This is a genomic window from Brevundimonas aurantiaca (assembly GCF_014199955.1).
In the GTDB taxonomy this organism is placed as follows: Bacteria; Pseudomonadota; Alphaproteobacteria; order Caulobacterales; family Caulobacteraceae; genus Brevundimonas; species Brevundimonas aurantiaca.
In genome coordinates this window covers 1-57,418 of sequence record NZ_JACHOQ010000002.1, presented here as the reverse complement: position 1 = coordinate 57,418, position 57,418 = coordinate 1, and the positions used below count along the sequence as shown (strand labels likewise).

The window sequence follows — 57,418 nt, the reverse complement described above, 5'->3', positions numbered from 1 at the left end:
TGGAAGTCCGGCTGCGGCTCGCCAGGCCCGTGCAGCTTGGGCCGAATGCCCGCGTAGTCCGGGGTCAAAGCTCCATCAGGCAGCCCCGGCCAGAAGCGACGGATATAGCCGGCGAACTCTTCCGCCTTGGCCGGATCGACCGAATAGTCCTCGCTCTCGACATAGGCCAGGTCCGGGCCGAACACCGCCTGACCGCCCAGGTCCTTGCGATAATGGGTGCCCAGGGCGCCGGGAATCGGCGGCGGATAGATCAGCCGGTCGAACGGCGCCTTGCCGACCAGCCGGAAATAGACCCCCTTGCCGAAATGGCCGGCGGGGATGTCCTCTGCCGGATAGCCCTCGATCGCCGCCGCCACGGCCTGGGCCGCCAGACCGGGCGCCGTCACCAGCAGACGGCAGGAGACCGCCATCGCCCCCTCCCCGCCCACGCGGATCGTGAAGCCGCCGCCCGGCAGGGGCTCTGCGCCCTCGAACGGGGCCGAGACCACCACCGATCCGCCCGCATCCTCGATCTCGCCCTGCAGGGCCAGCATATAGCCGTGGCTGTCGAACAGGCCGCTCTCGGGCGACAGGATGGCGGCGTGGGCGTTCAGTTCCGGCTCCAGCGCCCGCGCCTGGGCGCCGGTCAGGTGCTCCAGCCCCTCGACCCCGTTCGCCGTCGCCTGTTCGAAGATGGCCTCGATCCGCTCGACCTCCGACTCCTGCGTCGCCACCACCAGCTTGCCGCATTTCCAGTGATCGATCTTGTGGCTGGCCAGAAAGTCATAGAGCGCCCGCCGCCCCTCGACGCAGAACCGTGCCTTCAGCGACCCGGTCGGATAATAGAGGCCGCCGTGGATCACCTCGGAATTGCGCGACGAGACGCCCTGGCCGATATGGCCTTCCTTCTCCAGCACCAGCACCGTCAGGCCCCGTTTCGACAACGCCCGACCGCACGCCAGGCCCACGGCCCCGGCGCCCACGACGGTCGCGTCGAAATCGAAACTCATCGCCTGCCGTACCTCCGCACCGCCTCGGCCTCGAAACAGCCGATCAGCTTTTCCACCGCCCGGTCGAAATTGGCCGACAGCATCAGGTCCAGCATGCGGGACTTGAAGGCGAAGTCGATCACGAACTCCAGCCGCGTCCCCTCGGGATGCGGGAAGAACTCCCACCGGTTCTTCAGATGCTTGAACGGCCCGCGCAACAGGCCGACCTCCACCTTCGGCGCATTACGATCATGCCGGACCCAGGTGGAGAACCGCTCCTTCAGGAAGGAGAAACCCACCCCCGCCTCGGCGTCCAGCACGGTCACGCCCTCGCCTTCGGCCCGCGCGTTCCAGACCCGCATCGAGGTGACCCAGGGGACGAAGTCGGGATAGGTCCGCACATCGGCGACCAGATCGGCAAGCTGTTCGGGCGCATAGGGAAGAATGCGCGTTACGCGGTGGACGGCCATACGGAATTTAGCGGCGCAGCTGCGCCTCGCGCGCGGCCTTCAGCCGGGCGAAGTCGTCGCCGGCGTGGTGCGACGAACGGGTCAGCGGCGACGAGGACACCATCAGGAAGCCCTTGGCCCGGGCGATCGCCTCATAGGCCTTGAACTCTTCAGGGGTCACGAACCGGTCGATGGCGGCGTGTTTGCGCGTCGGCTGCAGGTACTGGCCGATGGTGATGAAGTCGACGCCGGCGGAGCGCATGTCGTCCATCACCTGCATGACCTCTTCCTTGGTCTCGCCCAGGCCGACCATGATGCCGGACTTGGTGAACTGGTTCGGGTCGCGCTCCTTGACCATCTGCAACAGGCGCAGGCTGTGGAAGTAGCGGGCGCCGGGCCGGATCTTCAGATACAGGCGCGGAACGGTCTCGAGATTGTGGTTGAAGACGTCGGGCTTGGCGTCGATCATCACCGCCGCCGCCCCGTCCTTGCGCAGGAAGTCGGGCGTCAGGATCTCGATGGTGGTGTTCGGCGCCTGGAGGCGGATCTGGCGCACCACTTCGGCAAAGTGGGCCGCCCCGCCGTCCGCCACGTCATCGCGGTCGACCGAGGTGATCACCACATGGTTCAGGCCCATCTGCGACACCGCCAGCCCGACCTTGCCCGGCTCTTCCGGGTCCAGCGGCTGGGGCAGGCCCGTCTTGACGTTGCAGAAGGCGCAGGCCCGCGTGCAGGTGTCGCCCATGATCATCAGGGTGGCGTGCTTCTGGCTCCAGCACTCGCCGATGTTCGGGCAGGCCGCCTCCTCGCAGACGGTGTGCAGTCCCTTGGACCGGACGATGTCCTTGGTGGCGTTATACTGACCAGATCCGGGCGCCTTGACCCGCAGCCAGTCGGGCTTTTTCAGAACGACCGACTCCGGACGGTTCTGCTTTTCCGGGTGGCGCAGCTCCGACGGCTTGCGCTGAAGGGTGTCGATCAGGGTCACCATGGCCGGTATTTCGGCCTTCCGGGGGGCAAAGGCAAGCCACAGGCGGTTACAGATGATGGCGCGCACGATCGCCGCCCCGGGAACTCACGCGACGTTACGCATCTTTTCAAGACGCCGTTGCGTCATTATTGACGGACGCCCGACAACAGAGAGGGCCTGTCGCGCCCTCCGCAGGAGACGCGTTTGCGCCAGGATCTGGACCCTTCGCTGTACGAGACCTCGCTGATCGACGCCCTGATCGAGGCGCGCGCCCGGTTCGGGGACAAGGAGATCCTTGAGGACCAGGATCGCCACCCCCTCACCTACACGGGCCTGATCCGCGCCGCCTTCGTTCTGGGCCGCAAGATCGCCAATATGACCGAGTTGGGCGAGCGGGTGGCCATCCTGCTGCCGTCGTCCATGGGCGTGGTCGTCACCTTCTTCGGCCTGCACGCCCACGGCCGCGTGCCGGTCATGCTCAACTTCACCGCCGGCGAGGCCAATCTGAAGGCCGCCATCAAGGCCGCCGGGGTCAAGAAGGTCCTGACCGCCAGACGCTTCATCGACCAGGCCAAGCTGGACGATCTGATCGCGGAGCTCGAGACGGGGGCTGAGATCGTCTGGCTGGACGACATACGCAAGACCATCGGGCTTCAGGACAAGCTGTACGGTCTCGCAGCCGGCGCCGCGCCCAAACGGTTCCGCATCAAGACCGCTCCGGACGCGCCGGGCGTGGTGCTCTTCACCTCGGGCAGTTTCGGCACGCCAAAGGGCGTGGTTCTGAGCCAGAAGAACCTGGTCGCCAACGCCCGACAGGTCGCGGCCCATATCGACCTTCTGCCGGAATGGGTGATGTTCAATCCCCTGCCGACCTTCCACTGTTTCGGCCTGACCGGCGGCGTCGTCCTGCCCCTGCTTCAGGGTCTGAAGGCCTTCCAGTACCCTTCGCCGCTTCACGCCAAACAGATCACCGACCTGCTGCCCCAGGTGAAGGCGTCCATTCTGTTCGCGACCGACACCTTCCTCAGCCAGTACGCCCGGGTCGCCGAGCCCGGCGACTTCGCCACCCTCAAATTCGCCGTCGCCGGCGCCGAAAAGGTGCGCGAGGAGACCCGCAACCTGTTCAACACCAAGTTCGGCGGGGTCGAACTGCTGGAAGGCTACGGCGCGACCGAGGCCTCGCCTGTGGTGGCGGTCAACCATCCCGACCGCAACGCCCCCGGCACCGTCGGCCAGATCCTGCCCGGCATGGACTGGAAGCTGGAGCCGGTCGAAGGAATCGACGAGGGCGGCCGGCTGTTCCTGAAGGGGCCCAACATCATGAGCGGCTATGTCACGGCCGCCGAGCCCCTGGCCTGGGATGCGGTGGGCGACGACTGGCTGGACACCGGCGACATCGTCGATGTGGACGCCGAGGGCTACATCACCATCAAGGGCCGCGCCAAACGCTTCGCCAAGATCGGCGGCGAAATGGTCTCCCTGACGGCGGTCGAAGGCATCGCCGGCGCGGTCTGGCCGGACCAGCGTCACGCCGTGGTCTCCATTCCAGACACCCGCAAGGGCGAAAAACTGGTCCTGGTCACCGACCACGCCGGGGCCGAGGTCGCGCCCCTGGCGGAATGGGCCCGCGCCAACGGCGCGCCCGAGCTGATCGTCCCCAAGAAGATCGTCAAGGTCGCCGAGGTCCCGGTCCTGGGCACCGGCAAGACCGACTATGTGACGATCCAGAAGATGGTCGAGGGCGACAAGGCGGCGTGATCGGGCTCACCCGATCCGCACCCCCGTCATCGAGATCGAACCGCCGTCGATCCGGTCGTTGAAGAAGCTCACCGCCTCCCCGACCGCCTGCTGGGCGGCCACATAGAGCACGGGCAGGAAGTGCTCGTCGGTCGGCACGCTCAGCTGGGCGTCCTCGGCCAGACCGACCCAGTCGATCAGGGCCTCATGGTCGCCGCGCTCGAACGCCGCCTTCACCGCCTCATTGAACCCGGTCGCCCAGGCGTAGGGCTCGGCCCCCGCCTCCCGCTTCCAGGTCCGCAGATTGTGGACGAAGTCGCCCGAGCCGGCGATCACGATTCCCTCGTCCCGCAGCGGTCTCAGGGTCCTGCCCAGCTCGTAATGCTGGCGCGGCGTCAGCTGGCGGTTCAGCGACAACTGGACCACCGGCACATCGGCCTCTGGCCAGACATGGCAAAGCACCGACCAGGTCCCGTGATCCAGGCCCCACTGCGTCGTCTGCACCGCCCCGGTTAGTTCCGCGACTCGGGCCGCCAGGGCTGGCGAGCCGGGCGCGGGATACTGCATCTCGTGAAGTTCGCGCGGGAAACCACCGAAATCATGGATGGTCTCGGGCTTCTCCTGCGCCGTGACGCCCAGCCCGCGCGTCTCCCAGTGGGCGGAGATCATCACCATCCCCTCGGGCTTGCCCACGGCCTCGCCCAGGTCGCGCCAGGCGGCCCCGTAGGGACCGCCCAGGGCGTTCATCGGCGAACCATGACCGAAGAAGAGCGCGGGCTGGCGCATCGGATCAGCCGTGCAGCTTCTTGGCCAGTTCGGCGATGTGCTTGCCCTGGAACCGGGCGCCGTCCAGCTCGATCTCGCTGGGCATGCGCGAGCCGTCGCCGCCCGTGATCGTCGTCGCCCCATAGGGCGAGCCGCCGTGCACCGCGTCCAGGGTCATCTGGGCCTGGAACGAATACGGCAGACCGACCACCGGCATGCCGTGGTGCATGAAGAAGTTGTGCAGACCCTGGAAGGTGGTCTCCTGACCGCCGTGCTGGGTCGCGGTGGCGGTGAAGGCGCCGCCGATCTTGCCGATCAGGGCGCCGGTGAACCACAGGCCTCCGGCCTGGTCCAGGAAGGCGCGCATCTGCGAGGCGGCCGAGCCGAAGCGGGTGCCGGCGCCGATGATGATGGCGTCATAGTCCTTCAGGTCGTCGATCTTCGCGATCGGCGCCGCCTGATCCAGCTTGTAGTGGGAGGCCTTGGCCAGCTCTTCCGGCACGGTCTCCGGCACGCGCTTGATGTCGACCACGGCGCCTTCGACCTGGCGCGCGCCTTCGGCAACGGCTTCGGCCATGATTTCCAAATGGCCGTAGGTCGAGTGGTAGAGGACGAGAATCTTGGGCAAGGGAGGACTCCGTTGAATGTCACGGCCGTCATTCGCAACAACGACCGTTGCTAACTTGGCGTCTCGCTTGACGCCATGCAAGCCCCCTCTCGAAGTTCACGTTCGTTTCAGTCAAGAACTGAAATGAGAACCGGCGCTTCGTCCAACCGGCTCAGGGCGCGAACGAGGGATCCCAGGGTCGCACATATTCCCAGTGCCAGGGCTCATAGACATAGGGGACGAAGCCGAACCGCCCGGCGTTCGCGACCAGCCAGCGATAGGTCGCCCCGCGCGCCATATATTCGCGGCTGGCGGGCGCGGTCGAATCCACCCCCCGGCCCGGCGCCTGGCCGACGTACAGATCGACCGCCGTGCCCGTCCGGTGGGGCGAACAGACGGCGCGGCGCAGGCCGTCGCAATTGCCCTGCTGGGCGCAGCGGGCGGCGTCCGCCTCGGGGTCCCGGAAGCCTGAGAAGATCTGCAGCAGTTCGGGATCGGCGGCGATCTCGGGAACCTCGGCCCGTGCGGCGGCGACCATCCGGCGATAGGCGTCCAGCACGTCACGCCGCAACAGCCGGGTCAGCCGGTCGGCGTGCTCTTCTGACGCGACCAGATAGCCCAGTTGGTTGATCGGCGGCGGATCAGGGCATTCGCCACGGATCCGCGCCATCACGAAAGGCCGCCGCTCCTGCCACAGCCCGCGCAACACCTGGAAGGTCCCGGCGTCGAACAGGCCTGTCGGCGCCAGGCCGTGGGTCTGCTGGAATCCCGCCAGTTGTGAGGCGAAGACCGGCGTACCGGGGCCGCACTGAGTGTGCAGCTCCTGCTGGATCAGGGGCGCATAGGCCATCCACCCAAATTCTGTCGCCCCGAACGGCGCCCACTCCAGTCCATAGGCCGAGGCCGCATTGGCCAGGGCCTCCTCGCCCCAGACGTCGGCGTTGGTGTGGCAGGGCCCCGCCGCGCGCGCTGCGCCGGCGAAGGCCAAGACCAGCCAGAGAGTCAGGAACGCGAGACAGCTTCGCCACATGCCCCCAGCAAGCCTCAAGCGGCCCTCAGGAGCAAGCGCGCAGACGGCCGTCCGCCCGAATCCGACTCCGCTCCCGCGTCCAAACCTGCAATCTTGCGTCGGCCCGACTCATCCGGGCTGTCCCGGACCCGTCGCATGACCGCCGCCGCCGCGCCCCGTCGCTCCAACGCCGTGCTCGCCGCCTTCTCCGGCCCCTGCCTGCCGCTGGCGGCCTTCGGCGTGGCCCTGCCCGTCACCCTGCCGGAATTCTACGCCACCTATGTGGGGCTGGAGCTGGGGGTGGTCGCGACCGTCTTCATGGCCGTGCGGCTGATCGACATCGTCTTCGACCCCTTCCTCGGCTGGGGCATGGACAAGACCCGGACCCGTTTCGGTCGCTACCGCCCCTGGATGGCCCTGGCCACCCCCATGCTGATGCTCGCGGCCCTGATGATGTTCGTCCTGGTCCAGCCGGGCGCCCCGGCGGTCTATCTGTTCGGCTGGCTGCTGTTCCTCTACCTGGGCTTCTCCATCGGCACCCTGGGCCAGCTGGGCTGGGCCGCCGTCCTTGCGCCCCAGTATGACCAGCGCAGCCGCGTCTACGGCTGGTGGCAGGTGTTCAACATCATCGGGGTAGTGCTGATCCTGGTTCTCCCGACCGTGGTGGTCCAGACCGGGATAGGCACCTATGCCGACGGGGTGCGGATCATGGGCTGGGGCATCATCATCGCCCTGCCCGTCACCATCGGCCTGGCCATGGTCGCCGTGCCCGAGCCCGTCACGGCCGGAGACCAACCGCACGGCAGTCTCGGCGCCTATCTGGCCCTGCTGAAGACGCCCGTGGTGCGCAAGTTGCTCATCGCCGATCTGCTGCTGGGCGTGGCGCCGGGCATCACCGGTTCGCTGCTGTTCTTCTTCTTCGGCCAGATCCGCGGCTACGACCACACCGAGGCCGGGCTCTTCATGCTGTTCTATTTCGTCGCCGGCCTGTGCGGCGCTCCCTTCTGGGCCTGGCTGGCGGCCCGTGTCGGAAAGGACCGGGGCCTGGCGATCGCCAGCCTCGTCTCGGCCGTCCTCTATATCGGCGCCACCCTGGTCCCCGGCGGCAATTTCGCCCTGACCGCCGTGGTCATGTTCATCGCCGGCCTGCCCTACGCCGCCGGCCTGTTCCTGACCCGCGCCATGATGGCCGACGCCGGCGATCAGGAGCGGTTCGAGACGGGCGTCGACCGCACCGGCCTGATGCTGTCCATCCTCTCGGCCACCACCAAGATCGGCCACGTCCTCGCCCTGCTCCCCTATTTCGTCCTCGAAAAGGTCGGCTTCCGCGCCGTGCCGGGGCCGAACGGCAACAGCGACACCTCCCTTCTGACGCTTCAGATCCTGTTCATCGCCGTCCCCGGCCTGCTTCTGGCCCTGACTGCCTGGGTGCTGAAGAACTATCCGCTGACCGCCGCGCGCCATAACGAGATCCGCAAGGCCCTGGACGCCCGCGACGCGGAGGCGCGGGCATGAGGCCGATCAACCGGCTTCTGTCCATCATGGAGCGGCTGCGCGACCCGGACGGCGGCTGCCCCTGGGACGTGGAGCAGACCTTCGCCACCATCGCCCCCTATACGATCGAGGAGGCCTATGAGGTCGCCGACGCCATCGAGCGTAACGATCTGGTCGAACTGAAGGGTGAACTGGGCGACCTGCTGTTCCAGGTCGTCTTCCACGCCCGCATGGCCGAGGAACAGGGCCTGTTCGCCTTCGACGACGTGGTCACGGCCATCGCCGACAAGCTGGAACGCCGCCACCCCCATGTCTTCGGCGACGAAGCCCAACGGACTTCAAAAGAACAGACCGTGGCCTGGGAAGCCATCAAGGCCGCCGAACGCAAGGACCGCAAGAAGCCCGGCGTCCTCGACGATGTCCCCGTCGGCCTGCCCGCCCTGACCCGCGCCGCCAAACTGACCAAACGCGCCGGCCGCGTCGGCTTCGATTGGCCCTCGACCGACGAGGTGTTCGACAAGCTGGCCGAAGAGGTCGAGGAGCTGCGCGTCGAGATCGCCGCCGGCGATCAGGCCAAGGCCCGCGAGGAGCTGGGCGACCTGCTGTTCGTCGTCGCCAACCTGGCCCGCAAGCTGGACGTCGAGCCCGAGGATGCGCTCCGCGCCGCCAACGCCAAGTTCGTGCGCCGCTTCGGCTTCATCGAGGCCGAACTGGCCAAGGACGGCCGCACCCCCGACCAATCGACCCTGGATGAGATGGACCGCCTCTGGGACGCCGCAAAGGTGGCCGAGAAGGCCGGCTCCCCATCCTGAGCCGCCGCATGCCCTATGATCTGATCATCTTCGACTACGACGGCGTGGTCGCCGACAGCGAGGTGCTGAACAGCACCGTCATGGCCGAACAGCTGACCGCCATCGGCCTGCCCACCAGCCTGGACGATGTCCTGGCCGCCTATACGGGCCGGCGCTGGCGCGACAACCGGCCGGTGGTCGAGGCGGCCCTGGGCCGCCCCTGCCCCGAGGATTTCCACACCAACTGGTTCGCTGCCTGCCGCGCCCGCGCCCCGCTCCATCTGAAGCCCGTGCCCGGCCTGATCGACTTCGTCGCCGCCCGGTCCGAGGCCCGCTGCATCGCCTCGTCCAGCGGCCCTGACTGGATCGGCGTCGGCCTGGACCTGTTCGGTCTGACCGATCATTTCGACGGCGCCGTCTTCACCGGGCTGGTGGTCGAGCGCGGCAAGCCCCACCCCGACATCTTCCTGCACGCCGCCGAAAGCATGGGGGTCGATCCGGCGCGCGCCCTGGTCGTCGAGGACAGCGAGGCGGGCGTGACCGCAGGCGTCGCCGCTGGCATGACCGTGGTGGGCCTGACCGCCGGGGGCCATGTCCGCGACGGCCACGCCGAACGCCTGGCCGCCCGCGGCGCACACCACATCGCCGACAGCTATGCGGCGGTCGCGGCCTTCATGGACCGCTGAAGGTCAGAGGTAGCGCAGTTCCTGCAGATCGACCTCGCGGATCATCTTGCGCGCCGTCACCTCGTCCAGCCGGCGTGAGCGCGCCATCCGGCCGAGTTCTTCCCGCTCCGCCGCGAGCGCCGCCAGCCAGAGCTTGCGCTCCACCTGATCGATCTTGCGCGCCACGGCCGCGTCGTCCTCTTCCGTGCGGGTATGGGTCTCGATGCGGCGGCGGTAGATTTCCATGATCCGACTGGCGACGTCGGAATAGAGGTCAGGGTTGGCCTTGCCCTCGGCCATGGCGTGGGACGCATCCTCCAGGGCGCGCAGGGCGGCCGAGGCGGCAGCGACGCGCCCTCTGTCCTCTTCCCGCTCCTGTGACGGTTCGGGGGGCAGCTCCACCCCCTTCATCAGACGCGGCAAGGCGAAGGTGGCGAGCAGCAGGGAGACGATGATCACCCCAGCCGCCAGGAAGATCGCCAGATTGCGGGACGGCATCGGCGAGCCGTCCGCGAGGAAGAAGGGCACGGTCAGGATGCCCGCCAGGGTGATGGCGCCCCGCACCCCCGCCAGAGACATGACCATGGTCAGCCGCAGTCCGACCTTGGGCGGCGGCCCGCGATGGCGGCGCCGAAACAGGGTCAGCCTCAGCGACGTCCACACCCAGACGAAACGCAAGGCCGCCAGGGCCGCGACAATGGCCAGGACATAGACAGCCAGCCACCAGACCTCGGGCCGGCTGGTGCCCCGCACCACCTCGGCCGCGCGCGCCATTATTGAAGGCATCTGCTGGCCCAGAATCACGAAGATGATGCCGTTGGCGACGAACTGGACCGTGTCCCACACCACCCCGCGCCGGATGCGGGTCATGGCCAGGGACTGGCCGCCTACGCCGCCGCCCCGCTCGGTGAAGCTCATGGTCACGCCCGCCGCCACGGCGGCCAATATGCCCGACGCCCTCAGCTCTTCCGCGACCAGATAGGCGGCGAAGGGGATCAGCAGGCTGACCAGGATCTGCGCCCCGACATCCTCGCCCCAGCGCCGACTGACGAAACCCTTGACGTAGCTGATGGCGATTGTGACCAGCACGCCCGTCGCCACCCCGACCACAGACAGCCAGGCGAAGGTCGCCACCGCCCCGCCCAAGGAAAAGGCGCCGGTGGTCGCCGCCACGACCGCGATCCGCATACAGGTCAAGCCCGTGGCGTCGTTCAGCAGCGACTCCCCTTCCAGAATATGCATCAGCCGCTTGGGTATCGGGGCCCGCGCAGCGATGGCCTGGACGGCGATTGGGTCGGTCGGAGACAGGATCGCCGCCAGGGCGAAGGCCACCGGCAAGGGCATCTCGGGGATCATCCACCAGATCATGAAGCCCAGGCCGATGACGGTGAACAGCACCAGCCCCAGGGCCAGTTCCAGGATCACGGCCCGGTCGCGAAACAGGGCCTCCTTGGGGATGCGCCAACCGTCCAGAAACAGCAGGGGCGGCAGGAACAGCAGAAAGAAGATGTCCGGCTTCAGATCGACCGTCGTCCCGGTCGCCAGGACGATGGCGGCCCCCAGACCGATCTGCACCAGCGGCAGGGCGATACGGGTGATCCGCGCGACCGATCCCGACACCACGACGGCCAGAAGCAGCAGCAGGACGGTCTCGATCAGATGCATGGTTCAGTCGGTCAGGCCGGGATACAGGCGCTCGAACCGCCCCAGGGCGGCAGGATGAAGCCTCACTGTGACATGGGTGCGGCCATCCTCCTCCGCGTCCCGCCTCGTCACCCGGCCATGTTCATAAAGCCAGGCCAGCGCCTCGCCCTGTTCGGGCGACAGGGTCAGGCGCGTCTCCGGATCGTCGTCGATCAGGCCGGCGATGGTCTGGCGCAGGCGTTCGATCCCCTCGCCCGTCCAGGCCGAGACGGCGACCGCCTCACCGTCCTTGGCCAGACGTTCGGCCTGACCAAGAATGGTCTCGCGGGCCTCCTCGTCCAGCAGGTCGATCTTGTTCCAGACCTCCAGCACCCGACGGGTCTTGCCCTCGGGAGTCTCGATCTGTTTCAGCACGGCCTCCACATCCTTGGCCTGGGCGTCGCTGTCGGCCGAGGCGATATCGCGGACGTGCAGGATCAGATCGGCCTCGCCCACCTCTTCGAGGGTGGCGCGGAAGCTTTCGACCAGTTCGTGCGGCAGGTCGGAGATGAAGCCGACCGTATCCGCTACAATGGCCGGCCGGCCCTGCGGCAGGCGGATGGTGCGCTGGGTCGTGTCCAGGGTGGCGAACAACAGATCCTTGGCGAAGACCTCCGATCCCGTCAATCGGTTGAAAAGCGTCGACTTGCCCGCATTGGTGTAGCCGACGAGGGCGACGGTCGGGAACGGGACCTTCTGGCGCTGTTTGCGGTGCAGACCGCGCGTGCGGCGCACCTCCTCCAGCTCGGCCTTCAGCCGCACGATCCGGTCAGCGATCAGACGCCGGTCCAGCTCGATCTGGGTTTCGCCGGGGCCGCCGGTCGAGCCGGTGCCGCCGCGCTGGCGCTCCAGGTGAGTCCAGGTCCGCACCAGACGCGACCGTTCATAGTCGAGCCGCGCCAGTTCGACTTGCAGCCGACCTTCCTTGGTCCGCGCACGGCGGCCGAAGATTTCCAGGATCAGGCCGGTGCGGTCGATGACCTTGACCTCCCAAGCCTGCTCCAGATTGCGCTGCTGAACGGGCGTCAGGGCGTCGTCGATGACGGCCACATCGGCCTCGGCCGCCCGCATCAGGGCGGCCAGTTCGTCCACCTTGCCCGATCCGAACAGGGTCGCCGGCGCGACCTTGCGCACGCGCACGATCTCTTCGCCCCGGATGTCGAGGTCCAGGGCACGGGCCAGGCCGGACGCTTCTTCGAGGCGTTCTTCGGCCAGGCGCGGCGACTCCGACCGTCCGTCGGGGTGGATGACGACCGCCCGCTGAACCGGGGCGGCGTGATCAATCAGTTTTTGGGTCAATCAATCGTCTTCGGCGTCGGGCTCGTACAGCTGCACGGGCGCGGACGGCATGATGGTGGAGATGGCGTGCTTGTACACCAGCTGGGACTGGCCGTCGCGGCGCAGCAGCACACAGAAGTTGTCGAACCAGGTCACGATGCCCTGCAACTTTACTCCGTTGACCAGGAAGATGGTCAGCGGCGTCTTGGTCTTGCGGACCGAGTTGAGGAAGGTGTCCTGAAGGTTCTGGCGTTTGTCTTGCGACATGGCAGGTTTTTCCTGTTCTTGGTTGTTCGTCGCCATGGGAGGGGCGTCGGGGCCGAACGGGCCGGCAGCGACCTTAGACGCCGCCTCCCCGCTCCGGCAACGCCCTAAATGGCCTCTCGACGCGCGCGTTCAAGATAGAGCCGCCGCAGCTTCAACGTAATCGGCCCCGGCTTGCCGTCCCCGATCTTGGTTCCGTCGATCGAAATCGCCGGGGTCACGAAAGCGCCGGCGGCCGTGAAGAAGGCTTCGCGCGCGCGCTTGACGTCCTCGACGCTGAAGGGGCGCTCGTCCAGTTCGAGGCCCTGTTCCTCGATCAGGGTCATCAGGGTGGTGCGCGTGCAGCCCTTCAGGATGTTGGCCTGGGTGTCGCGGGTCCGCAGCTTGCCGTGCTCATCCACGATCCAGGCGTTGGTCGAGGAGCCTTCGGTCACGAGGCCCATGTCGTCGACGAACCAGGCCTCATAGGCCCCGGCCTCCCGCGCCGCCTGTTTGGCCAGGATGTTCGGCAGCAGACCCACCGTCTTGATGTCGCATCTTCCCCACCGGATGTCGGGCTGGGTCAGGACGGCGACGCCCTTTTTCGCCTGAGCTTCTCCTCGTGCGGGCGAGATGGACTTGGCGGTGACGATGACGCTGGGCGGCGTCCCCGGCGCGGGAAAGGGATGGTCGCGCCGCGCCGTGCCGCGCGTGACCTGCAGGTAGACGATGCCGTTCTTCACCCGGTTGCGCCGGATCGTCTCGCGCAGCACCCGCGTCAGGGCGGCGACCGACATGGGAATGTCGATGCGCAGTTCATTGAGGCTGCGATGCAGCCGCGTCATATGGCCGTCGAAATCCGCCAGCCGACCGTCGAACACGGACCAGACCTCATAGACCCCGTCGGCGAACTGAAAGCCCCGATCCTCCACATGGACCACGGCTTCGCCGTGCGGCTGATAGGTTCCATTCACATAGGCGACGCGGGACATCAGTCGGCCTCGTCCTCATCTCCGCCTCGCGCGGGAGAAACACCCAGCGACTTCAGCTTTCTATGCAGAGCCGACCGCTCCATGCCGATGAAGGCGGCGGTGCGGGAGATGTTGCCGCCGAAGCGCATGATCTGGGCGGCCAGATACTCGCGTTCGAACACCTCGCGCGCCTCGCGCAGCGGCAGGGCGATGGTGCGCTCCGCCCCCAGGCTGGAGGACGGGCTGTTCGAGGTGGCGACCTCCTGCGGCAGCATGTCGGCGGTGATCGGCTCGTTCGGATCGCCTGTCGCCAGGATCAGCAGCCGCTCGATGTTGTTGCGCAGCTGGCGGATGTTGCCCGGCCAGGGATGGACCTGAAGCACCGCCACCGCGTCCTCGCCGACGATCCGGCGCGGCAGGCCCTGGGACGCGCTGATGGTCTCGACGAAATAGTCGACCAGTTCGGCGATGTCCTCGCGCCGCTCCGACAGGGCCGGCACCCGGATCGGCACGACGTTCAGGCGGTGGAACAGGTCCTCACGGAACCGGCCTTCGGCAATCTCCGTCTTCAGGTCTCGCGAAGTGGATGTGACGACGCGCACATCGACCTGCACGTCCTGTTCGCCGCCGACCCGACGGAAGCGCTGATCCACCAGAACCCGCAGGATGCGGCTCTGGCTCTCACGCGGCATGTCGCTGATCTCGTCCAGATAGAGGGTGCCGTTGTGCGCCCGCTCGAACACCCCGATCTTGCGCGGCCGGCCGTCCTGTCCCTCTTCCCCGAACAGTTCGACGTCCAGTCGCTCGGGCGTCATTCCGGCGGCCGAGATGGCGACGAACTCGGCGCGCGCGCGCGGGCTGGCTTCGTGGATCTGACGCGCCACAAGCTCCTTGCCCGACCCGGCCGGACCGGAAATCAGCACCCGGCTGTTGGCCTGGGCCACCTTGGCGATGGTGCTGCGCAGGGCCTGGGCCGCCTGGGAGCGGCCGATCAGGCCGGACGGCGTCATCGTCTGCGCGCGCAGACGGCGGTTCTCGCGTTTCAGCGTCGCCGCCTCGATCGCCCGCTCGACCACCACCACCAGCCGATCCGACTTGAACGGCTTTTCGATGAAGTCATAGGCGCCGCGCTTCAGCGCGGTCACCGCCGTCTCGATATTGCCGTGGCCCGAGATCATCACCACCGGCAGGTCGGGGTCGATCTCCTTGACCACCTCCAGCAGTTCCAGCCCGTCCAGACCGCCGCCCTGCATCCAGATGTCGAGGATCGCCAGCGAGGGCTTCCGTGCGCGGATCGCCGCCAGGGCCTCGTCGGAATTGGCGGCCACGCGCACGGCGTGCCCCTCATCCTCGAGCAGGCCCGAAACCAGATCGCGGATGTCCGCCTCGTCGTCGACGACCAGAATGTCGGAACCGGTAGGTCGCATCTTGCCTCGCTTATTCGGCGACGACGCTCTGGAGCTTGCGCTCCGTCACATCGCCGGTCTTGCCGTGGGGTTTCAGGGGGAAGATCAGGCACACGCGCGCGCCGCGCAGGGTCTCGGCGTCCGCCAGCTTCAGCTCGCCGCCGTGGTCCTCGCAGATGCGTTTGACGATGGCCAGGCCCAGGCCCGTGCCCTTTTCGCGCGTGGTGACATAGGGTTCGATCAGGCGATCGCGGTCCTTGGCGGGAAGGCCGACGCCGTCGTCCTCCACCACAAAGACGGCCGTCTCGTTCTCGATGATCAGGGAGGCGATTATGGCCGCCGCCTCAGGTCCGGGCGCTGCGCCTTCGGCGGCACGGCGCGCCGCCACGGATTCGCCCGCGTTCTTCAGGATGTTGACCAGCGCCTGTCCCACCATCCGGGCGTCGCACCGCAGGCTCGTCCTGGGCAGGGGTTCGATCAGGTCCACGCCGATGTCGGCCGCCGCCACCCGCTGGGCGAACACCGCCTCTCGCAGCATTTCGGCGGGGTTGGCCGCCCCGAAACGCGGCGCGGGCATGCGGGCGAAGGACGAGAATTCGTCCACCATCCGGCCGATGTCCCCCACCTGGCGGATGATGGTGTCGGTGCAGCGGTCGAAGATCTCCACCTCGTCCACCTTGTCCCTGTATTTCCGCCTCAGCCTTTCGGCCGACAGTTGGATCGGGGTCAGGGGATTCTTGATCTCATGGGCGATACGCCGCGCCACGTCGCGCCAGGCGGCGTTGCGCTGGGCCGTGACCAGCCGGGTGATGTCGTCGAAGGTCAGCACCATCTCGCCGCCCTGACCGCCCTCGATGCGCACGCGCAGACGCAGGGTCTCGCCTTCGCGGCTCAGATCTATGTCCTCTTCTATATGGGCCTCGACCCGTCCGACCAGATCGCTGAGCTCGGGCGACAGGGTCGCCAGTTCACGGCCGAGAACCTCGGCCTCTTCGATGTGCAGCAGTTGCAGGGCGCTGTCGTTGATGGCCGAGATTCGTCCGCGCCGATCCAGACCGATCACCCCGGCGCTGACGCCGGACAGCACCGTCTCGATGAAACGGCTGCGATCCTGGGCGTCTTCGCTGGCCGCCTTCAGCGCCGACTGCTGGGCCTGAAGATCGCCCGTCATGCGGTTGAAGGCCTCCGACAGGGTGGCGATTTCACCTGGCGCCCCGTCGCTGTCCACCCGGGCGCTGAAGTCGCCCGCCGCCACCTGGCCGGCCGCCTTCACCAGCCGCCCGATCGGGACCGAAATGCTGCTGGCCGCCGACATGCCCAGCCAGACCGCTCCAACCAGAACCAGCAGGGCGGTCTCCAGATAGCTGAGAATGAAGGCCGATTGAATTCGGGCGCGGCTCTCCTGGGCTTCGCGATAGGCCTGGATCGACTGGCTCGAGGCGTTCATTCGCGCCACCAGACCGTCCTGGAGCGGCCGCACCAGATAAAGATAGGCGTCGCCATAGGCTGGCAGAGCGATCAGGGAGCGCACGGTGTCGGGGTGCTGGGTGACGTCCGTCGGCGGCTTGCCGCCCTGGACGGCGTCTTCCAGATAGGAACGCGGCGGAGCCAGATAGGGCGGCGCCCCCGGTCCTTCGGCTCGCGCCAGCACCTCCCGATCACCGTCAAGAATATAGATCGCGGGATAGCCGAAGATGTCTCCGATCTGAGCCAAGGCGTCGTTGAACTGAATACGGTCGTCGAACAGTCCGCGTGCGCTGGTCAGTTGATCCGCGATCGTGACGAGATCCGCATCGACGGCTGTGGCGACGTCCTGGATGTAGGCGCGCCCGACCACGGCGCCGTTTTCGACCGAGGCCTGGACGTTCTGACTGAACCATTGATCGACCCCCCGCGTCACGAGCACACCGAAGACCAGGGCGATGAGAACCGCCGGAATCACCGCCACCGTCGAGAACAGGGCCACGAACCGCAGGTGCAGGCGCGAACCCGCTTCGCTGGTGCTGCGGGCTAGGACCAGGACGCGACGTCCCACGATGAAGGCCAGACCCGAAATCAGGATCAGATTGGCGATCAGGACGAACAGCACGATCTGACCGGCCGATCCTCGCGCCGCACCGGCGCTGGCGCCCGGCGCCACCGCGACCAGCCATACCGCCGCCGCCGTAACGATAACGGCCAAGGCGTAGGCTAAACCGAAGGCCGCCCGCGCCCGCTCGGTTTCGAAACGCCCCCAGAACGACTCGTCGCCCGACGAAGGGTCGGTGCGAGAGGTCACGGCTGAGGGCGTATCCGTCATGCCACAGCAGTGTCCGCGAACTGTGGCGGCGTTTCAACAGCCGAATTGAGATCGCCTGGTAAATTTCGCCGCCACAGCCCCGCCATTTCCTGCTCGACGGCCGCTGGATCGTCCAGGCGGCAAATTCTTGCCTTGGCCTGACGACGGTGTTGCGGATCGGCCGGCCAGGGCGCCTGTTCGATGTACCAGCCCAGATGTTTGCGGAACATCTTCAGCCCCAGCGGCAGGCCGTAGAAGTCGATCGAGGCCCTCAGATGGTCGATCACGATCGCCAGTCGCGCCTCCGGCCCCGGCTCCTGGGGCGCCGTCGCGCCGCTCAGCGCCTGTTCCAAATGGGCCGCCAGCCAAGGCCGGCCGTAGACGCCTCGTCCCAGCATCAGACCGTCGGCGCCGGACCGCTCAAGGGCCGTGCGCGCGTCTTCAGGCGTGACGATGTCGCCGTTGACGATGACGGGAATGCGAACGGCCGCCTTTACGGCGCCCACGGCGTCCCAGTCCGCCCTTCCGGTATAGAACTGCTGGCGGGTTCGTCCATGGACCGTCACCGCCTTGACCCCGAGCGCCTCGGCCCGCGTCGCCAGATCCGCAGCGTTTCGGCTGTCGTCGTCCCAGCCCAGCCGCATCTTGACCGTGACCGGACGACCGGTGGCCCCCACCACGGCCTCCATGATGCGACAGGCCAGGTCAGGCGTCCGCATAAGGGCCGATCCGGCGGCCGAGCCCGTCACCTCCTTGGCCGGACAGCCGAAGTTCAGATCCACGATGTCCGCCCCGGCCTGTTCGGCCATGCGCGCCCCCTCGGCCATCTGCCCCGGATCGCGCCCCACAAGCTGGATCACGGTCAGCGGCAGGCCCGCGCCGACGGCGGCGCGCCGCGCCACGTCGGGCCGAGCCCGCGCCAGCTCCTTGGCCGCCACCATCTCGGTCGCCACATAGGCCGCGCCCAGTTTGGAGGCCAGGATGCGGAACGGCAGATCGGTGACGCCGGTCATCGGCGCCATCAGCACGCGGCCGGGCACGGTGACGTCGCCGATGGTCAAGGATTTGGACATTCCCGCCTTTCGCCGCATTGCGCGCCCTTTCGTCAAGCGCGACAGCGCGGATTGACGGTTTCCCGGCTCAACGTCGCGCTCTAGAAGACGGCATGATCTTCTCAGCCATCATTGTCGCGGCCGGTTCCGGAACGCGGGCCGGCGGCGAAAAACAGTGGCGGACCCTGGGCGGAAAGCCGGTTCTGCGCTGGTCCGCCCAAGCGCTTGTGGACGCCGGCGCCCAGGAGCTGGTCGTGGTCGTAGCGTCGGACGCTCAGGATCGCGCCGCCGAGGTGATGGACGGGCTGACGGGGTGGCGCGCCGTGGTCGGCGGGACGACGCGGGCGGAGTCCGTTCGCGCGGGGTTGGCGGCCCTCACCTGTCCCGACGACCAGCCCGTGCTGGTCCACGACGCCGCCCGGCCGCTGTTGGACGCCGCCGTCATCGCCCGCGTGGTCGCCGCCCTGGATCAGGCCGACGGCGCCCTGCCCGTCCTGCCCGTCGCCGACAGCCTGCGTCGGGGATCGGACGGGCTGATGGCCGAGGCGGTGGACCGCGAGGACCTCTGGCGGGCTCAGACCCCCCAGGCGTTCCGCCGTGGACTCCTGGAATCGGCCTATGCCGCCTGGAACCCGACCGAGACCCCGACAGACGAGGCCGTGGTGGTGCGCCGCCACGGCGGCCGGATCGCCCTGGTCGCCGGCGACGCCCGACTAATGAAACTGACCTATCCCGAGGATTTCACCATGGCCGAGGCCCTGCTGTCGCAAGAGACCCGCTACCAGACCCGCATGGGCGCTGGCTTCGACGTCCATCGTTGGGGGCCCGGCGATTCAGTTTGGCTGTGCGGGATCGAAATTCCTCATGATCAGACCCTGATCGGCCATTCGGACGCCGACGCCGGGCTGCACGCCTTGACCGACGCCCTGCTGGGAGCGATCGCCGCCGGCGACATCGGCGATCATTTCCCCCCCACCGACCCGAAGTGGAAGGGCGCCGCCTCCGACCAGTTTCTGATCCACGCCGCCGAATTGGTGGCGGCGCGCGGCGGCCGCATCGTCAATGTTGACGTGACCCTGATCTGCGAACGTCCGAAGGTGAAGCCGCACCGGCAGGCCATGCGCGAACGGATCGCCGATCTGCTGGCCTTGCCGCTGGACTGCGTCAGCGTGAAGGCCACCACATCCGAAGGGTTGGGCTTCACCGGCCGAGGCGAAGGCTTGGCCGCCCAGGCGGCGGCGACGGTGGAGATGCCGGTCTCGGCCTGATCCGGCGCCTTCAGCGCGCGGCCAGCCGCATCTGCCGCACCAGGGCTCCGAACAGGTTCACGTAGTCGTCCGTCCACGGCCGCACCTCCGTGGGCGACAGCCTGCGCCAGCGCGGATCTTCGCGATAGGGCGCCAGGGCCGCTTCGCTCTTGCCGATCACCAGAGCCTCGGTCGAGGATTCCGCCATCAGCGGCGCGTCCGACCGTTCCCGATAAATCTGGTGAAGAGCCGGCGCCCCCAGGGCCGCGGCCGCCGCCTCGGCCGGCAGGGTGATGTCCAGATTGCGGTTGGACAGGTGCAGCACCACCACCCCGTCCGGCTTCAAAAGCCGCAGATAGCCGGCGATGGCCTCCTGGGTCAGCAGATGGGTCGGTACGGCGTCGGAGCTGAAGGCGTCGATGATCAGCAGGTCATAGGAACCGGCGGCCTCCCGCGCCATGGTCAGTCGGGCGTCGCCCAGCACCGTCCGGATCGGTCCTTCGGCGCAACCATTGATGAAGCTGAACCAGCGCGGATCGCGCGACAGCCTATCCACCATCGGGTCGATCTCGAAAAAGCTCATCTGGTCCTGGCGGCGCTTATAGGCCGCCATGGCCCCCGAGCCCTGGCCCACGACCCCGATCCGGGCGCCGTCCGGCCGGTGCGCCTGGGCCATCAGGGCCGCCTGCCCCAGAGGCGTCGCCGTGGCGTAATAGAGGGTTGGCGAGCAACGGTGCGGTTCCGACTGCGCCTGGGCGCCGTGCAGGGTGGTGCCGTGCATCAGCACATGAACCGGTCCCCCCAGACCCGCGACGTCGGTATCGGCCACACGCATGACCCCGAAGAAGCTGCGCTCCGTCAGGGCCCAGTCATAGCCCCGCGCGACATGGTAGCCGGACCAGACCATGGCTCCCAGAACGACGGTGAACATGATCGCCCGGTCCCTCAGCAGGAAGGCGAACAGGGCGGCGACGCCGATCACCGCCTGGGCGATCCGCACCAGTTCGGCGTCCGGGACGACCGCGCGAATGTCGGGGGCGTAGCGCACCAGGGCCAGACCCAGCGGTCCGGCAAGGGCGACCAGGCCCCCGATCACACAGGCGATGATCTCCCATCGCCGCACCTCGCCTTCGCCCCATGGCCGCAAAAGGCCGACGGCGACCAGCGCCAGCGGATATTCCCAGACCATGTTGAAGATCAGGGGCGCAATCAGGGCGTTGAAGACGCCGCCCAGGACGCCGCCCAGCGACAGCAGCAGATAGAATTCCGTCAGCCGGCCCGGCGCAGGACGCCGCTCGGCCATCCGCTGATGGCACATCAGGGCGCAGAAGAAGAAGGCTGTCAGATTGACGACGAAGACGAACAGCCACTCCGTGGTCCGAAAGGCGACCAGGGCGCAGCCGGCCGCCAGCACCCCCGCCTGGATCGCCAGCGTCAGGGGGAGCGGCAGGACCGGTCGGTTCTGAAAGGCGATGACAAAGGTCAGCAGATAGAGGGCCAGAGGAATGACCCAGAGGAAGGGCGCAGAGGCCACGTCGGTCGACAGATGCGCCGTCACACCCAGCATCAGGCTCGACGGAACGGCCGCCAGCAGGATCAGCAACCCCTTCTCGCGCCAGGCGATCAGCGGCCCCGCCTCCAGGGGCGCGGGCTCTGCCGCCGCACCCGTTCGGACCCCGCGGCCGGACCAGGCCAGGGCGCCCAGGCCGGCGACCATCACCAGGAACAGACCATAGCCCAGGCTCCAGCCCAGGCGCTGGAGCGAAAGACTGGCCAGGGGTTCGATCAGGACCGGATAGGCCAGCAGGGCCAGAAAACTGCCCAGGTTCGAAGCGGCATAGAGGACATAGGGGTTCTTCGCGTCCGCCTGGCCCGCCCGCGCCCGCGCATACCAGGCTTGAAGCAGGGGCGCGGTGGCCGAAAGAATGGCGAAGGGGGCCCCGATCGAGAGGGTCAGGGTCGCCAGAAGCCAGGCCGTGGGCGCGTTTGGATCGGGATCGCCCAGGACGCCGCTGATCCGCAGGGGCAAAGACAGGCCTGCGGCCAGCAGAAGCGCCAGATGAACCAGCACCTGAAGCCGCATCGACCCGATGCGCTGCAGGACGTGGGCGTAGCCGTAGCCGGCCAGCAGCGCGGTCTGGAAGAAGACCATGGCGGCGTTCCACACCGACGGCGATCCGCCCAGGCTGGGCAGGATCAGCTTGGTCGCCATCGGCTGAACCACGAAGACCAGACAAGCCGAGGTGAAGACGGCCAGCGCGAACAGGAGAGGCGTGAGCCGCCCAGGGTTCGGGCGCGCCGCGCTTTTGGCTTGAACCACATCGGTCATGGTGCTGGTTAGAGCGGGACTCGCGGCCTATGGAAAGCGCATGTTCTCACAAGACATCCTGCGACTGGCGCAACAGATCGTCGCAACCGCGGCCGAGCGGGGACTGATGATCGCCACGGCGGAAAGCTGCACCGGCGGCCTGGTCTCCGCCGCCCTGACGGCCGTCCCCGGCTCCTCCGCGGTTCTGGATCGCGGCTTCGTCACCTACAGCAACGCCGCCAAGCAACAGATGTTGGGCGTGCCGGAGGCGACCCTGATCGCCCACGGCGCCGTCTCCGAGCCGACGGCCCGCGCCATGGCCGAAGGCGCCGCAGCCCAGTCGAACGCGAGCGTCAGCGTCTCCGTCACCGGAATTGCGGGGCCGGGCGGCGGCGGCCCGGACAAGCCGGTCGGCCTGGTCCATTTCGCGGCCGTGGGTCCGGGCGGGCTGGTCCACAGGATGGAGCGGTTCGGCGATCTGGGGCGCGACGCGGTCCGGATGGCGGCGCTCAGGGTCGCCTTGGAGATGTTGGCGGAGCGAGCCGCATCGTGACCGAACCCGTCGTCGTCGACGCCCGAGGCCACCGCTGCCCGGCGCCCAGCCTCAGGCTGCAAAAGGCCATGGCCGGGGCGGCGGCCGGCGCCCGTTTCGTCCTTCTGGCGACCGACCCTATGGCGCGCATCGACGCGCCGTTTCTGATGGCTCAGAAGCAGGGCCGCGTGATTTCGATCGAAGAGGTCGACGGCGTCCTGCGCCTTCTGGTCGAAGCGGGCTGAGTTTTCGACCCTAGGTCCGCGACCGCGTGCGGCGGCTGGCCCGCCGTTCCGACAGATCGACCACATCCGCCGCGGCGGAGGCCCTGCGCGCCTGTTCCGCCCTCTCGGCCCCGGCGGCGATCTCCATCTCGGTCGCGAAGGCGCCGCCGTAGAAGATGGCGTTGACGTTCCAGGACAGCCAGATCAGCAAAACCACCACGGCCCCGACCGAGCCATAGGTCGCTCCCAGAGGCGCGATCTGTTCGACATAGATGGCGCAGAGCCAGGATGAGACCACCGACATCAGGGTGGCCACCAGCCCTCCGGTGATCGACGGCAGCCAGGCCACCGGCGTCCGGTGACTCATGGCGTAGCGATAGAGCAACGTCAGCCCCACCACCAGGCCCAGGGCGGGCAGCAGGGCGTCGAGCGGCATCAGACCCGCATTGTCCCCCCTCGCCCCCGGCGAGGCGGCATGGGCCAGAATCCGCGCCGTCACCACGGCGCCGGACACGACGGTGAACAGGGCGAAGGCGAATATGGCGACGAAAAAGGCCAGTAGATTGAATTTGAAGAAGCCGTGAGGCTCAGTCTCATCGTGAATGAGATTAAGTCCCGCCAGCAACGCCTTGAATCCTCGATGGGCGGCGTAGGCGCCGACGAACAGGGCGAAGGCGCTCTGGGCCGAGACGGTCCGGGCGGAAGCCTTGGCCAACCGGGCGATCTCGTCGTGAAATATGGTCTGGGCCGCGCGCGGCAACAGGTCGGACAGGGCGGCGGCCTGGGCGCTGACCTCATTGATCGACAGGCCCAGCTTATAGACGCCGATCAGGATGGCGATGGCCGGAAAGACGGCCAGAAGGGCGAAGAAGGAAACGCCCCCCGTGTAGAGCATGACGTCCCGGCCCCAGCTGCGGGTGAAGGCGCGCACGGCCAGACCGCCCCAGAAGCCGGGCGCCTTCAGAACCGATCGGGTCAGCTGATCGCTCAATCCGGTCCCCACAACCGTTACAACAAACCCCTAGACTTAAAGGATTCTGGAACGGGGAAAAGCCCTGTCGACGCACCTGCCTTTGAGGGCGGCCTGCGAAGGCGATAGTCCTTTATAAAATGCGTCGCGCTATGGTGGTCCGCCTCGCATGCGGCTATGGCCCCAGCGACCAATGGGGAGGGACTGGCTTGGCTTTCGACGCGCGCGTTTTGATCCTGGCGGCTCATGACGCCCGTATCGGGCCGCTCGCCGCCGGCCTGGACGCGCTTGGCTGGACCACCGTCACCGCCCGCGATGTCGGCTCGGCCGAGGCGACGCTTCAGGACCTGCCGCTCGAAGCCGCCGTGATCGACTACGATTCCCTGACGCCGGACGCGGCGGTCCGACTGCGCGCGGCGGCCCAACCGCGCCGCCTGCCCATCATGGTGGTCGGCGCAGCCCCCGACTCGGTCGAGGGCGCCGATGTCGCCATGTCGGTTCCGCCGCACCCGGCCCAGGCCGCCCTTCGTCTCGAACAGCTCGGCCGCGCCGCCATCGCCGAGGAAGAGTTTCACCTGCGGGTCGCCACCTTCGGCCTGCGCGGCATCAGCCTGGCCGCCGACCCCGGCGCGGCGGCGCCTCTGCGGATCCTGGCGGCGGGGGTTGCGGACCGTCGCTTCCTGGCCCTGTCCAACGCCTTGACCTCTGCGGGCGCCGAGGTGGTGGCGGCGCCCACCCCCTACACCGCCTTCGACTATCTGCATGAGACCCTGTTCGACGCCGCCATACTGTGGGGCGCCAAGGACCACACCCCCGCCCTGTCGATCGCCGCAGGCATGAAGCGCAACACGCGCCTGTATCATATCCCGCTGATGCTCTATCTGCGTGGCGCCGACGAAATCAGCCTGAACGAACTGTTCAATCGGGGCTTCGCCGACGTCGCCTCGACCGAAACGCCGGAGCAGGAGACGGCGGAGCGGGTCCTGGCCATGGCCGGCGCCCACCGCCGCCACCTGACCATCAGAAAGGCGCTGGATTCGGTCCGCAGTCTGGACCTGATGGACGCCTCGACCGGCCTGTTCACGCCCGAACTCTTCGCCGCCCACCTGGGTCGGGTCGCCGAGGCGTCTCGCGTTCGCAAACGTTCCCTGTCCGTCTGCGTTCTCAGGGTGCGCGAGACCGAGCCCGTCACCTGGGCGCGCCAGGGCGGCTGGCTGGACCGGGCCATGCCCCAGATCGGCGCCATGGTCTCGCGCCTGGTTCGGGTCGAGGATACGCCGGCCCGTCTGGCCAAGGAGGTCTTCGCCCTGGCCCTGCCCGCCGCGCGCGGCGAGGCCGCTCGCCTGGCCGCCGAACGGATCGCCGCCGTCATCGGCTGCACCGCCTTCGACGCCGGCCCCGACCGCTCGCCCTTCGTCGCCGAATTCGACGTCGGCGCCGCCGAAATGCGCCCTGGCGAATCCGCCGGCGCCCTGCTGGAACGCGCCTCCGCCGACCTGTTCGACAAGGTGCGCTAGGGCCTTACGCCCCCGCCACCCGCGCCAGATCGGCCGTGATCCGCTCCGCCACCTTCAGCCGGTCCTCGGCCGTCGGCCAGTCCCCCGTCACGACGATCTTCTGATCCGGCCGGATCTTCCAGAAGGCGTGGTTCTTCTGGATCAGGCCGACCAGTCCGACCGGATTGGGGAAGCTGTTGTCGCGCAGGGTCAGCACCGCGCCGCGCGGCCCAATGTCGATCTTCTCGATACAGGCCCGGCGACAGTTGGCCTTGACGCCGACGATCTTCAGCAGCTGCTGCGCCTCGTCCGGCAGGGGCCCGAACCGGTCGATCAGTTCGGCGGCCAGGGCTTCACGATCCTCGGCCTGTTCGGCGTCGGACAGGCGGCGATACAGGCTGAGACGGACGTTCAGGTCCGGCACGTAGTCCTCTGGAATCAGGACGGAAGCGCCGACGTTGATCGACGGCGACCAGCCGCGATCCACATTCAGCCCCTCGCCCTTCTCGCGCAGTTCGGCGACCGCGTCCTCCAGCATCTGCTGGTAAAGCTCGACCCCGACCTCGCGGATATGGCCCGACTGTTCGTCGCCCAGCAGATTGCCGCCGCCGCGCTGGTCCAGGTCGTGGCTGGCCAGCTGGAAGCCGGCGCCCAGATTGTCCAGCGACTGCAGCACCTGCAGACGCCGCTCGGCCGACAGGGTCATCGGCTTGACCGGATCGGTGGTCAGATAGGCGAAGGCCCGCGCCTTGGACCGGCCCACCCGGCCCCGGATCTGGTACAGCTGCGCCAGGCCGAACATGTCGGCCCGGTGCACGATCAGGGTGTTGGCCGTCGGGATGTCCAGCCCGCTCTCGACGATGGTGGTCGAGACCAGGACGTCGTACTCCCCCTCGTAGAAGGCGCTCATCACCTCCTCCAGCTGGGTCGCCGACATCTGGCCGTGGCCGACGACGAACTTGATCTCGGGGACCTGCTCGCGCAGGAATTTCTCGATGTCCGGCAGGTCCTTCAGACGCGGCGCGACATAATAGGCCTGACCGCCGCGATATTTCTCGCGCAGCAGGGCCTCGCGCACCAGCACCGGATCCCAGGGCGTCACATAGGTCCGCACCGCCAGGCGATCGACCGGCGGGGTGGCGATGATCGACATCTCGCGAATGCCCGACAGGGCCATCTGCAGGGTGCGCGGGATCGGGGTGGCGGTCAGGGTCAGCAGATGGACGTCGGCGCGCAGGGTCTTCAGCTTTTCCTTGTGCTTGACGCCGAAGTGCTGCTCCTCGTCCACGATCACCAGGCCCAGGTCGCGGAAACCGACCTGTTCGGCCAGGACCGCATGGGTGCCGACGACGATCTCGACCGAGCCGTCCTTCAGCCCCGCCCGCGTTTCGGTCGCCTCCTTGCCCGTCACCATCCGCGACAGCTGGCGCACCTTGACCGGCCAGCCGGCGAAGCGTTCGGTGAAGGTCTTGTAGTGCTGGCGCGCCAGCAGGGTTGTCGGCGCCACCACCGCCACCTGTTTGCCGGTCATGGCCACGACGAAGGCGGCGCGCAGCGCCACCTCGGTCTTGCCGAAGCCCACGTCGCCGCAGATCAGGCGATCCATCGGCGTGCCCTTGCCCAGGTCCTCCAGCACGTCGCCGATGGCGTTCAGCTGGTCGTCCGTCTCCTCATAGGGGAAGCGGGCGCAGAATTCGGCGAACAGGCCCGGCGCCGGCGTCACCGCCTCCGTCTCGCGCAGCGCCCGCTTGGCGGCCAGGGCGATCAGCCCCTCGGCCATGGCGCGCAGCCGTTCCTTGGCCTTGGCCTTCCTCGCCTGCCAGCCCGCCCCGCCCAGCCTGTCCAGCTGCACCCCGTCGGCGTCCGTGCCGTACCGGGTCAGAAGATCAATGTTTTCAACCGGCAGATAGAGTTTGCTGTCACCGGCGTACGAGAGCTCCAGGCAGTCGTGCGGCGCCTCCTGGATGTCGAGCGTCTTCAGCCCCTCGTACCGCCCGATGCCGTGATCCAGGTGGACCACCAGGTCGCCCGTGGTCAGGGCCGAGGCCTCGGCCAGGAAGTTGGAGGCCCGACGCTTCTTGCGCGGCCGAGCCAGCCGGTCGCCCAGAATGTCGGTCTCGGAGATGACCGCGACCGCGTCCGTGACGAACCCGTGCTCCACCGGCAGGACGCCCCGCAGATACAGGTCCTTGGGCGCGGTCTGGACATCGGCCCAGTCGCGCACGGCGACGATATGATCCAGGCCGTGGTCGCCCAAAAGGGTCGCCAGGCGCTCCGACGAGCCCTCGGTCCACGAGGCGAACAGCACCCGACGCCCCTCGGCCTTCAGCGCCTGGGCATGGGCCGCGACCGCCTCGAACAGGTTGACGCTGTCCTGTGATCGCTCGGCCGCGAAGGTTCGTCCCAGCCGTCCGCCCGCGTCTTCGCCCCCGCCCGTAAAGGGCGTGAGCCGCCGCACCGACCGGCCGGCCAGAGCCTGGTTCCAGTCGCCGGCGTCCATATAGAGGCACTGCGGCGGCAGGGCGCGATTGGCGGCCGCATGCCCCCCGCCCTTGCCTTTCTGCGCCTTGGCCGCCTCGGCCCGCGCCTCATAGGCGTCGACGATCAGATCCCACCGCTCGGCGCGCGCGCTGTCGGCCTGATTGTCCAGAAAGACCTGCGCCTGATCCGGCAGATAGTCGAACAGGCTGTCCAGCCTTTCGTAGAACAGCGGCAGCCACTGCTCCATCCCCTGCCGCCGCGCGCCCTCGCTGATGGTCGCATACAGGGGATCGTCGCCCGGCGCGCCGAACAGCTTCAGATAGCCGGTGCGGAAGCGCGATATGGCGTCCGCATCCAGCAGGGCCTCTGACACCGGCGCCAGGGCCACCGCCGTCATCTGGCCGGTAGAGCGCTGGGTCTCGGGGTCAAAGGTGCGGATCGATTCCAGCTCGGACCCGAACATGTCCAGCCGCACCGGCTCCTCGAAGCCCGGCGGATAGACGTCCACCACCCCGCCCCGCACAGCAAACTCGCCCCGCTCCGACACAGTCGAAGCCCGGACATAGCCGTTGGCGGCGAAGTACCGCTCCAGCGCCTCGATATCGAGATCGCGGCCGACCCTGGTCTCGAACCCGGCCTGGGTCGTCACCGACTTCGGCGGCGTCCTCTGCATGGCCGCACCGACCGTCGTGACCACCAGAACGGGCGCGTCGCCGGTCTTGCGCTGGGCCAGGCGCGTCAGGGTCGCCATCCGCTGGGCGGCGATCCCCGCCGTCGGGCTCAGCCGGTCATAGGGCAGGCAGTCCCAGGCCGGATATTCCAGAATTTCGACATCTTGCGAGAAGAAGCGGAACGCCTGAACAAAGCCGCCGGCCCGCTGATAATCGCGCGCGACAAAGACCCCCACGCCGCCGTCGGCCTTGACGCGCTCCGCGACGACCAGGGCGTCCAGACCTTCCGGCGCCCCGCCCAGATCGGCGTCGGTCCGGTGCACAGTCACCTGCTGATCCATCAGCCGATGCCCTTGCCGACCTCGGCGGCCACATGCTCGCGCATGAAGGCCCGCACCTTGGCCATCACCGGCGTCTCGAACTCCGGCGGCGTCGGATCACGCTCGATGATCCAACCGTAGAGCCACTGGTCTTCCTCGTCGATCAGCCGCTCGAACACGTCCAGCTCGGCCTCGGTCAGGGTCGGCGCCACCTGGTCCGAGAACGGCCCCAGCACCATGTCGGCCTCGCGGAAGCCCCGCCGCCAGCACCGGAACTGGATCCGGCCCAGCCTCTGCTTTCGCTCGGGAGTCATCTCGTCTTCAAAACGCGCGTCGATTTCGGCCACAAGAATCCTTGCCCGGCAAAGTTGAAGGACGCTCAAGCAGCGAGCCACCGCGTGGCGAGCGTTAGCGTCCTCAAATGGAAGAAGCGCAGATAGCGTTCCTGAACGGACTTCGCCACCCGTCATGGTCACGCTATGTTCACGGCGATGCGTCCGCAGATTCTTTTCCCCCTGTTCGCCGAGGTTTCCAGCCTGAAGGGCGTGGGCCCCCGCATCCTGCCCCTGGTGCAGAAGGTGGCGGGGCCGCTGGTGCGCGATCTGGTCTTCCTCAGCCCCTCGGGCGTCATCTTGCGCCGGCCCATGCAGGCGGCGACCGCCGTGGACGGCGAGGTCGGCATCTTCGAGATCGTCATCGACCGCCTGTTCGTCCCCAGCCGCCCCGGCGCCCCGCTGAAGGTCCGCGCCAGCGACCCGACCGGCTTCGTCCACCTGGTCTGGTTCGGAGGCTCGCCCCAGCATATCGACCGGCTGCTGCCGCGCGGCGAGACCCGGCTGGTCTCGGGCAAGGTCGAGCGGTTCAACGGCGAGGTCCAGATCGTCCATCCGGACATCGTCACGCCCGACAAGGCCGCCGACATCCCGGCCTCCGAACCCGTCTATCCGGCGACGCAAGGCTTGACCTCGCGCCAGCTGCGCAAACTGGTCCAGGCCGCCCTGCCCGCCGCCCCCGACCTGCCGGAATGGCAGGACCCCGCCTGGCTGAAGAAGCAGAACTGGCTAGGCTGGCGCGCCGCCCTGGACGCCCTGCACGCCCCGGCGGGCGAGCCCGACCTGTCGCCCGACGCCCCGGCCCGCCGGCGCCTGGCCTATGACGAATTCCTGGCCCACCAGCTGGCCCTGGCCCGCCGTCGCCGCGCCCGCGAGATCAAGCCCGCCCCCGTCATCGCACCCGGCGCCGCCTCCGACTGCCTGCTCCAGGCCCTGCCCTTCACCTTGACCAACGCCCAGGCCCAAGCCGTCGCCGAAATCCGCCGCGACCTGGCCTCCGGCAAACAGATGGGCCGGTTGCTTCAGGGCGACGTCGGCTCGGGCAAGACCGCCGTCGCCGCCCTGGCCCTGGCCGACGCGGCCTCCAGCGGCTTCCAGTCCGCCCTGATGGCCCCGACCGAAATCCTGGCCCGCCAGCATTACGAAAAACTCGGCCCCCTGCTGGAGGCGGCCGGCGTCGCCTCCGTCCTGCTCACCGGCCGGGATGCGAACGGCCAGAGGCGCGAGAAGCTGGCCGCCCTGGCCTCCGGTCACGCCCAGGTCGCCATCGGCACCCACGCCCTGTTCCAGGACGCCGTCCGCTTCGACCGCCTGGCCCTGGCCGTCATCGACGAGCAGCACCGGTTCGGCGTCAGCGAGCGCCAGCGGCTTCAGGCCAAGGGCGACCCGCGTCTGGGCGCCGTCCACCTGCTCACCATGTCGGCCACCCCCATCCCCCGCACCCTGGAGCTGACCCAATACGGCGAGCTGGAAGTCAGCCGTCTGATGGAGAAGCCGCCGGGCCGCACCCCCGTCACCACCGCCGTCGTCCCCCTGGCCCGCATCGGCGAGGTCGCCGCCCGGTTGAAGACGGCGCTGGACGCCGGCGCCCAGGCCTACTGGATCTGCCCCCTGGTCGCCGAATCCGAAGCCATCGATCTCGCCGCCGCCGTCGACCGCGCCGACGACCTGCGCCGCCTGCTGGGCGTCGAGGTCGGCCTGGCCCACGGCCAGATGCCCGGCGCCGAACGCGAATCCGTCATGGCCGACTTCGCCGACGGCCGCATTCCCCTGCTGGTCGCCACCACCGTGGTCGAGGTCGGGGTGGATGTGCCCAAGGCCTCCATCATGGTCATCGAACACGCCGACCGCTTCGGTCTGGCCCAGCTGCACCAGCTGCGCGGTCGCGTCGGCCGCGGCGCAAAGGCCAGCTCCTGCATCCTGCTGTACGGCGGCCAGGACGGCGCCCTCGGCGAAACCGCCAAGGAACGGCTCGAAACCCTGCGCCGCACCGAGGACGGCTTCGTCATCGCCGAGGAAGACTTCCGCCTGCGCGGCGGCGGCGACCCCCTGGGCCTGAAACAGAGCGGCTTCCCCGCCTACCGCTTCGCTGACCCGATCCGCCACCGCGCCCTGATGCTGGCCGCCGCCGACGACGCCCGCCTGATCCTGAACCGCGACCCCGACCTGACCTCCGAACGCGGTCAGGCGGTTCAGGTACTGGAGGAGTTGTTCGACTGGAAGGGGCATAAGGCGGGGTCGGATTGAAGGGGCGCCGCGCCCACGTCCGTGATCCTGGACCTTGCGCCTAGGATCCAAAGACTCGACCGGCTAGAACGCCCCGGATGTTGCGCCTGTCAGAACTCAAACTGCCCCTCGACCACCCGCCGGAGGCCTTGCCCGCCGCGATCGCCGCCCGGCTGGGCGTGCCGCCGCACGATCTTGTCTCCTGGTCGATATGGAAGCGGGCGCACGACGCCCGCCGGAAATCCGCGATTCTGAAAGTCTACATCCTCGACGTCGAGGTGAGGGATGAAGCGGCGGTGCTGGCCCGCCTTGCAGACGACGTGCACGTGGCGCCGACGCCGGACGTCGCCTATCGCCCGGTCGCCGTCGCCCCCAGCACCGAGCGCCTTCGGCCGGTCGTGATCGGGGCCGGGCCGTGCGGCCTGTTCGCCGGGCTGATCCTGGCCGAGATGGGGTTCAAGCCGATCATCCTCGACCGCGGCAAGGTGGTTCGGCAGCGGACCAAGGACACCTGGGGCCTGTGGCGGAGCAGCAAGTTGGACCCGGAATCCAACGTGCAGTTCGGCGAGGGCGGCGCGGGCACCTTCTCCGACGGCAAGCTCTACAGCCAGATCAAGGATCCGCGTTTCCTGGCCCGCAAGGTGTTGACCGAATTCGTCGCAGCCGGGGCGCCGGAGGAAATCCTGACCGAGGCCCACCCGCACATCGGCACCTTCCGCCTGGTGACCATGGTCGAGGCCATGCGCGAGAAGATCGAAAAGCTGGGCGGCGAATACCGCTTCGAGCACCGGGTCACGGACATCGATCTCGACAAGGGCGTCCTTCGGGGCGTGCGCCTGCACACTGGCGAGACGCTGGAGGCCGATCACGTGGTCTTCGCCATCGGCCACTCGTCGCGCGACACCTTCCAGACCCTCTACGAGCGCGGCGTCCATATCGAGGCCAAGCCGTTCTCGATCGGCTTTCGCATCGAGCATCCGCAGTCGTGGATCGACAAGGCCATGTTCGGCCCCTGCGCCGGCCACCCTGACCTGGGCGCGGCGGCCTATTCGCTTTCGCACCATTGCTCGAATGGCCGCACCGTCTACAGCTTCTGCATGTGCCCGGGCGGCACGGTGGTCGCGGCCACCAGCGAGCCAGGCCGAGTCGTGACCAACGGCATGAGCCAGTATTCGCGCAACGAGCGCAACGCCAACTCCGGCTTCGTGGTCGGCATCTCGCCCGAGGATTATCCCAGCGACCATCCGCTGGCGGGCATCGAACTGCAACGGGATCTGGAGACCCGCGCCTATGCGGCCGGCGGCGGCGACTATTTCGCGCCGGGCCAGCTGGTCGGCGACTTCCTGGCGGGCCGCCCCTCGACCACGCTGGGCGAGGTCGTCCCCAGCTATAAACCGGGCGTGCGCCCGACCGACCTGGCGCCCCTGATGCCCGACTATGTGATCGCCGCCATGCGCGAGGCCCTGCCCGTCTTCGGCCGCAAGATCGCCCGCTACGACGACGCCCAGGCGGTTCTGACGGGCGTCGAAACCCGCAGTTCATCCCCGATCCGAATGACCCGCGGCGCCGACTTCCAGAGCCTGAACGTGCGCGGCCTCTTCCCTGCCGGCGAAGGCGCCGGCTACGCCGGCGGCATCCTTTCGGCCGCCGTCGACGGCATCAAGGTCGCCGAAGCCGTCGCCCGGTCGATGGTCGCGGAGGGGACGGCGTAGACAAAAGGTGGCGCATCGCTGCGATCGTGCGACAATCCGGCCCTCGTCAGAGGGGGCTGATCGGCTTTCTGGCCGCTAGCCTAAGACGGTTCCCGCCCCATATGCGACGTTCGGATGGTCTGCTCGGCGCTACGCCAACAACCTTGTCTGGCGGGAAATCAACTCCGGACGAACGCCAGCTTCCCGCGCTAGCAAATCTCGAAATATCCGCCAGACTGTCGTCGGCCGAGCGTCAGCGCCCTTTGCGGCGAAAACGGCAAAGTTGGACAGCGCGATTCCCGTCGAAAGATCGCCAACGGACATCGTTCCGAATGATGCGACACCAGAGCGCACGACAACCCAGCCCGCAACAATTCCCATGGCCGAAAGAACAGCCATGATCGGGGAATGAGAGGCTAGAAGGCCAGCAATGCCGAATATCAGCAGCGCGATCCCCAAAAAAGTCTTCCCCCCCAAGGTCAGAGGAACAGGCGCCGTTTCCGTCTCTTGGGCCAAAGCCTTCAGCACGGCAGCCTGACGTATTCGCGTTAGGTCCCGGAGCTTTGTCGATGGGCGAATAACACCGGCGCTTCCCCTGCTCCGTAGAAACCGCCGCACGTCATAGAACGCCATCGAAGTCGAGCACTTGCCTTGTATCACCGTCGTGGCGAGCTTGCTCAGAACGGCTTCGTAAAAGTCGCCTACGGTCTCCCAGGAAGAAGTTTCCTCGTCCTTGAAAGAAAGGCCAAACGACCGTTCAATCGCGACCAGCACGTCGAGGTCATCGCCATCGCCAGCTAACCCGAGCGTCGTCAATGGGGCGGGAGTCGCGATCATACACCGAACGTCGCTGAAACCGCCTCTATCGGCAAGTTCCGCCTTTCACCCCGAACAGATGTCCCAAACGTCCGCTTTCCAGCGGAACCTTGCCAAAAACTCAGCCGATCATGCAGGTCCAGCCGTCGAACCCGACCTCGACATTGGCCGGAACGATCGCCGACAGTTCCTTGTAATCCATGTCGATATGCAGGTTCGTCAGCACCGCCCGCTCGACGTCCGCCGCCGCAATCCATTCCAGCGCCCGGTCCAGATGGGCGTGGGTCGGATGGGGGGTGTAGCGCAGGGCGTCGACGATCCAGACCTGGCACCCCGCCACCGCGCGGATCGCCGCCTCGTCCAGGTCCGAGACGTCGCTGGAATAGGCCATGTCGCCCAGCCGATAGCCGACCGACCGGATCGGCCCGTGCCCCTGGTCGAAGGTCACGACCGGGATCGCGCCCCCCGGCCCATCCACCGACCAGCTTGTCCCGTGCGGCGGGATGGGGCGAGCTTCCAGCAGCGGCGTGTAACCGAACTTGCTCTCGAAAATATAGTCGAACCGGTGCGCCAGAGACGTCAGGGTCGCCTCGTCCATCCAGGCCGGAATCCGCTTGCGCGCCCGCGCGGCGAAGGTCCGCAGGTCGTCGATCCCGTGGGTCTGGTCCGCATGGTCGTGGGTATAGAGGACGGCGTCCACATGCCGGGTCCCGCTGGCCAGCATCTGTTCGCGCAGGTCGGGCGAGGTGTCGATCAGGATGTTGGTCGTCCCCTCCGGCCCGGTCTTCCGCGCCAGCATCGAGCAGCGCGTCCGCCGGTTCCTCGGCTCGGCCGGGTCGCACACGCCCCAGTCGCCGTCGCCCCGCGGCACCCCGCCCGAGGATCCGCTGCCCAGGATGACGACTTCGAAGCTCATGCCGATCTCGGTATCCGGTCAAAGAGGCCGAAGAAGGCCTCGGTGGTTCTCTGGTCCGCCTCCTCGGCGCTCCAGCCCCGGATCTCGGCCAGCTTGTCCAGCACATGGCGGATATAGGCCGGCTCGTTGCGCCGCCCCCGATGCGGGATGGGCGCCAGATAGGGGCAGTCGGTCTCGACGATTATACGGTCGGCCGGCATGTCCCGGATCACCGCCCGCACATCCTCGGCCGCCTTGAAGGTGGCGATTCCCGAGACCGAGAACCAGGCCCCCAGTTCCGCTGCGATTCCTGCCAGTTCCGCACCGCTGGTGTAGCAGTGCATCAGCATCTTGAACGGGCCGGCGGCGTGCTCCTCCTTCAGGATCGCCCCCATGACCGCGTCCGCCTCGCGGGTGTGGATCACCAGCGGCAGACCGGTCTCGCGCGCTGCAGCCACATGCTGGCGGAACACCGCCGCCTGGATCTCGCGCGGGCTGAAGTCATAGTGGAAGTCCAGCCCGCACTCCCCGATCCCCACCACCTTGGGCCGCTGCGCCAGCTCCACCAGGGTCGCCGCCGTCAGTTCCGCCGCGTCCTTGGCCTCGTGCGGATGGACCCCGACCGTGCACCAGATGTCGTCGTTGGCCATGGCGATCCCGTGGGTCGCTTCAAAGGTGGTCAGCTTGTCGGAGATCTCGACCATCAGAGCGACCCCGGCCTCGCGCGCCCGGGCGATCACCGCGTCCCGGTCTTCGTCGAACTGGGGGGCGTGCAGGTTCACATGGCTGTCGATCAGCATCAGCCTCTCCGTTCCTCTTGCGCCTGAACCCGTTTCAGGTCGGCCAGCGCCCCGGCCAGGACATCGCCCCGGTCCAGGTTCAGCCCGGCCGCCCGCTCCGGCAACGGCTGCAGCCGCTCCCACAGCTCGGCCCAACGGTTGCCGAAGCCGGGCGCACTGTTCAGGGCCCGCATCCGCACCGCCGCGATCAGCCGGTCCATCAGGATGTCGAACCGCTCCTGCCCTTCCGCGCCCCGAAACTTGTCGGCTATGGCCAGGGCCTCGGCCCGGTCCACATCCCCCTCGACCCAGCGCCGCGCCAACTGGTCCATCTCGAAGGTCGCCCCCGACGCCAGGGCCAGGGCCGCGCCCGGCGATCCGCCCGCCATGGCCGCCGCATGTTCGGCCTCCTCCGGCTCCGCCCCCGTCCGGTTCCGCACCAGGGTCTCCAGCCGCTCCGGCGTCCAGATGGGGAAGCTCAGCCGCCGGCAGCGCGACCGGATCGTGGCCAGCAGCCGCCCCGGCGCATGGGTCACCAGGAACAGCACCCCCCGCTCGGGCGGCTCCTCCAGAACCTTCAGCAAGGCGTTGGCCGCATTGATGTTCAGGTCGTCGGCCGCATCGATGATCGCCACCCGGTGCTGGGCCTGGGAAGGGCTCTTGGAAAAGAACTCGGGCAGGTCGCGCGACTGATCGACCGAGATCGACTTCTTGGTCTTGCCGCCCTCCACCAGCCGTTCCAGCACCAGCAGGTCGGGATGGGACTGGGCCGAGATCAGCCGGCTGACCGGATCGTCGCGCCGCGCCCCCAGCGGCCCCCGCGCCGGATCGGCCCCCGCCCCCAGCAGCCGCCGCGCCGCGCGATAGGCGAAGGTCGCCTTGCCGGTCCCCTCGACCCCGCACAGCAGCCAGGCGTGATGCAGCCGCCCCCGCTCCCAGGCGTCCAGAAAGGCCGTTTCCGCCGCCGCATCAGGGACCAGGTCGAACCGGTCGCGCGGATGGTCCTCGCTCACAGCAGCCGGTCCTGAACCGCCCGCCAAACGCGCGCCTCGACCTCGTCCGGCGACCCCACGGCGTCGATCAGCACGCACCGATTAGGGTTGGCCTCGACGATGCGCAGAAAGCCCTCGCGCAGCCGCTGATGAAACTCCAACCCCTTGGACTCGAACCGCGTCTCGAACAGGCCGCGCCCGAACGCCCGCTCCAGCCCCACCTCGACCGGCAGGTCGAACACCAGGGTCAGATCCGGCTGATCGTCTCCGACCACGCCCGCATCGATCTGTTCGATAAAGCTCTGGGCGACGCCCCCGCCCGCGCCCTGATAGGCTCGACTGCTGTCGGCGAACCGGTCGCACACCACCCAGTCGCCCGCCGCCAGCGCCGGCCGAATGGTCCGCTCCAGGTGATCCGAGCGCGCGGCGTACATCAGCAGGGTCTCGGTCATGGCCGACCAGGGCTCGGCGTCGGTGGCCACGACGAGGTTGCGGATCACCTCCGCCCCCTTCGATCCGCCCGGCTCGCGCGTGCGGACCGCCTGGCGGTCGCCCAGAACGGGCTGCAGCCGCTCGACCAGCCGCCCGACCTGAGTCGACTTGCCGGAGCCTTCTCCGCCTTCGAAGCTGATGAATTTCCCACGGGTCACGGGCGCACTAATGGCGTCCGCAGCGCGGGAGGCAAGCCTTAGCCGCCGGATATCAACAGAGCGTCCGCATATCCGCGCGCCACGACCGCCTGTCGCGCGGTCTCGGCCGCATTGGCGTCGCCCCAGGGACCGACCAGAACGCGGTACAGTCCGCCGGTCTCGTCCACGGTCGCGCGCTCGCCCAGCCTCCGCGCGATCCGTCTCGCGCTGTTCTGATCCCTGAACGCCCCGGCCTGGACCCAGAAGCCGCCGCCCGCGCCGACCGGGGCTTCAACCGACGTCGATGGAGCGGGCGCCGCCGCCTCGGCCCTCAGCACAGCGCCGCCGCCCAGTCGTGGCGCCCGGCCGAGATAGCGAACCCGCACTCGACCCACGCCTTGTCGCAGCAGATCCAGCTCCTGCGCCGCGCCTCGCGACAGATCGATGATTCGCCCGTCGACGAACGGCCCGCGATCATTGACCCGCACCACGATCCGCCGGCCGTTCTCCAGATTGGTGACCTCCACCAGGCCCGGCAGCGGCAGGGTCTTATGCGCCGCGGTCAGCTGGCGCATGTCGAACCGTTCGCCGGTCGAGGTCGGTCGCCCATTGAAGGCGTCGCCGTACCAGGAGGCCAGACCGACCTCGTCATAATCGGGCTGTTCCTTGGGCGTATACCACCGCCCGCGCACCTGATAGGGCCGCATCGTCCCCGACACGATCGGGGCCGGATCCTTGACCACCGGCGCGGCGCCGCCGCCTCGCCCGCCGCCCAATGTCGAACAGGCCGCCAGCAGCGAGAACAGCCCCAAAACCAGGCCGCTCCGGATCCACTGTCCAATTCGCATCGGCACGCCTCGTCACACTCGTCCAAAAACAGGATGACCGAAGACATTTCCGCTTTGGTTAATGGGGCGTTCGCCTGCTATGGCGTCCGCCCGACCGGGCGATCCGGCAAGGAAGTGTGGCCGAGTGGTTTAAGGCACTGGTCTTGAAAACCAGCGACGGTGCGAGCCGTCCGTGGGTTCGAATCCCACCGCTTCCGCCATTTGCATTAATTTTATTACGCAAATTCTAGCTTTTTCTATACGCCCACCTAAACACCCGCCTATCACAACACCGCTTCAGATGGCTTTTCAGGGCGTTCGAGGTGTGTTCGGTTATCTCCAGTTTCGCCTGGTCCGGGAGTTCTGTCTCACTTCCACAGCGGTTTGAGGCGCGATTCGGCGATATGCCCGAACCATCTCAGGCGAAGAGAGAACGAGAGTCCGCCAAGCACGCAGCACTGTCGTCAGCCGGATCGCGCCGTCTCCTTAATCGACCCTCGCCATCATCCAGCGACGAAAGGCGTCGGCGCCCGCTTGTGCCCCGAAGTGAATCGTGTCGGCCATGGCGTAGAACCAGCTCGTCCCCAGCCTGCTAATCAGCCACCTACCCAGCGAGCGCTCACGACTGGCCCGCGATCGGGCAAGCGGAGCGAAGTCATGCGGGACCATTCGTTCGGCGTCAGCTGTTTGCATCGGCCGCGATAGATCGTGCTTGCCTTGGCTGTCGATTGGCCACTTCGCCTTTCCAACAGATCCTGACCGCCTCGGGTCGGTAGCGCGAACTCCATGGACGCGGGGGAGCGTCCTCAGTGATCCCGAAATGACGGACCGAGTCCGCACCATGTCGATCATTCCCACGTCATGGCGCGCCTCCACGCAGTGACGGAAATTAGGGATCACCTGAAGAGGTGGCGCCAGTCAGACGATACAGTCGAGGGCCCGCCCCGTAAGACCGTCGCCGCATCGACCGAGGCCTAAGTTGAGGTCGGGGCCAGAGTTGAAGATGAAGGCTAGAAGCCGAAGTCCGTCTGAGCTGGATCCGGACCAGGTGAACGTCGTCGCGGCTTACGCGCCGCCACTGCGGGCGGCGTACACGGTGGAGGTGGAGGTGGTGTTGGGGATTGCGGCGGAACCGACCCCGTCGTCGCCGAACCGGGCGCCCGCTCGCGGGACGGACCGTTCTCCCGCGACGCCAGCGGCATGCCCGGCAGACGCGGCGGGCTCGGCGGGCTCGGCGGGCTGAAACGCCGCTCGCCGCCCGGCGCTCGGCCGGGAACCGGTTCGGCGCCTCGCCTCGCCCTTTTCCAGGCGTTCAATTCGCTTTCCCGCCATCCGACCCGACCTGGGGACACGGGTATGGGCCAAGGGAAGAGTCCTGCCCGCTGCATGCGCCAGGCCGTCGTTCGGCTGAAGCCGACGAGGTTTTGAACCTCGGGCCAGAGCAAAAGCCGGTCATCCGGACCGCCGGGCTGGACGCCGTCGTCGTTTAACCGGAACGGGGTCGCCCGGCCTCTTGGAGGCGGAACCGGCGTCGATTCCGCGCGGTCGAGGATCACGTCCGTCACGATCCGCTCCCTCACCGCCTTCGGATGGGCGGAGAAGAGGTTGGGGCCGTCGGATCGGGGCGTCCGATCAGACACGGCGTCGGCTCTGGGCGGCGGCGGGGGCGCCGGTGCGGAGCCCCAATATCTGGGCCGCCGCCCAGGCTTCGAGCAGATTGCGGGGATAGAAGGGTTTTGAACGGACGTGGAGACACGGAGGTCCGTCCGACCGGGTGGACCAAAGCTGCGCCAGCGGGGCCGGCTTGAGCCGGATGCCCCGCTGCGCCAGGAAGGCGGAGGTCTCGGCGCGCGTCAGGAGCGCGCCCTCCTCCACCGCCGAAAACGCGGGCTCCGTCACCACTGGGAGCCTCCCGTAGGCTGGCATTGCTGGACGGTGAGGATCCGCCGGCCCGCCGTCAGGGCGGAGGTAGCAGCCCAGAACGCTCGCGACGTACTGGCGGGTTTCGGCGATGTCGGGGATCTGTCCGAGCCGGGCCACCCGGGGGGTCCGGCGTTGTAGGCGGCCAGAGCCAGCCGCACGTCGCCGAACCGGACGAGTTGCTGCGCCAGATAGGCCACGCCGCCGCGCACGTTCTCCTCCGGCTCCAAACGATTCGGAACTTGAAGATCGGCGGCTGTCCCGGGCATCAATTGGGTCAGGCCACAGGCGCCGGCGATCAAACAGGCCTCGGGTCGATAGGCGCTTTCAACAATGACGACGGCGTGAAGCAGCTTCTCGTCGAGGCCGTGTCGCCGCGCGGCGGCCTCCACAGCCGCCTGGTAAGGCTGGCTGAGCGCCGCGATCCTGTCGCTCAGCGCTTCGAACTCACCGACGCCCTCCCTGTCCTCAGACGAGAAGCCGAACAGCCGCCGCCAGCGGCGGACCAGTCCACGGCCTGGGCCCGTGCCGGTCCAATGCCCATAGTCGGGCTGACGAGGCACAGGAGGAGGGCCGCGCGGCTGGCATACCTCACCACAGACGAACGTCCGGCTTGGCCACTCTGGCTGGCAACTGAGCGCCAACGGCGGTCATGCGGATTATGCCGGATAGAGGACATTCGCGCGTGGATCTGAGGCACGCTTTCGGGCGCGATGCATGCTTTTCAAACCCACCCTTAGCAGACATGACCGGGCCCGTTTCAGGCCCGGTCGAGAGTCACAGATCGATCTGCTCTGACATCTCCAGGGCGTCGTCCACCTCGATGCCGAGGTATCGGACAGTGCTCTCCAGTGCCCGGTGACCCAATAGGAATCGGCAAGCCCGCAGGTTACCGGTCTCCTTGTAGACGAGAGACACCTTAGTGCGGCGGAGGCTGTGAGTTCCGTACCCTGCGATTCGAGGTCGATCATCCGAATCCATTGATCGACGAGCCGGGCGTCCTGTCGGGCGCCGATGTGCTGCCCCGGCCGGCTACGACTGGGGAACAGCCAGTCCTCATCGCGCTGACCCCGGACCTTTAACCAGGCAGCGATTGCGTCACGCGCGGCCTCTGTGATTTCGAACGGCACAGGCCTACCCGTCTTCTGCTGGATGACGAATGAGCGCTGGCGGAAGGCCCAGATGTGCTTTGGCTTGAGCGGCGCCTCGGGGCCGATCAGACCAGCCCGTGTTCCATGGCGCTTGGGTTGGATGAATAGGTCAGACTGGCGCATGGCCAACCTCCATTGAGGTCGCCTCCATGTGCGTTGCCATTCTATGACCACAGCAGCTCTCAGCGCCGTCGGCGGTCAGGTCTTTAACCCAAAGAGCATCTTCAGATAATCGCCATGGCGCCGCCGTCCCGCCTCGGCTACCGGTCGGCTGAATCAAGTGGCAAGCCGATACCCAATGCCTGGTTCGGTGACGAGCAAAGCGGGCTCGGCTGGGTCTTTCTCCAGCTTGTGCCGGAGTTGGCCGATCACGACACGCAGATACTGGACGTCGTGCAGGTGGCCGGCGCCCCAGACGGTCTTCAGCAGATCGACATGGCCCAGCACCTTGCCGGCGTTGCGCGCCAGATAGGCCAGGACGTCGTACTCCTTGGGCCGCAGCTTCACCCGCTCGCCGGCGCGGGTGACGATCCGGCGGTCCAGATCGATTATGACATCCTCCGCCGTGACCACGCCGCCAGCGACCGGCGTCAGCATGCCTTGGCGCAAGCCTGCGCGGATGCGCGCCAGCAATTCGCCGACGCCGAATGGCTTTTCCACATAGTCATTGGCCCCCAGGTCCAAGGCCGCAATTTTTTCCGCCTCGCGGTCGCGTGCGGACAGGATGATGATCGGTCCCTTGTAGAACTCACGCGCCCGCGTCAGCACGTCCTTGCCGTCCATATCGGGCAGGCCCAGGTCCAGGACCACGGCGTCGGGGTTCCACAGGGCGATGGCGCGCAGGCCTTCCTGTCCGCTGTCGGCGCGCTTGGGTTCATAGCCGGCGGCGTCGAGCGCAGGCGACAGAAACCGGTGGATTTGAGGTTCGTCGTCGATGACCAGAATCTGGGGGCGAACGGCGGTCATCACAGCAGATCCGGATGGGTGGCGATGGACTTGGGCAGGCTGATCAGAATTCGAGTTCCGCGCTTTTCACCGTCCGGTCCGTCCTGGATCGGGCTGGCGGCGGCGATGCGGCCGCGCATGGCCTCGACGAAGCCCTTGGCGATGGCGAGCCCCAGGCCGGCCCCTTTTGCACGGTCGGTGGATTCCTCCATACGCCGAAACTTGTCGAACACCCTTTCCAGCTCCGCAGTCGGGATGCCCCTGCCCTCGTCCTCGATGGAGATGACGACGGCGCCGCGATCCTCATAAGCCGCCAGTTCGATGGTCGTGCCGTCGGGGCTGTAGGCGATGGCGTTTTCCAGAATGTTGACCACCGCCTGTTCCAAGAGGCCCGGATCGGCCTCGACCATGCTGAGCTGGGCGGGAAAGTCTCGTGTGACCTTGCGCTGGCCCAGGCGGCGCGACACCCGGTCGGCGGCGGCGTTCAGGATGTCGCGCACATCGGTCCAGTCGGTGCGGACGTTCAGCCCGCCGCCCTCCAGCCGAGTCATGTCCAGCAGGTCGCCGACGTAGCGGGACAGGCGTTCGGCCTCTTCGCGGATGCTCAGCAAAAGATCGTCGCGGACCTCGGGCTTCAGGGTCGCACCATAGTCGATCAGCGTCGTCGCCGAGCCCAGGACGGTGGACAGGGGCGTGCGCAGATCGTGGCTGACCGAGTTCATCAGGGCGGCGCGGAAACGGTCGGCGCGGCGCAGAGTCTCAGTCTCCAGCGCCTGTCCCGCAAGGTCGGCGCGCTCCAGCGCAACGGCGCCCTGATCGAGCAGGGCCAGGGCCAGGCGCTCCTCGTCCGAACCGGCCGTCACGGCCGAGGCGTCGATGCCCGCCACCCCTGCCCGTCCCCGAACCCCCTGCAGGGGTTGGAACCGCCATCGGCTCTGCGGCAGGGTGCCGGTGCCGTGTCCGGCGACCTCGCCATGCATCCAGGCCCAGCGGGCGGCCGCCATGGCGTCGGCGCCCAGGGTCGCGCCTTCCGGACTGGCGGCCGCCGGGACGATGTCGTCTCCGTCCGGCAGCAAGACCACGGCTCCCGCACCCGCAGCGGCCGACGCCTGTTCGGCCAGGCTTAGAGCCGTGCCGGCGCGATCCTGGGCGGCAGACAGGGTCTGGCTGGCGGCCAGCAAGGCCGAGACGGCGGCGGCGCGCCTCTGGGCGGCGCGGGCCTGTTCGCGCACCCGCCCCGCCAGGGCCCCGGCGCCCAGTGCGACGGCCCAGAACAGCACCAGAGTGAGAAAGTCGGTCGGCGAGCCGATCAGGAAACTGTAGCGCGGCTGAAGGAACAGGAAGTTGTAGGTCAGAAAGGCCAGGGTCGCCGCCGCCAGGGCCGGGCGCAGGCCGTTCAACACCGCAGCCGCCACGACCGCCGCCAGATAGATGACGCCCAGATCGACCCGCTCGAACCGCGTGTCCAGCAGCAGGGCGACGCCCGTCGCCGCACCGATGGAGCCGGCGCTCGCGCTATAGGCGCGCCAATCCGCGCCGCCGCGCGGTCCCGCCCGCGTCGCCGGTTCGGGCGCCGCCAGATCGCCTTCGGTCACCACATGAACCGCGACGCCCTGGGCCTTGCGCAGCAGTTCGGTCGCCAGGGCCCGGCCGGTCCATTCGGCGAACCGCCCGCCTCGCGTCTTGCCGATGACGATCTGGGTGACGTTGTTGCGATGGGCGTGATCCAGAACGGCGCGCACCACGTCGTCGCCGCTCAGCGTCACCGGGCGCGCCCCCAGTTGCTCGGCCAGTTTGAAGGCCTCGGACAGGCGCGCCATGGAGCGAGCGTCAGAGCGCGAGCCCGACGGCCGTTCCACATGGGCCACCGACCAAGGGGCGTTCATCATCATGTCCGACATCCGTCGCCCGGTCCGCACCAGAGACGCGCTCATGGCGTCGCCGCCCACCAGGACCATGATCCGCTCGCTCGCCGCCCAGGGCCCGGACACGCCGCGGTCCCGCAGATGGGACAACAGCTGATCGTCCACCGTCTGGGCCGCGCGGCGCAGGGCCAGTTCGCGCAGGGCTGTCAGATTCTCCAGCTTGAAGAAGTTCTCGGACGCCACCTGCGCCGTCTCGGGCACATAGACCTTGCCCTCGGCCAGGCGAGCGCGGAGGTCCTCGGGCGTGATGTCCACCACCTCGATGTCGTCGGCTTCGGTCAGGAGGCTGTCGGGCACCGTTTCGCGCTGCCGCACGCCGGTGATCCGCAGGATGACGTCGGACAGGCTTTCCAGATGCTGGATGTTCAGCGTCGTCCAGATGTCGATGCCGGCGTCGCGCAGCTCTTCCACGTCCTGCCAACGTTTCGGATGGCGCGAACCGGGCGCATTGGAATGGGCGTACTCATCGACCAGCAGCAGCCCGGGGCGGCGCGCCAGGGCGCCATCGAGATCGAACTCCATCAGCGACCGGCCGCGATGGTCGATCGGCGCGCGCGGCATGACGTCCAGGCCGCGCAGCAGGCTCATGGTCTCCTTTCGGCCGTGGGTCTCGACCAGACCCACGACGACATCCAGCCCCTCAGCCTTTCGCCGACGGGCGGCGCGCAGCATTTCATAGGTCTTGCCCACGCCGGGCGACATGCCCAGAAACACCTTCAGCCGCCCGCGCTTGCGGCGCGGAACGGCTGAAGTCGCGGGCGTTTCGGGCGCCGTCTCGGGCAATCAGCCCTCCACGCCGAAGCGGGCGTCTAGCGCGCGATTGGTCAGCAGGACATTGACGCGCGGCTGGCCGATGAAGCCGAGGAAGGCCCCCTCGGTCTGCGCGTCGATGATCGTCTGGACCTGCTGCACGGAAACGCCTCTGGCGCGGGCGATCCGCGCGGCCTGAAGCCGAGCGTAGGCCGGGGACACGTCCGGGTCGAGGCCCGAACCCGAGGTCGTCACCGCATCGGCGGGGATGAGGCCAGGGCCGTCCTCGGCGCGGATGGCCTTGGCGCTTTCGGCGACCCGCCCCGCCAGGTCCGGGTTCAACGGCCCCAGGTTGGAGCCCGACGAGGCGGCGGCGTCATAGCCGTCGCCCGCCGCCGAGGGGCGCGGGTGCAGATAGGTCGCGCCCGCGAACGGCTGGCCGATCAGGGCCGAGCCGACGACCCGACCGCCGGCGTCTCGCACCAGGCTGCCGTTGGCCTGCCCGGGGAAGGCGGCCTGGGCGATCCCCGTCACCGCTAGCGGATAGGCCAGCCCCAGCAGGAGGGTGAACAAGGCCATCATCACGATGGCCGGACGGAACGAATTGACCATGATCGTCGCCTCAGAAGCTGGCCTTCAGCGTCGCCACGGCGCGCGCGCCGTAGATGTCGCCGAAGTCGTGTTGGTCGGTGTCGTGATAGCGCAGGTCGACCGCCAGGGTGTCGGTCAGCTGATAGGCCGCGCCCAGGTTCCAGGTGGTGTAGTCGAGGTCCGAAGACACCCACTGACGGCCGACGGCGCCCGACACGGTCCATTTGTCGGCCGGGCTGACGGCGCCGTTGATCTCGGCATAGGTCGCCTCGTCCTCCGACGCGCCGAAGAAGTCGGGCGAATAATAGACCGCCGTCCCCAGGGTGGCCAATCCAAAGGGTGTCTGGCCAACGGCGCGCGAGGCTGCGGCTTTCAGCTCAACATAGTCATAGTCCGCGCCGTCCGGCTGGCCGGCGTACAGATAGCCGATGACGCCGAAGTCCAGGGCATAGCCCGCCACCTCGGGCCGATAGCCGGCGTAGAGATCGACCTCGGCGTGGGTGTCGTCGCCGAAATCGACATTGGAGGCCCAGCCGCCGGCGTAGAAGCCATTGCGGGTCAGATCGACGCCCGCCGAGATCGCCGGATCTTCCTGCGTTTGGCTGACGCCGCGGAAGACATAGTCGGACGTCAGGGCGACGTTTGCCGAAACATCCTGCGCCTTGGCCTCGCTGCATAGGCCCAGGCCTGCGATTGCGGCGATACTGGCGGCGGCGAACCAGGCGTCGTTACGGCCGGAGGCCTTGTTGAGACGATTACGCATGGAGATATCCTTGGAAGCGCGCATCAGGCCAGGCCCAGCGCGGAAATGACGAGATCGATCAGCTTGATGCCGACGAACGGCGCGATCAGACCGCCCACGCCGTAGATCAGCAGGTTGCGACCCAGCAGGGCGCCGGCGCCGATGGCCCGGTATTTGACGCCCTTCAGCGCCAGCGGGATCAGGGCGACGATGATCAGGGCGTTGAAGATCACCGCCGACAGTATGGCGCTTTCGGGACTGTGCAGACGCATCACGTTCAGCGCGCCGAGCGACGGCAGGGCGACCACGAACATGGCCGGGATGATGGCGAAATACTTGGCCACGTCGTTGGCGACCGAGAAGGTGGTCAGGGCGCCGCGCGTGATCAGCAGTTGCTTGCCGACCTCGACGATCTCGATGACCTTGGTCGGATCGCTGTCCAGATCGACCATATTGCCGGCCTCGCGCGCGGCCTGGGCGCCGGTCTGCATGGCCACCCCGACATCGGCCTGGGCCAGGGCGGGCGCGTCATTGGCGCCGTCGCCGCACATGGCGACCAGACGGCCCTTGGCCTGTTCGGCCTTGATCAGGCGCATCTTGTCCTCGGGCGTCGCCTCGGCGAGGTAGTCGTCCACCCCGGCTTCCGAGGCGATGGCCGCCGCCGTCACCGGATTGTCGCCGGTGATCATGACGGTGCGCAGGCCCATGCGACGCAGGTCGGCGAAGCGCGCCTTCACGCCCGGCTTGACCACGTCCTTCAGGTGGATGACGCCGACCAGCACGCCGTTCTGGGTCACGGCCAGGGGCGTGCCGCCCGAACGGGCGATCCGGTCCACCGCCTGACGGAACTCGGCGGGAGCCGCGCCGTCGGACAGGTTCAGATCCTTCAACACCGCATCGACCGCGCCCTTCCTCCAGCTGTCCTTGCCGACGTCCAGGCCCGACTGGCGGGTGACGGCGGTGAAGGGGATGGCGACGGCGCCGACAGGTTGTTCGACCGAGACGCCTGCGTTGCGGCCCAGCTCGACGATGGACCGGCCCTCAGGCGTCTCGTCGGCCAGGGACGCCATGACGGCCGCGGCCAGGGCGGCCTCGGGGCGCACGCCGGGAACCGGGATGACCTCGGTCGCCATGCGGTTGCCGAAGGTGATGGTGCCGGTCTTGTCGAGCAGCAGGGTGTCGACGTCGCCTGCCGCCTCCACCGCACGGCCCGAGGTGGCCAGCACGTTCACCTTCAGCAACCGGTCCATGCCGGCGATGCCGACGGCGGACAGCAGGCCCCCGATCGTGGTTGGGATCAGGGTGATGAACAGGGCGCCCAGCACCATCGGGTCCAGATCGACGCCCGAATAGGCGCCCAGGCCCACCAGGGTCACGACCGCGATCAGGAAGATCAGGGTCAGGCCGACCAACAGCACGGCCAGAGCCAGTTCGTTCGGCGTCTTGCGTCGATCCGCGCCCTCGACCATGGCGATCATGCGGTCCAGGAAGGTCGAGCCCGGCTTGGCGGTGATGCGCACCTTGATCCAGTCGGACACCACGGTGGTGCCGCCGGTCACCGCCGAACGGTCGCCGCCGCTTTCGCGGATCACCGGGGCGCTCTCGCCGGTGATGGCGGCCTCGTTGACCGAGGCCACGCCCTCGATGATCTCGCCGTCCGAGGCGATGACATCGCCGGCCTCGACCAGGATGACGGATCCGATCTCAAGATCCGACGCATTGGTCGGGATCACCATGCCGGTCTCGGGATCGACGATCAGCTTGGCCTTGGTTGTGACGCGGGTGGCGCGCAGACTATCGGCCGCCGCCTTGCCCCGCCCTTCGGCGACGCTTTCGGCGACATTGGCGAACAGGACCGTGGCCCACAGCCACAGCGCCAGTTGCACCGCAAAGCCCGCCGATTGACCGCCGGCCATGGCCGCCGCCGCCGAGATCGTGGACAGAAGCGCCACGATCCAGGTGGTGAAGATAACCGGGTTCTTGACCAGTTTGACCGGGTTCAGCTTGACGAAGGCGTCGCCGACTGCGCGCCCGATCATCGCCCCGGAGAGACCGCCCGCGAGGGGCGACGCACCGCCGCCCTCGCGGGGATCGAGTGTGATTTGTGTCATGTCAGGATGCCCGAAGGATCAGGCGCCGGCGACCGCCGCGAGCACCTGGAAGTGCTCGACGATCGGTCCCAGGGCGAGGGCGGGTAGGAACTGCAGGCCGCCGAGGATGAGGATCACGCCGATCAGCAGGCCGATGAACAGGCCGTTGTCGGTGGGCAGTGCGCCGGCGCTGGGCGCCAGCTTGGGCTTGACGACCAAACTGCCGGCGATGGCCAGAACGGCGACGGCCGGAACAAACCGACCGAACAGCATCCCCAGACCCAGGGTCGTGTTCCACCAGGGGGCGTTGGCGGTCAGACCCGCAAAGGCAGAGCCGTTGTTCGCCGCCGCCGAGGTGTAGGCGTAGAGGATCTCCGAAAGGCCATGCGGGCCGTCGTTCAGCAGCCCCGCCAAGGCGTTGGGGAACACTGCACTGACCGCCGCGAAGCCCAGGATGGCCAGCGGCAGAACCAGCACCGCGATCATGGCGAACTGGATCTCGCGCGCCTCGATCTTCTTGCCCAGATATTCGGGCGTCCGTCCGACCATCAGGCCGGCGACGAAGACCGACAGCAGGGCCATGACCACCATGATGGCGATGCCCGACCCGATCCCGCCGGGCAGGATCTCGCCCAGCTGCATCAGGAACATCTGCAAGGCCCCGCCCAGCGGCATATAGCTGGCGTGCATCGAATTGACCGAGCCGTTCGAGGCGCCGGTCGTGACCACGGACCAGACGGTCGAGGCGGGCGCGCCGAAGCGGACCTCCTTGCCCTCCATATTGACCGAGGCGTCCACCTGGGCCGCGACCAGGGCCGGGGCCGGCTGGGTCTCAATCACATACATGGCCGCGCTGGCGACGCTCAGCAGGATCAGCGCCGCCGCCGCAAGAGCGCGGACGTCGCGTCCCGCCAGAGCCGTGCGGCCGAAGGCGAAGAAGGCCGCCCAACCCATGACGTTGATCGCCACGGCGCTGAGAAGATTGGTGATGGCGTTGGGGTTCTCGAAGGGATGGGCGCCGTTGACGTTGAAGACGCCGCCGCCGTTGATGCCCAACTGTTTGATCGCCACCTGGCTGGCCGCCGGAAACAGCGGCAGGCTCTGGGACCCGCCCTCGACGCCTGTCGCCTGAACGTTCGCCGCCAGGCTCTGCACAACGCCCAGTCCGCCCAGAACGACCGCCAGCACGAAGGCGGCGGGCAGCAGCACATAGAGGGTGGTCCGCGTCAGGTCGGCCCAGAAGTTGCCGACGCCCTCGCCGCGATGGGCGACGAAGGCCCGCGCCAGGGCCGCCGCTATGGTCGCCCCGGTCGCAGCCGACACGAAGTTCTGTACCGTCAGCCCGACCATCTGGCTGAACGTCGACAGCGTCGCCTCCCCGCCATAGCTCTGCCAGTTGGTGTTGGTGACAAAGCTGACGGCGGTGTTGAAGGCCAGGTGCGGCGACACGCCCGCAAACCCCTGCGGGTTCAGCGGCAGCGAGCCCTGCAGACGCAGGATGGCGTACAGCAGCACAAAGCCCGCCAGGTTGAAGGCCAGCAGGGCGCCGGCATATGCCAGCCAGCCTTGGCTGCGTTTCGGATCGACGCCCGCCGCGCCGTAAAAGACGGCCTCGACCGGCTTCAGCATCGGGTCCAGCCAGGTCCGCTCGCCGTTCCAGACGCGCGACATATAAATGCCGATGGGCCAGCCGAGCATGACGGCCAGCCCAAGGGTCAGGGCGATCTCGCCCCATCCTTGAATGTTCATGAAATCCGTCCCGGTTCCTCAGAACCGCTCGGGCCGCAGCAGCGCCGCGACCATGTAAACGGCGACGACCAGCGCCCCCGCCCCCCAGAGCATGGCGATCATCGTCACACCCGTTTCAACGCTGTGGCCAGCAGGGCGAAGACGGCGAACGCCCCTGCCCCGATCGCCAGAAAGATCACATCGGCCATGTCGGCCTCCTCGCTCAAAGTTCGAGCGGGACAGGACCATCAAGACGCATAATGGCGCGATGTGACTCCCAGCCCTTCGCCTAAAGGATTCATAAAAACCTGGATCTATCGGCCGGTCGCCTACTAGGCCTATCGCCTGGACGAAGAAGCGCGTCGTGGCTTCCCATTGGGAGTCTCCGTCGTCGATCCGTAGGAGAATTGGTCGCTTTTGCGAGGATGGACGGCGTCCCCTACGGATCGATCCACTTGCCCCAAGCCAAGGCCCCGACTTCCCATTGACCGGGAACTTCCGTGACGAAAACGATGCTCAATATCTATCGGCAGCAGACCATAGTTCAGCGGCTGTCAAAAGCTGCGAAGGGAGAGACCATGCGGGCGGTCGGCGGATGGAGTGTGGCGACGCTGGTGTTGGCGCTGTGCGTGCCGACGCTCGCGCGTGCACAGGATCAGGAATGCGGGGACATCGGGGCGATCGTTCGTCAAGCCTACCCCAATGCGGTCGCGGACGGCGAGCGCACTATGAAAACTGGAAATCGCACGCTCACCCTGCCCTCACCCTCGTCGATAAACCCTCACGCCATCGTCTGTCGTCGCTGGCGGGGAAGGCCAGGACTGCTTCTGGTCGCCATCCCGCTTATTGCTGAGGTTGGCGTGGATTCGACGCTGGGTGATCTTGATGTGCTCGTCGTCGACGAGCCAACCGGCACGCCGCGCCATCGGCTCCGCATCCCCCACGCCATGGACGACGACGCCGTCCGGATTTCCCGGATTTCTTTCGACACTGCGCCATACCGCTTCGGGCCGGACCGACTGGCGTTTGGCGTGAGACGCGAATGGGTCGGCAGTTCGCGCCCGAACCCGTTCATGGAAACCACGCTGTCCCTCTACGAGCCACGGGGCGCGGCCCTCGCGCCAGTCTTAGACGACCTGATCGTCGAACGCAGTCAAGGGCAATGGGATCTGTCCTGCGCCGGCGAGACTGTTGTGACCGAGCGAATCCTTCGAATGGTCCCGGGCCAGAAGGGGCAGGATATTTCGGTGCTGGAGCGGATCACTCAGAGCACGTCTAGGGAGGCCAAGAACGGTGAGTGCAGCACGACCGACCAAGCGGTCGCGCCTCGCACGATCCGCCTTTCATTTGACGGCAAGCGCTATGACGTTCCCCGCCTGATCCAGCGACGCTAGCCATCTGGTCATAAGGCGACGCGAACGGCGATCTTGATGTCGCTGGTGCGCCACGACAGGTCATCCCTCCCGCGTCATGTCGCTGGACTTGATGGGACGGCGACGGGCTTCTTGGGCGGACGGGCGATCGCCTCGGCCCTTTCCAGAAGGCTTTCCGTTCTGAGGAGGCGATCGTGATCCGTGTGGATCATCCCCCGCACGATGTAGCTGCCGAGCAGGACGCCGAACCCGATAATGGCCAGCTCCGGGGCGAGGCCGGTGGCGAGCGCGCCGAGGGCCCCGGCCGGATCGCCCCCTTCCACGGCGGACCTGAGATTGGCGGCCGCTCCGACCGCAAGCTCTCCCTCCGGAGAGACGATGAACCGTACGGCGGCCGCGCTCGTCGCGATGAGACCAACGGCGATCGGTAGCTTGTCCGGGGTGCGCGCGTTGAGCTTCAACTCGAGACGCACGGATTTCAGCCGACTTGTGATCTCGTCCTTCGAGAACTGATCCGCTACCTCTCCGGCAAAGGAAGCCGCCAAATCGTGGCTGCGCTGGAACCGCCCCTGTGATCTCGCATGAAGTTCCCGGACAAGGACGCCGAAGCTGAAGACCCAGCTTAGGCCCACGAGACCGAGCCCCAGCAGGAAGGCTCCGGCAACGACCGGCTTGAGCCACGCTCTGATCGTCGCCGCGTTCAGGGCGAGAAGCCCACCCAGTATCTTGACGATCAGCGCCCCGACACCGATCACCATCATCCATTTCAACACAGTCTCAAACCGTCCCTCCGGAGCGGAGGTCCGGTTGGCGCGGCACAAGGCGTCTATCGAATAGTCGGAGTTCTTGCCTGTCATGGCGGCGGTGTGGCCTCAGAACGTAAACTTTGAGTTGTGCTCCACAGCGCGCCCCTCAACCGTCGTCCAACACGAACACCTTGTGAGGGCCGGTTGCTCCGGCCGAGGCGCCACCATGGCGCGCGACAGTCTGGCGGAACAGGTGCAGCTCAAGGAGGCCGAGATCCGCTCCACCTAACTGCGCCTCAGAGAGCAGGAGCGGATGATCGCCATCAACGAAGAGCGCCAGCGCCTGGTGCGCGACATGCACGACGGAGTCGGCGGCCATCTGGTCTCGCTGGCCCAGTTGAGAGGCGGCGCGCCCGATGTCGAAACCCTGCGCCAGGGCGTGCGGATCGCCATCGACGATCTGCGGCTGATCATCGACTCGATGAATGGCGTGGATGACTCGCTGGAGGTCGCCATCGCCATTTTCCATGAGCGCATGGCGCCCCGCCTGCGTCTGGTGGGTATCGAACTGACCTGGACCGCCGCGCCGGGCGCGCCCGTCGAGGGTTTCAGTCCGGAGGCCAGGATCAACATCTACCGTATTCTTCAGGAGGCGATCACCAACGCGGTCAAACACGCCCAGGCGTCCCGCGTGGACATCCGCCTTGAGAGCGAGACCGAGGCCGTCGTCATATCGGTCTCGGACGACGGCATGGGCCTGCCGCCAAGGCTGCGGGATGGCGGCAAGGGCCTGCCAAACATGAAACGCCGCGCGGAACGGATCGGCGGAACCTGAATCTGGTCCCGCTGAACCCCGGACTTTCAGTTCGGCTGCGGGCGCCCCTGCCCACCTGGTTCGCACGCCGCCCGGAGATTATGCCCCAGTTTTTAGCTCGACCTGCCTCAGCCGTAACGCCTCGGCCTCGTCTGAAGTCAGCGGCAACAAGGCCATGGCGTCGTTCAGATAGGCGTCCAGAGGGCCCGAGAACGGCCAGTCGGATCCTGGTACGAACCGATCGACGCCGATCCGTCGCATCAGATCGACCAGCCTTTCGCGATCTCCGGGCGGCGTGTCGGCGTTGAAGACCTGGGCCAGGTCGAAATAGAGGTCTGGAAAACGCTTGGGATCCGTCGCCAGCGACTGCCGGAAGGCCTCCAGCGCGTCCCAAGTGTTCGCATCCAGTCCGCCCCAGCCGCCCGAATGGGCGATGACCACCGGGACGCCGCGAGCATGGGGCAGAACCTGTTCGACAAAGATGCGCACATCCTGGGCGCCATAGTCGGAGGCGCGGGTTCGCATGTGGATCATGATGGTCAGGCCGGCGCCCGAGGCGGCGTCGAAGACGGCGGCAAGACGGCGAACCTGACCGGGATCGCGAAGATCTACGCCCGAGTTGGTCAGATGCAGCTTCAATCCCTTTGCAAAAGGCTCGCCTTTCCACGCTTCGATTTCGGCCAGAGCCTCGGGCGCCAGCGGATTGACCGAGATGAAGGCGACCAGCCGCTCGGGATGTGCGGCCGCGATGGCCACGGTGAAGGCGTTGGCGGCATGGACGCGGTCGGCCGCGTCGGCCAGCGGCGGAACCATCATCGGGCTCTCGGCCAGATAGGCCGTGGACATGATCCAAGCCGTCTGGACGCCCGTCTGGTCCATATCCGCCAGAAGATCTTTGGCCGTCAGTGGTTTGACGAAGGCTGGATCACAGGCGCTGATCCGCCCCGGACTGTCGCAATAGGCCGTCAGAATCTCCCGAATGGTCGGGGCGTGGACATGGACATGATGGTCGGTACGAACCAAAGGACGGGTCCGGGACGTGGCGGGCGCCGCAGCGAGCACGACCAGGGCCGCGCCCGCCGCGACAAGGCGTTTGAAGAACATGGAGCGTGACTGGAACCGTGTCGCCTAGCGCGCCGCCTCGCCCAGCAGGGTCTGTTTCCAGAACAGAAGGCTGGTCCAGAAATAGTAGTCCTCGTTCTCCTTCTTGTGGAAGCCGTGGCCCTCGTTCTGGGCCAGCAGGTGCCAGGCCGTGCCTCCGCGGCTGCGGACCGCGCTAACGATCTGGTCGGCTTCGGAGGCCGGGACGCGGGGATCGTTTCCACCGGTGGCGACCAGAAGCGGAATGGTGATCTTGTCGACGCTGGTCAGGGGGGAGATGGCGTGAAGCTGGGCGCGCTGAGCCGGATCCCGTTCGTCGCCGTATTCCACCCGTCTCAGGTCGCGGCGATACGACTGGGTGTTTTCTAGGAAGGTGACGAAGTTGGAGATGGCGACATAGCAGTTCGCCCCCTTCAGCCGGTCGCTGTAATGCACGGCGGCGGCGTAGCACATGTAGCCGCCGTAGGAGACGCCGGTGACGGCGAAGCGCGAGGCGTCAAGGGTGGGATCGACCTCGAGCGTGTCCAGGAAAGCGCCGATGTCCTTGACCGAATTCTCGCGCTGGAACGGGCCGTTGTCCAGATTGACGAACCGGGTGCCGAAGCCGGACGAGCCGCGCACGTTCGGGAAGAAAAGGGCCACGCCCATCTCGTTTAACAGATAGTTCTGCGCGCCCAGGAAATCGGGGCGCGTCTGGCCTTCAGGACCGCCGTGGATATCGACAATCAGCGGCCGCTTGCCGGGGAATTTGGCGGGGTCGGGCCGGTAGAGGAAGCCGGACACCGTCTCGCCGTCGAAGCTCCTCACCTCGACCAGTTGCGGCTCGACGTTGACAGCAGGGTCCAGACCGCCCGTCTCGCTATAGGTCCATTGGGTGACGGCCAGGGTGGTCGGATCGACGGAGAAGGCGTCGCCGGAGACGCGCGCGGACGACAGGCTGAGACCGATCGCGCCCCATGGGGCGATGTCGATGGCCGGGCCGATGCTGTAGGGGATGACGCCTTCCGGCAGACCTGTGACGACCCGGACGGCGCCGGTCGCGACATCCATAACCTTCAGCCGCGATATCCCAGCCTCGTTGACCGCATAGGCGATGAAGCCGCCGTCCGGAGCGACGGCGTAGTCGCTGACATCCCAGCGAGCTTCAGTGCTGACCGGAACAAAGCCGTTCCGCACGATCCGCCCCAGACGCAGGAAGTCGGAATCCTTGTTCGAGGTCGCCCAGACGGCGCCGTCGGGCCCGTACTGAGGATCGACATAGGAGACCTGTTCGACAGGGTCGGTCAGCGGCGTCATCCGGCCCGAGGCGAGGTCCAGCTCATAGACAACGGCCCTGTTGATCGACATCCGGTTCAGGACCAGGGCCTTGGTCCCGTCCCTGGAGAAGTCGGCGATGTTCCAGCCGCCGCCGGACACCTGGGCCACCAGACGGTCGGTCGAGGGGTCGGAGGGATCGACCACATAGAGGTCCATGTCCGCGCCGTTGCGACGCGATGAGGCGTAGCCGACCCGCTTGCCGTCCCGACTCCAGGCGCCGAACCAGTTGCGGCTCTTGCCGTCCGTAATCAAGCTCAACCGACCGGCGGCCAGGGTGTAGAGTTGATAGAATTCGTCGCCCCCATTGTCCTTCTGGACAAGAAGGGTCTGACCGTTCGGCGACAGGGCGCCGGCCAGGATCGGCTCGGCCTCGAAACTGATCTGGGTCCGGGCGCCGTCAGGAGCGGCGACGACGTGAAGCTGATCCGTGGCGCCGAACCGGGTCTTGATCAGCATCGACTGATCGGCGGCGTTCCAGCCCAGGAAGGTCGCACGGCGCGTCTGAAGATAGGGCTGGGTCGCCGCGACCAGATCGTCGGGCACGGCGGGAAGGCCGTCGGCGACGATGGCGGCGGGCTTGGGCGCCTCGGCCAGGGCCGCAGGAGCGACGCTCAGGGCGAGCAGGAGAACCATCGGCAGACGGGAAATCATGGCACAGACCGTGTGAAAAATGGGGGAGCAGAAGGGGAGATCGCCGGCCCAACGGAGGAGCGGGGCCGGCGATCCGGAGCGCAGAACCAGAACTAGAAGCGGTACCGCGCGCCAACCGTGACGTACCGACCGATGACGTCGTAATACGGCGAATAGAGCGACCCGACCGGCGGGTCCTTGTCGAACAGATTGGTCGCATTGGCGTACAGCTCGACCCCGTTTGCGCCGTAGTGCGCCAGGTCGGCCGTCAGCCCTAGATCGACATAGGTGAAGGCGTCGATGTGGTTGTTCGAGATGGCGACGGTGCTGTTGTAGTCGCCCGCCGAGATGTAGCGCGCGCGCAGGTTCGCGCCGAACACCTCGCCCTTCCAGCCGAGGCTGGCGTTGACCCGCAGCTTGGGCACGCCCAGGCCGAAAGAATAGCCCTGGGATTCGACATACTCGATCTTGGTCACGCCGTCGTCCGTGGTCAGGCTGTTCACCCAGGTGCCGACCAAGCGCATCATCACCCGGCCCGTCGCGCCCGGAACCCAGAGGTCGGCGTCGGAGGCGTAGGAGGCCTCGGCGTCGATCCCGTCCGTGTGGTACTCGGCCAGGTTCACATAGGTGGACATGGTGCGGACCAGATTGCCCGCCGAGTCGCGCTCGACCTTGGAGCAGAGGTCGAGGTTGCCGTTGTAGCAGCGGTTGACCAGATCCTGCGGCGCAATCGTCGTGATCACGTCGTCGATCTTGATGTCGTAATAATCCAGCGACAGGTTCAGGCCTGGGATCGAAGGCGGCGAATAGGTGACGCCCAGGGTCAGTGTATCGGCGGTCTCCGGGCGGAGGTTGGGATTACCGCCGCCGTTGTTCAGCGTATAAACTAAAGCCCCGTTCTTGGCCGGGTCATTGATGTTGTTCCAGCCGGTGGTGGTGGTGGTGAACAGCTCCGAAAGATTGGCCGAACGGATATCGCGCGACTGAGTCACACGGCCGCGGAAGCCGGGGAAGAACTCGTTGGTGGCGCCAACCTTCCAAGACCAGATCGAGCCCGTGGTGTCGTAGTCCGAGATGCGAGCTGCAGCATTGAACTGCAGGTCGTTCAGGATCGGCAGATCCTTGACGATCGGGACCAGGACTTCGGCGAAGGCCTCCTTCACGCTGAACTCGCCGGACATGGCCGAGAAGCTGAACGTCTTGAAGGCCTTGGCCGCGTCCAGCTCGCCAATGCGCTGATCGGTCTGCTCCTTGCGGGCTTCCAGGCCGACGGCGATCGACACGTCGCCGGCCGGCAGGCTGAAGGGCTCGCCACGCAGGCTGACGCCGGCGACGTCCAGCTTGGTGGTGGCCCGCTGCTGAGGCGTGCCGGTGACATAATCGATGGCTTCCTGAGACGGCGCGCCCAGGCCAAAGAGATTGATCGGCACGCAGCCCGAGTTGGGATTGGTCAGGGTCACGCGGCAGACGGCTCGACCGCTCACGGGATCGATTACGGAATCGACCGCATTGGCGAATTCGGTCTTCAGCAGGAAACCGGGCGTATCGATATTATTCTCGAACTCGCCGTGGCTGTAGTAGGCGCCCCAGCGCCAGCTGTCGCCGAACTCGCCTGACGTGACCCCCGTTTCTCATCCAGCCATAACGAGAGTCCTTTGGTGATCTGAACTGGGGTTGGTGGGGTTGGCAAGAGGCCGTTCAGCGTAGCCTCCAACCAGCGCAGCGGACCGGCCGATCTGTCCGGTGAGCGCCTCTGCGTAAGCCTGCGGCGTCAGCCATCCCAGCTGTGAGTG

48 protein-coding genes, 1 tRNA gene and 1 pseudogene (1 of these 50 cut by a window edge) are annotated in these 57,418 nt (G+C 67.5%); 13 read left to right on the top strand and 37 right to left on the bottom strand.

The window, feature by feature from the left end; translation table 11 throughout:
* The 3 genes in view from GGQ93_RS04370 to lipA are tightly spaced (at most 7 nt apart) and all read right to left on the bottom strand, a layout consistent with a single transcriptional unit that may run on beyond the window.
* Positions 1-989: the 5' portion of an NAD(P)/FAD-dependent oxidoreductase gene (locus tag GGQ93_RS04370; RefSeq protein ID WP_183215358.1), read on the bottom strand. 127 nt of this gene lie to the left of the window's left edge; only the first 989 of its 1,116 coding nucleotides appear in the window; it begins with the start codon at positions 987-989; the stop codon falls past the left edge of the window.
* On the bottom strand, positions 986-1,438 hold the full coding sequence (locus GGQ93_RS04365; RefSeq protein ID WP_182713072.1) for a type II toxin-antitoxin system RatA family toxin: 453 nt from the start codon (positions 1,436-1,438) through the stop codon (positions 986-988). Before GGQ93_RS04365 ends, GGQ93_RS04370 begins: the two co-directional genes overlap by 4 nt.
* 7 nt (positions 1,439-1,445) lie before the next feature.
* Positions 1,446-2,408 carry a lipoyl synthase gene (gene lipA, locus GGQ93_RS04360; RefSeq protein WP_183215356.1) on the bottom strand — a complete coding sequence of 321 codons (963 nt, stop codon included), beginning with the start codon at positions 2,406-2,408 and terminating at the stop codon, positions 1,446-1,448.
* A 183-nt stretch (positions 2,409-2,591) separates the two neighbouring features.
* On the opposite strand from lipA, the gene GGQ93_RS04355 reads away from it, so the two are divergent.
* The gene (locus tag GGQ93_RS04355) at positions 2,592-4,145 is read left to right on the top strand and encodes an AMP-binding protein (RefSeq protein WP_183215354.1); all 1,554 of its coding nucleotides are present in this window, start codon (positions 2,592-2,594) and stop codon (positions 4,143-4,145) included.
* Positions 4,146-4,151: 6 nt separating this feature from the next.
* Here the strand turns inward: GGQ93_RS04355 and ygiD are convergent, their stop codons facing one another.
* The 3 genes from ygiD to GGQ93_RS04340 form a co-directional block, all read right to left on the bottom strand.
* Positions 4,152-4,910 carry a 4,5-DOPA-extradiol-dioxygenase gene (gene ygiD / locus GGQ93_RS04350; protein ID WP_183215352.1) on the bottom strand — a complete coding sequence of 253 codons (759 nt, stop codon included), beginning with the start codon at positions 4,908-4,910 and terminating at the stop codon, positions 4,152-4,154.
* Between the two features lie 4 nt (positions 4,911-4,914).
* Positions 4,915-5,517: an NAD(P)H:quinone oxidoreductase gene (gene wrbA / locus GGQ93_RS04345; RefSeq protein ID WP_183215350.1), complete on the bottom strand. Its 603-nt coding sequence runs from the start codon at positions 5,515-5,517 to the stop codon at positions 4,915-4,917.
* Positions 5,518-5,668: 151 nt separating this feature from the next.
* A complete protein-coding gene (locus tag GGQ93_RS04340) occupies positions 5,669-6,526 on the bottom strand; it encodes a M15 family metallopeptidase (RefSeq protein WP_183215349.1) in 858 nt (285 codons plus the stop codon).
* A 135-nt stretch (positions 6,527-6,661) separates the two neighbouring features.
* On the opposite strand from GGQ93_RS04340, the gene GGQ93_RS04335 reads away from it, so the two are divergent.
* Genes GGQ93_RS04335 through GGQ93_RS04325 form a run of 3 tightly spaced genes read left to right on the top strand, consistent with a single transcriptional unit; the run spans position 6,662 to position 9,476 of the window.
* The gene (locus GGQ93_RS04335) at positions 6,662-8,020 is read left to right on the top strand and encodes an MFS transporter (RefSeq protein WP_183215347.1); all 1,359 of its coding nucleotides are present in this window, start codon (positions 6,662-6,664) and stop codon (positions 8,018-8,020) included.
* Positions 8,017-8,811, top strand: a complete 795-nt coding sequence (gene mazG / locus GGQ93_RS04330) for a nucleoside triphosphate pyrophosphohydrolase (protein ID WP_183215345.1) — start codon at positions 8,017-8,019, stop codon at positions 8,809-8,811. Before GGQ93_RS04335 ends, mazG begins: the two co-directional genes overlap by 4 nt.
* An 8-nt stretch (positions 8,812-8,819) precedes the next feature.
* Positions 8,820-9,476 (top strand): HAD family hydrolase, encoded by a 657-nt coding sequence (locus GGQ93_RS04325; RefSeq protein WP_183215343.1) that lies wholly within the window; start codon positions 8,820-8,822, stop codon positions 9,474-9,476.
* 3 nt (positions 9,477-9,479) lie between these two features.
* On the opposite strand, the gene GGQ93_RS04320 is transcribed toward GGQ93_RS04325, so the two are convergent.
* The 7 genes from GGQ93_RS04320 to dusB all read right to left on the bottom strand — a co-directional run bounded on the left by GGQ93_RS04320 (position 9,480) and on the right by dusB (position 18,387).
* Positions 9,480-11,120, bottom strand: coding sequence for a Na+/H+ antiporter (locus GGQ93_RS04320; protein ID WP_183215341.1), 1,641 nt, complete (start codon positions 11,118-11,120; stop codon positions 9,480-9,482).
* Between the two features lie 3 nt (positions 11,121-11,123).
* Positions 11,124-12,437 carry a GTPase HflX gene (hflX, locus tag GGQ93_RS04315; protein WP_183215339.1) on the bottom strand — a complete coding sequence of 438 codons (1,314 nt, stop codon included), beginning with the start codon at positions 12,435-12,437 and terminating at the stop codon, positions 11,124-11,126.
* The gene (gene hfq, locus GGQ93_RS04310; protein WP_054766962.1) at positions 12,438-12,683 is read right to left on the bottom strand and encodes an RNA chaperone Hfq; all 246 of its coding nucleotides are present in this window, start codon (positions 12,681-12,683) and stop codon (positions 12,438-12,440) included.
* 104 nt (positions 12,684-12,787) lie between these two features.
* Positions 12,788-13,651, bottom strand: coding sequence for a D-amino-acid transaminase (locus GGQ93_RS04305; RefSeq protein ID WP_183215337.1), 864 nt, complete (start codon positions 13,649-13,651; stop codon positions 12,788-12,790).
* Complete coding sequence (ntrX, locus tag GGQ93_RS04300) at positions 13,651-15,057, bottom strand: nitrogen assimilation response regulator NtrX (protein ID WP_152950344.1); 1,407 nt, start codon at positions 15,055-15,057, stop codon at positions 13,651-13,653. Before ntrX ends, GGQ93_RS04305 begins: the two co-directional genes overlap by 1 nt.
* A gap of 10 nt (positions 15,058-15,067) precedes the next feature.
* Complete coding sequence (locus GGQ93_RS04295) at positions 15,068-17,335, bottom strand: sensor histidine kinase NtrY-like (RefSeq protein ID WP_183215335.1); 2,268 nt, start codon at positions 17,333-17,335, stop codon at positions 15,068-15,070.
* On the bottom strand, positions 17,332-18,387 hold the full coding sequence (dusB, locus tag GGQ93_RS04290; protein ID WP_183215333.1) for a tRNA dihydrouridine synthase DusB: 1,056 nt from the start codon (positions 18,385-18,387) through the stop codon (positions 17,332-17,334). Before dusB ends, GGQ93_RS04295 begins: the two co-directional genes overlap by 4 nt.
* A gap of 92 nt (positions 18,388-18,479) precedes the next feature.
* On the opposite strand from dusB, the gene GGQ93_RS04285 reads away from it, so the two are divergent.
* Positions 18,480-19,634 carry a bifunctional 2-C-methyl-D-erythritol 4-phosphate cytidylyltransferase/2-C-methyl-D-erythritol 2,4-cyclodiphosphate synthase gene (locus GGQ93_RS04285; RefSeq protein WP_183215331.1) on the top strand — a complete coding sequence of 385 codons (1,155 nt, stop codon included), beginning with the start codon at positions 18,480-18,482 and terminating at the stop codon, positions 19,632-19,634.
* A gap of 10 nt (positions 19,635-19,644) precedes the next feature.
* Here the strand turns inward: GGQ93_RS04285 and GGQ93_RS04280 are convergent, their stop codons facing one another.
* The gene (locus GGQ93_RS04280) at positions 19,645-21,942 is read right to left on the bottom strand and encodes a spermidine synthase (protein ID WP_183215329.1); all 2,298 of its coding nucleotides are present in this window, start codon (positions 21,940-21,942) and stop codon (positions 19,645-19,647) included.
* 40 nt (positions 21,943-21,982) lie between these two features.
* On the opposite strand from GGQ93_RS04280, the gene GGQ93_RS04275 reads away from it, so the two are divergent.
* Together GGQ93_RS04275 and GGQ93_RS04270 are read left to right on the top strand one after the other, a co-directional pair.
* Positions 21,983-22,474: a CinA family protein gene (locus GGQ93_RS04275; protein ID WP_182713086.1), complete on the top strand. Its 492-nt coding sequence runs from the start codon at positions 21,983-21,985 to the stop codon at positions 22,472-22,474.
* Positions 22,471-22,698 carry a sulfurtransferase TusA family protein gene (locus GGQ93_RS04270; protein WP_054765913.1) on the top strand — a complete coding sequence of 76 codons (228 nt, stop codon included), beginning with the start codon at positions 22,471-22,473 and terminating at the stop codon, positions 22,696-22,698. Before GGQ93_RS04275 ends, GGQ93_RS04270 begins: the two co-directional genes overlap by 4 nt.
* Before the next feature lie 10 nt (positions 22,699-22,708).
* On the opposite strand, the gene GGQ93_RS04265 is transcribed toward GGQ93_RS04270, so the two are convergent.
* Positions 22,709-23,668 carry a YihY/virulence factor BrkB family protein gene (locus tag GGQ93_RS04265; RefSeq protein WP_224764333.1) on the bottom strand — a complete coding sequence of 320 codons (960 nt, stop codon included), beginning with the start codon at positions 23,666-23,668 and terminating at the stop codon, positions 22,709-22,711.
* Positions 23,669-23,856: 188 nt separating this feature from the next.
* Between GGQ93_RS04265 and GGQ93_RS04260 the strand changes: the two genes are divergently transcribed.
* Entirely contained in the window at positions 23,857-25,164 is a 1,308-nt protein-coding gene (locus GGQ93_RS04260; RefSeq protein WP_183215327.1) for a PleD family two-component system response regulator, read from the top strand.
* 4 nt (positions 25,165-25,168) lie between these two features.
* Here the strand turns inward: GGQ93_RS04260 and mfd are convergent, their stop codons facing one another.
* Both mfd and GGQ93_RS04250 read right to left on the bottom strand, forming a co-directional pair.
* The gene (gene mfd / locus GGQ93_RS04255) at positions 25,169-28,636 is read right to left on the bottom strand and encodes a transcription-repair coupling factor (protein WP_183215325.1); all 3,468 of its coding nucleotides are present in this window, start codon (positions 28,634-28,636) and stop codon (positions 25,169-25,171) included.
* Positions 28,636-28,962, bottom strand: a complete 327-nt coding sequence (locus GGQ93_RS04250; protein WP_182713089.1) for a succinate dehydrogenase assembly factor 2 — start codon at positions 28,960-28,962, stop codon at positions 28,636-28,638. The genes mfd and GGQ93_RS04250 overlap by 1 nt, the downstream gene beginning before the upstream one ends.
* Positions 28,963-29,106: 144 nt before the next feature.
* On the opposite strand from GGQ93_RS04250, the gene recG reads away from it, so the two are divergent.
* Positions 29,107-31,194: an ATP-dependent DNA helicase RecG gene (gene recG / locus GGQ93_RS04245; protein WP_183216058.1), complete on the top strand. Its 2,088-nt coding sequence runs from the start codon at positions 29,107-29,109 to the stop codon at positions 31,192-31,194.
* A gap of 77 nt (positions 31,195-31,271) precedes the next feature.
* Positions 31,272-32,885, top strand: a complete 1,614-nt coding sequence (locus tag GGQ93_RS04240; RefSeq protein WP_152950350.1) for an NAD(P)/FAD-dependent oxidoreductase — start codon at positions 31,272-31,274, stop codon at positions 32,883-32,885.
* A 129-nt stretch (positions 32,886-33,014) separates the two neighbouring features.
* Here GGQ93_RS04240 and GGQ93_RS04235 read toward each other — a convergent pair whose 3' ends face one another.
* The 6 genes from GGQ93_RS04235 to GGQ93_RS04210 all read right to left on the bottom strand — a co-directional run bounded on the left by GGQ93_RS04235 (position 33,015) and on the right by GGQ93_RS04210 (position 37,787).
* Positions 33,015-33,701, bottom strand: a complete 687-nt coding sequence (locus GGQ93_RS04235; RefSeq protein ID WP_183215323.1) for an acyl carrier protein — start codon at positions 33,699-33,701, stop codon at positions 33,015-33,017.
* 100 nt (positions 33,702-33,801) lie between these two features.
* A complete protein-coding gene (locus GGQ93_RS04230) occupies positions 33,802-34,596 on the bottom strand; it encodes an MBL fold metallo-hydrolase (protein ID WP_183215321.1) in 795 nt (264 codons plus the stop codon).
* A complete protein-coding gene (locus GGQ93_RS04225; RefSeq protein WP_183215319.1) occupies positions 34,593-35,375 on the bottom strand; it encodes a TatD family hydrolase in 783 nt (260 codons plus the stop codon). Before GGQ93_RS04225 ends, GGQ93_RS04230 begins: the two co-directional genes overlap by 4 nt.
* Positions 35,375-36,367 carry a DNA polymerase III subunit delta' gene (locus GGQ93_RS04220; RefSeq protein WP_183215317.1) on the bottom strand — a complete coding sequence of 331 codons (993 nt, stop codon included), beginning with the start codon at positions 36,365-36,367 and terminating at the stop codon, positions 35,375-35,377. The genes GGQ93_RS04225 and GGQ93_RS04220 overlap by 1 nt, the downstream gene beginning before the upstream one ends.
* Positions 36,364-36,996 (bottom strand): dTMP kinase, encoded by a 633-nt coding sequence (gene tmk, locus GGQ93_RS04215; RefSeq protein ID WP_183215315.1) that lies wholly within the window; start codon positions 36,994-36,996, stop codon positions 36,364-36,366. The genes GGQ93_RS04220 and tmk overlap by 4 nt, the downstream gene beginning before the upstream one ends.
* Before the next feature lie 38 nt (positions 36,997-37,034).
* A complete protein-coding gene (locus GGQ93_RS04210; protein ID WP_311734580.1) occupies positions 37,035-37,787 on the bottom strand; it encodes a septal ring lytic transglycosylase RlpA family protein in 753 nt (250 codons plus the stop codon).
* Positions 37,788-37,933: 146 nt separating this feature from the next.
* Between GGQ93_RS04210 and GGQ93_RS04205 the strand changes: the two genes are divergently transcribed.
* Positions 37,934-38,023: transfer RNA gene (locus GGQ93_RS04205), tRNA-Ser, on the top strand.
* 789 nt (positions 38,024-38,812) lie between these two features.
* Here the strand turns inward: GGQ93_RS04205 and GGQ93_RS04200 are convergent.
* The 10 genes from GGQ93_RS04200 to GGQ93_RS04155 form a co-directional block, all read right to left on the bottom strand.
* Complete coding sequence (locus GGQ93_RS04200) at positions 38,813-39,358, bottom strand: helix-turn-helix transcriptional regulator (protein ID WP_224764425.1); 546 nt, start codon at positions 39,356-39,358, stop codon at positions 38,813-38,815.
* A 76-nt stretch (positions 39,359-39,434) separates the two neighbouring features.
* Positions 39,435-39,704, bottom strand: a complete 270-nt coding sequence (locus tag GGQ93_RS04195) for a hypothetical protein (protein ID WP_201462709.1) — start codon at positions 39,702-39,704, stop codon at positions 39,435-39,437.
* Positions 39,698-40,285 (bottom strand): lytic transglycosylase domain-containing protein, encoded by a 588-nt coding sequence (locus tag GGQ93_RS04190; RefSeq protein ID WP_224764424.1) that lies wholly within the window; start codon positions 40,283-40,285, stop codon positions 39,698-39,700. Before GGQ93_RS04190 ends, GGQ93_RS04195 begins: the two co-directional genes overlap by 7 nt.
* 864 nt (positions 40,286-41,149) lie before the next feature.
* Entirely contained in the window at positions 41,150-41,839 is a 690-nt protein-coding gene (locus tag GGQ93_RS04185; protein ID WP_183215311.1) for a response regulator, read from the bottom strand.
* Entirely contained in the window at positions 41,839-44,526 is a 2,688-nt protein-coding gene (locus GGQ93_RS04180) for a DUF4118 domain-containing protein (protein ID WP_183215309.1), read from the bottom strand. The genes GGQ93_RS04185 and GGQ93_RS04180 overlap by 1 nt, the downstream gene beginning before the upstream one ends.
* The gene (gene kdpC / locus GGQ93_RS04175; protein ID WP_183215307.1) at positions 44,527-45,105 is read right to left on the bottom strand and encodes a K(+)-transporting ATPase subunit C; all 579 of its coding nucleotides are present in this window, start codon (positions 45,103-45,105) and stop codon (positions 44,527-44,529) included.
* Between the two features lie 10 nt (positions 45,106-45,115).
* Positions 45,116-45,847, bottom strand: coding sequence for a TorF family putative porin (locus tag GGQ93_RS04170; RefSeq protein WP_183215305.1), 732 nt, complete (start codon positions 45,845-45,847; stop codon positions 45,116-45,118).
* Between the two features lie 23 nt (positions 45,848-45,870).
* On the bottom strand, positions 45,871-47,937 hold the full coding sequence (kdpB, locus tag GGQ93_RS04165; RefSeq protein WP_054765928.1) for a potassium-transporting ATPase subunit KdpB: 2,067 nt from the start codon (positions 47,935-47,937) through the stop codon (positions 45,871-45,873).
* Between the two features lie 18 nt (positions 47,938-47,955).
* On the bottom strand, positions 47,956-49,665 hold the full coding sequence (gene kdpA / locus GGQ93_RS04160) for a potassium-transporting ATPase subunit KdpA (RefSeq protein WP_183215303.1): 1,710 nt from the start codon (positions 49,663-49,665) through the stop codon (positions 47,956-47,958).
* 18 nt (positions 49,666-49,683) lie between these two features.
* Complete coding sequence (locus GGQ93_RS04155) at positions 49,684-49,767, bottom strand: potassium-transporting ATPase subunit F (RefSeq protein WP_082503478.1); 84 nt, start codon at positions 49,765-49,767, stop codon at positions 49,684-49,686.
* A gap of 377 nt (positions 49,768-50,144) precedes the next feature.
* Between GGQ93_RS04155 and GGQ93_RS04150 the strand changes: the two genes are divergently transcribed.
* Positions 50,145-51,038 carry a PA3715 family protein gene (locus GGQ93_RS04150; RefSeq protein WP_183215301.1) on the top strand — a complete coding sequence of 298 codons (894 nt, stop codon included), beginning with the start codon at positions 50,145-50,147 and terminating at the stop codon, positions 51,036-51,038.
* Between the two features lie 74 nt (positions 51,039-51,112).
* Here GGQ93_RS04150 and GGQ93_RS04145 read toward each other — a convergent pair whose 3' ends face one another.
* Positions 51,113-51,874 carry a hypothetical protein gene (locus tag GGQ93_RS04145; protein WP_183215299.1) on the bottom strand — a complete coding sequence of 254 codons (762 nt, stop codon included), beginning with the start codon at positions 51,872-51,874 and terminating at the stop codon, positions 51,113-51,115.
* 202 nt (positions 51,875-52,076) lie between these two features.
* On the opposite strand from GGQ93_RS04145, the gene GGQ93_RS04140 reads away from it, so the two are divergent.
* Complete coding sequence (locus GGQ93_RS04140) at positions 52,077-52,598, top strand: sensor histidine kinase (protein WP_183215297.1); 522 nt, start codon at positions 52,077-52,079, stop codon at positions 52,596-52,598.
* Positions 52,599-52,676: 78 nt separating this feature from the next.
* Here GGQ93_RS04140 and GGQ93_RS04135 read toward each other — a convergent pair whose 3' ends face one another.
* From GGQ93_RS04135 to GGQ93_RS04125, 3 genes and pseudogenes are all read right to left on the bottom strand, one after another.
* Positions 52,677-53,681, bottom strand: coding sequence for an amidohydrolase family protein (locus GGQ93_RS04135; protein ID WP_183215295.1), 1,005 nt, complete (start codon positions 53,679-53,681; stop codon positions 52,677-52,679).
* A gap of 24 nt (positions 53,682-53,705) precedes the next feature.
* On the bottom strand, positions 53,706-55,646 hold the full coding sequence (locus GGQ93_RS04130; RefSeq protein ID WP_183215293.1) for a S9 family peptidase: 1,941 nt from the start codon (positions 55,644-55,646) through the stop codon (positions 53,706-53,708).
* A gap of 92 nt (positions 55,647-55,738) precedes the next feature.
* A pseudogene (locus GGQ93_RS04125) lies at positions 55,739-57,220 on the bottom strand (TonB-dependent receptor domain-containing protein); the annotation flags it as partial.
* Positions 57,221-57,418: the final 198 nt, after the last annotated feature.

Coding starts and splice junctions, on each gene's coding strand:
- GGQ93_RS04365 (WP_182713072.1), bottom strand. CDS start 1,438: ATGGCCGTCCACCGCGTAACGCGCATTCTTCCCTATGCGCCCGAACAG.
- lipA (WP_183215356.1), bottom strand. CDS start 2,408: ATGGTGACCCTGATCGACACCCTTCAGCGCAAGCCGTCGGAGCTGCGC.
- ygiD (WP_183215352.1), bottom strand. CDS start 4,910: ATGCGCCAGCCCGCGCTCTTCTTCGGTCATGGTTCGCCGATGAACGCC.
- GGQ93_RS04340 (WP_183215349.1), bottom strand. CDS start 6,526: ATGTGGCGAAGCTGTCTCGCGTTCCTGACTCTCTGGCTGGTCTTGGCC.
- GGQ93_RS04335 (WP_183215347.1), top strand. CDS start 6,662: ATGACCGCCGCCGCCGCGCCCCGTCGCTCCAACGCCGTGCTCGCCGCC.
- mazG (WP_183215345.1), top strand. CDS start 8,017: ATGAGGCCGATCAACCGGCTTCTGTCCATCATGGAGCGGCTGCGCGAC.
- GGQ93_RS04325 (WP_183215343.1), top strand. CDS start 8,820: ATGCCCTATGATCTGATCATCTTCGACTACGACGGCGTGGTCGCCGAC.
- GGQ93_RS04320 (WP_183215341.1), bottom strand. CDS start 11,120: ATGCATCTGATCGAGACCGTCCTGCTGCTGCTTCTGGCCGTCGTGGTG.
- hfq (WP_054766962.1), bottom strand. CDS start 12,683: ATGTCGCAAGACAAACGCCAGAACCTTCAGGACACCTTCCTCAACTCG.
- GGQ93_RS04305 (WP_183215337.1), bottom strand. CDS start 13,651: ATGTCCCGCGTCGCCTATGTGAATGGAACCTATCAGCCGCACGGCGAA.
- ntrX (WP_152950344.1), bottom strand. CDS start 15,057: ATGCGACCTACCGGTTCCGACATTCTGGTCGTCGACGACGAGGCGGAC.
- GGQ93_RS04295 (WP_183215335.1), bottom strand. CDS start 17,335: ATGACGGATACGCCCTCAGCCGTGACCTCTCGCACCGACCCTTCGTCG.
- dusB (WP_183215333.1), bottom strand. CDS start 18,387: ATGTCCAAATCCTTGACCATCGGCGACGTCACCGTGCCCGGCCGCGTG.
- GGQ93_RS04285 (WP_183215331.1), top strand. CDS start 18,480: ATGATCTTCTCAGCCATCATTGTCGCGGCCGGTTCCGGAACGCGGGCC.
- GGQ93_RS04280 (WP_183215329.1), bottom strand. CDS start 21,942: ATGACCGATGTGGTTCAAGCCAAAAGCGCGGCGCGCCCGAACCCTGGG.
- GGQ93_RS04275 (WP_182713086.1), top strand. CDS start 21,983: ATGTTCTCACAAGACATCCTGCGACTGGCGCAACAGATCGTCGCAACC.
- mfd (WP_183215325.1), bottom strand. CDS start 28,636: ATGGATCAGCAGGTGACTGTGCACCGGACCGACGCCGATCTGGGCGGG.
- recG (WP_183216058.1), top strand. CDS start 29,107: ATGCGTCCGCAGATTCTTTTCCCCCTGTTCGCCGAGGTTTCCAGCCTG.
- GGQ93_RS04240 (WP_152950350.1), top strand. CDS start 31,272: ATGTTGCGCCTGTCAGAACTCAAACTGCCCCTCGACCACCCGCCGGAG.
- GGQ93_RS04235 (WP_183215323.1), bottom strand. CDS start 33,701: ATGATCGCGACTCCCGCCCCATTGACGACGCTCGGGTTAGCTGGCGAT.
- GGQ93_RS04230 (WP_183215321.1), bottom strand. CDS start 34,596: ATGAGCTTCGAAGTCGTCATCCTGGGCAGCGGATCCTCGGGCGGGGTG.
- GGQ93_RS04225 (WP_183215319.1), bottom strand. CDS start 35,375: ATGCTGATCGACAGCCATGTGAACCTGCACGCCCCCCAGTTCGACGAA.
- GGQ93_RS04185 (WP_183215311.1), bottom strand. CDS start 41,839: ATGACCGCCGTTCGCCCCCAGATTCTGGTCATCGACGACGAACCTCAA.
- kdpC (WP_183215307.1), bottom strand. CDS start 45,105: ATGGTCAATTCGTTCCGTCCGGCCATCGTGATGATGGCCTTGTTCACC.
- GGQ93_RS04170 (WP_183215305.1), bottom strand. CDS start 45,847: ATGCGTAATCGTCTCAACAAGGCCTCCGGCCGTAACGACGCCTGGTTC.
- kdpB (WP_054765928.1), bottom strand. CDS start 47,937: ATGACACAAATCACACTCGATCCCCGCGAGGGCGGCGGTGCGTCGCCC.
- kdpA (WP_183215303.1), bottom strand. CDS start 49,665: ATGAACATTCAAGGATGGGGCGAGATCGCCCTGACCCTTGGGCTGGCC.
- GGQ93_RS04155 (WP_082503478.1), bottom strand. CDS start 49,767: ATGATCGCCATGCTCTGGGGGGCGGGGGCGCTGGTCGTCGCCGTTTAC.
- GGQ93_RS04145 (WP_183215299.1), bottom strand. CDS start 51,874: ATGACAGGCAAGAACTCCGACTATTCGATAGACGCCTTGTGCCGCGCC.
- GGQ93_RS04140 (WP_183215297.1), top strand. CDS start 52,077: ATGATCGCCATCAACGAAGAGCGCCAGCGCCTGGTGCGCGACATGCAC.
- GGQ93_RS04135 (WP_183215295.1), bottom strand. CDS start 53,681: ATGTTCTTCAAACGCCTTGTCGCGGCGGGCGCGGCCCTGGTCGTGCTC.
- GGQ93_RS04130 (WP_183215293.1), bottom strand. CDS start 55,646: ATGATTTCCCGTCTGCCGATGGTTCTCCTGCTCGCCCTGAGCGTCGCT.